At 54.9% G+C, this 56,095-nt stretch carries 55 protein-coding genes and 1 tRNA gene (2 of these 56 running past the window's edge); 30 read left to right on the top strand and 26 right to left on the bottom strand.

Going from position 1 to position 56,095, the window contains the following annotated elements; all coding sequences use genetic code 11:
- On the bottom strand, positions 1–325 hold the 5' portion of the coding sequence (locus ACZ5FM_RS02430) for an energy-coupling factor ABC transporter ATP-binding protein (protein ID WP_464040412.1). It extends 356 nt beyond the left edge of the window; the window shows 325 of its 681 coding nt (coding positions 1–325); its start codon is at positions 323–325; its stop codon lies beyond the left edge, outside the window.
- Between the two features lie 154 nt (positions 326–479).
- Here ACZ5FM_RS02430 and ACZ5FM_RS02435 point away from each other — a divergent pair, with 154 nt between their 5' ends.
- Positions 480–1,673, top strand: a complete 1,194-nt coding sequence (locus ACZ5FM_RS02435) for a winged helix-turn-helix domain-containing protein (protein WP_464040413.1) — start codon at positions 480–482, stop codon at positions 1,671–1,673.
- A 32-nt stretch (positions 1,674–1,705) separates the two neighbouring features.
- Here the strand turns inward: ACZ5FM_RS02435 and ribB are convergent, their stop codons facing one another.
- From ribB to ACZ5FM_RS02450, 3 genes are all read right to left on the bottom strand, one after another.
- Positions 1,706–2,815, bottom strand: coding sequence for a 3,4-dihydroxy-2-butanone-4-phosphate synthase (ribB, locus tag ACZ5FM_RS02440; RefSeq protein ID WP_464039596.1), 1,110 nt, complete (start codon positions 2,813–2,815; stop codon positions 1,706–1,708).
- Positions 2,816–2,825: 10 nt separating this feature from the next.
- Positions 2,826–3,923 carry a chorismate synthase gene (aroC, locus tag ACZ5FM_RS02445; RefSeq protein ID WP_464039597.1) on the bottom strand — a complete coding sequence of 366 codons (1,098 nt, stop codon included), beginning with the start codon at positions 3,921–3,923 and terminating at the stop codon, positions 2,826–2,828.
- A 132-nt stretch (positions 3,924–4,055) separates the two neighbouring features.
- Positions 4,056–7,208 (bottom strand): bifunctional diguanylate cyclase/phosphodiesterase, encoded by a 3,153-nt coding sequence (locus ACZ5FM_RS02450; protein ID WP_464039598.1) that lies wholly within the window; start codon positions 7,206–7,208, stop codon positions 4,056–4,058.
- A gap of 305 nt (positions 7,209–7,513) precedes the next feature.
- Between ACZ5FM_RS02450 and ACZ5FM_RS02455 the strand changes: the two genes are divergently transcribed.
- Complete coding sequence (locus tag ACZ5FM_RS02455) at positions 7,514–7,774, top strand: DUF1344 domain-containing protein (protein WP_192487853.1); 261 nt, start codon at positions 7,514–7,516, stop codon at positions 7,772–7,774.
- 43 nt (positions 7,775–7,817) lie between these two features.
- Here the strand turns inward: ACZ5FM_RS02455 and ACZ5FM_RS02460 are convergent, their stop codons facing one another.
- From ACZ5FM_RS02460 to ACZ5FM_RS02475, 4 genes are all read right to left on the bottom strand, one after another.
- On the bottom strand, positions 7,818–8,408 hold the full coding sequence (locus tag ACZ5FM_RS02460) for a histidine phosphatase family protein (RefSeq protein ID WP_464039599.1): 591 nt from the start codon (positions 8,406–8,408) through the stop codon (positions 7,818–7,820).
- Positions 8,409–8,442: 34 nt separating this feature from the next.
- Positions 8,443–9,261 (bottom strand): enoyl-ACP reductase FabI, encoded by an 819-nt coding sequence (gene fabI, locus ACZ5FM_RS02465; RefSeq protein ID WP_192487166.1) that lies wholly within the window; start codon positions 9,259–9,261, stop codon positions 8,443–8,445.
- Positions 9,262–9,493: 232 nt separating this feature from the next.
- Positions 9,494–10,627: a DnaJ C-terminal domain-containing protein gene (locus tag ACZ5FM_RS02470; protein WP_464039600.1), complete on the bottom strand. Its 1,134-nt coding sequence runs from the start codon at positions 10,625–10,627 to the stop codon at positions 9,494–9,496.
- 204 nt (positions 10,628–10,831) lie between these two features.
- Positions 10,832–11,194 carry an RT0821/Lpp0805 family surface protein gene (locus ACZ5FM_RS02475; RefSeq protein ID WP_371815226.1) on the bottom strand — a complete coding sequence of 121 codons (363 nt, stop codon included), beginning with the start codon at positions 11,192–11,194 and terminating at the stop codon, positions 10,832–10,834.
- Positions 11,195–11,342: 148 nt separating this feature from the next.
- Between ACZ5FM_RS02475 and pdxH the strand changes: the two genes are divergently transcribed.
- Together pdxH and ACZ5FM_RS02485 are read left to right on the top strand one after the other, a co-directional pair.
- Complete coding sequence (pdxH, locus tag ACZ5FM_RS02480; protein WP_250983176.1) at positions 11,343–11,963, top strand: pyridoxamine 5'-phosphate oxidase; 621 nt, start codon at positions 11,343–11,345, stop codon at positions 11,961–11,963.
- 72 nt (positions 11,964–12,035) lie between these two features.
- A complete protein-coding gene (locus tag ACZ5FM_RS02485) occupies positions 12,036–12,659 on the top strand; it encodes a hypothetical protein (RefSeq protein WP_464039601.1) in 624 nt (207 codons plus the stop codon).
- A 23-nt stretch (positions 12,660–12,682) separates the two neighbouring features.
- Here the strand turns inward: ACZ5FM_RS02485 and ACZ5FM_RS02490 are convergent, their stop codons facing one another.
- From ACZ5FM_RS02490 to ACZ5FM_RS02500, 3 genes are all read right to left on the bottom strand, one after another.
- The gene (locus tag ACZ5FM_RS02490; RefSeq protein ID WP_464039602.1) at positions 12,683–13,192 is read right to left on the bottom strand and encodes a GrpB family protein; all 510 of its coding nucleotides are present in this window, start codon (positions 13,190–13,192) and stop codon (positions 12,683–12,685) included.
- 6 nt (positions 13,193–13,198) lie between these two features.
- Positions 13,199–14,614: a metalloprotease TldD gene (tldD, locus tag ACZ5FM_RS02495; protein ID WP_192487171.1), complete on the bottom strand. Its 1,416-nt coding sequence runs from the start codon at positions 14,612–14,614 to the stop codon at positions 13,199–13,201.
- A gap of 173 nt (positions 14,615–14,787) precedes the next feature.
- Positions 14,788–15,336, bottom strand: coding sequence for an invasion associated locus B family protein (locus tag ACZ5FM_RS02500; protein ID WP_312943380.1), 549 nt, complete (start codon positions 15,334–15,336; stop codon positions 14,788–14,790).
- Between the two features lie 322 nt (positions 15,337–15,658).
- Between ACZ5FM_RS02500 and coxB the strand changes: the two genes are divergently transcribed.
- From coxB to ACZ5FM_RS02555, 11 genes are all read left to right on the top strand, one after another.
- Entirely contained in the window at positions 15,659–16,555 is an 897-nt protein-coding gene (gene coxB / locus ACZ5FM_RS02505; RefSeq protein ID WP_275640653.1) for a cytochrome c oxidase subunit II, read from the top strand.
- 16 nt (positions 16,556–16,571) lie between these two features.
- Positions 16,572–18,272 (top strand): cytochrome c oxidase subunit I, encoded by a 1,701-nt coding sequence (gene ctaD, locus ACZ5FM_RS02510; protein WP_250983170.1) that lies wholly within the window; start codon positions 16,572–16,574, stop codon positions 18,270–18,272.
- A 74-nt stretch (positions 18,273–18,346) separates the two neighbouring features.
- On the top strand, positions 18,347–19,312 hold the full coding sequence (gene cyoE / locus ACZ5FM_RS02515; RefSeq protein WP_464039603.1) for a heme o synthase: 966 nt from the start codon (positions 18,347–18,349) through the stop codon (positions 19,310–19,312).
- Between the two features lie 264 nt (positions 19,313–19,576).
- Complete coding sequence (locus ACZ5FM_RS02520; RefSeq protein ID WP_250983168.1) at positions 19,577–20,182, top strand: cytochrome c oxidase assembly protein; 606 nt, start codon at positions 19,577–19,579, stop codon at positions 20,180–20,182.
- Between the two features lie 72 nt (positions 20,183–20,254).
- Positions 20,255–21,130 carry a cytochrome c oxidase subunit 3 gene (locus tag ACZ5FM_RS02525; protein ID WP_250983167.1) on the top strand — a complete coding sequence of 292 codons (876 nt, stop codon included), beginning with the start codon at positions 20,255–20,257 and terminating at the stop codon, positions 21,128–21,130.
- A gap of 120 nt (positions 21,131–21,250) precedes the next feature.
- Entirely contained in the window at positions 21,251–21,634 is a 384-nt protein-coding gene (locus ACZ5FM_RS02530; RefSeq protein WP_192487177.1) for a DUF983 domain-containing protein, read from the top strand.
- Positions 21,635–21,641: 7 nt separating this feature from the next.
- A complete protein-coding gene (locus ACZ5FM_RS02535; protein ID WP_464039604.1) occupies positions 21,642–22,379 on the top strand; it encodes an SURF1 family protein in 738 nt (245 codons plus the stop codon).
- Between the two features lie 29 nt (positions 22,380–22,408).
- Positions 22,409–23,461, top strand: a complete 1,053-nt coding sequence (ispH, locus tag ACZ5FM_RS02540) for a 4-hydroxy-3-methylbut-2-enyl diphosphate reductase (RefSeq protein WP_250983165.1) — start codon at positions 22,409–22,411, stop codon at positions 23,459–23,461.
- Between the two features lie 18 nt (positions 23,462–23,479).
- Positions 23,480–24,448: a homoserine kinase gene (locus ACZ5FM_RS02545; protein ID WP_464039606.1), complete on the top strand. Its 969-nt coding sequence runs from the start codon at positions 23,480–23,482 to the stop codon at positions 24,446–24,448.
- Positions 24,445–24,885 carry a ribonuclease HI gene (rnhA, locus tag ACZ5FM_RS02550; protein ID WP_464039608.1) on the top strand — a complete coding sequence of 147 codons (441 nt, stop codon included), beginning with the start codon at positions 24,445–24,447 and terminating at the stop codon, positions 24,883–24,885. The genes ACZ5FM_RS02545 and rnhA overlap by 4 nt, the downstream gene beginning before the upstream one ends.
- A gap of 79 nt (positions 24,886–24,964) precedes the next feature.
- Entirely contained in the window at positions 24,965–25,273 is a 309-nt protein-coding gene (locus tag ACZ5FM_RS02555) for a Dabb family protein (protein WP_275640657.1), read from the top strand.
- A gap of 94 nt (positions 25,274–25,367) precedes the next feature.
- Here ACZ5FM_RS02555 and ACZ5FM_RS02560 read toward each other — a convergent pair whose 3' ends face one another.
- Both ACZ5FM_RS02560 and ACZ5FM_RS02565 read right to left on the bottom strand, forming a co-directional pair.
- The gene (locus ACZ5FM_RS02560) at positions 25,368–25,853 is read right to left on the bottom strand and encodes a peroxiredoxin (RefSeq protein ID WP_312943390.1); all 486 of its coding nucleotides are present in this window, start codon (positions 25,851–25,853) and stop codon (positions 25,368–25,370) included.
- A 90-nt stretch (positions 25,854–25,943) separates the two neighbouring features.
- The gene (locus tag ACZ5FM_RS02565; protein WP_464039609.1) at positions 25,944–26,774 is read right to left on the bottom strand and encodes a protein-disulfide reductase DsbD domain-containing protein; all 831 of its coding nucleotides are present in this window, start codon (positions 26,772–26,774) and stop codon (positions 25,944–25,946) included.
- A gap of 150 nt (positions 26,775–26,924) precedes the next feature.
- Between ACZ5FM_RS02565 and ACZ5FM_RS02570 the strand changes: the two genes are divergently transcribed.
- From ACZ5FM_RS02570 to ACZ5FM_RS02580, 3 genes are all read left to right on the top strand, one after another.
- Positions 26,925–27,530 carry a YqgE/AlgH family protein gene (locus ACZ5FM_RS02570; protein ID WP_192487185.1) on the top strand — a complete coding sequence of 202 codons (606 nt, stop codon included), beginning with the start codon at positions 26,925–26,927 and terminating at the stop codon, positions 27,528–27,530.
- A 101-nt stretch (positions 27,531–27,631) separates the two neighbouring features.
- Positions 27,632–27,823, top strand: a complete 192-nt coding sequence (locus ACZ5FM_RS02575; protein ID WP_192487186.1) for a CsbD family protein — start codon at positions 27,632–27,634, stop codon at positions 27,821–27,823.
- 106 nt (positions 27,824–27,929) lie between these two features.
- Positions 27,930–29,018: a zinc-binding metallopeptidase family protein gene (locus ACZ5FM_RS02580; RefSeq protein WP_464039610.1), complete on the top strand. Its 1,089-nt coding sequence runs from the start codon at positions 27,930–27,932 to the stop codon at positions 29,016–29,018.
- On the opposite strand, the gene ACZ5FM_RS02585 is transcribed toward ACZ5FM_RS02580, so the two are convergent.
- Genes ACZ5FM_RS02585 through thrC form a run of 4 tightly spaced genes read right to left on the bottom strand, consistent with a single transcriptional unit; the run spans position 28,997 to position 35,288 of the window.
- Positions 28,997–31,909 (bottom strand): sensor domain-containing phosphodiesterase, encoded by a 2,913-nt coding sequence (locus ACZ5FM_RS02585; protein ID WP_192487188.1) that lies wholly within the window; start codon positions 31,907–31,909, stop codon positions 28,997–28,999. The two genes, ACZ5FM_RS02580 and ACZ5FM_RS02585, sit on opposite strands and share 22 nt — an antisense overlap.
- Before the next feature lie 2 nt (positions 31,910–31,911).
- Complete coding sequence (locus tag ACZ5FM_RS02590; RefSeq protein WP_192487189.1) at positions 31,912–32,520, bottom strand: GNAT family N-acetyltransferase; 609 nt, start codon at positions 32,518–32,520, stop codon at positions 31,912–31,914.
- 51 nt (positions 32,521–32,571) lie between these two features.
- Positions 32,572–33,870: a M16 family metallopeptidase gene (locus tag ACZ5FM_RS02595; protein ID WP_275640661.1), complete on the bottom strand. Its 1,299-nt coding sequence runs from the start codon at positions 33,868–33,870 to the stop codon at positions 32,572–32,574.
- A gap of 20 nt (positions 33,871–33,890) precedes the next feature.
- Positions 33,891–35,288: a threonine synthase gene (thrC, locus tag ACZ5FM_RS02600; RefSeq protein WP_464039611.1), complete on the bottom strand. Its 1,398-nt coding sequence runs from the start codon at positions 35,286–35,288 to the stop codon at positions 33,891–33,893.
- A gap of 240 nt (positions 35,289–35,528) precedes the next feature.
- Here thrC and ACZ5FM_RS02605 point away from each other — a divergent pair, with 240 nt between their 5' ends.
- Positions 35,529–36,065 carry a PilZ domain-containing protein gene (locus tag ACZ5FM_RS02605; protein WP_192487856.1) on the top strand — a complete coding sequence of 179 codons (537 nt, stop codon included), beginning with the start codon at positions 35,529–35,531 and terminating at the stop codon, positions 36,063–36,065.
- A 100-nt stretch (positions 36,066–36,165) separates the two neighbouring features.
- On the opposite strand, the gene ACZ5FM_RS02610 is transcribed toward ACZ5FM_RS02605, so the two are convergent.
- Positions 36,166–36,855, bottom strand: coding sequence for an HAD family hydrolase (locus ACZ5FM_RS02610; protein ID WP_464039612.1), 690 nt, complete (start codon positions 36,853–36,855; stop codon positions 36,166–36,168).
- Between the two features lie 113 nt (positions 36,856–36,968).
- On the opposite strand from ACZ5FM_RS02610, the gene ACZ5FM_RS02615 reads away from it, so the two are divergent.
- The 4 genes from ACZ5FM_RS02615 to ACZ5FM_RS02630 all read left to right on the top strand — a co-directional run bounded on the left by ACZ5FM_RS02615 (position 36,969) and on the right by ACZ5FM_RS02630 (position 40,173).
- Positions 36,969–37,649: a GntR family transcriptional regulator gene (locus tag ACZ5FM_RS02615; RefSeq protein WP_192487193.1), complete on the top strand. Its 681-nt coding sequence runs from the start codon at positions 36,969–36,971 to the stop codon at positions 37,647–37,649.
- Between the two features lie 180 nt (positions 37,650–37,829).
- Positions 37,830–38,405 (top strand): biotin transporter BioY, encoded by a 576-nt coding sequence (locus tag ACZ5FM_RS02620; protein ID WP_464039613.1) that lies wholly within the window; start codon positions 37,830–37,832, stop codon positions 38,403–38,405.
- The gene (locus tag ACZ5FM_RS02625) at positions 38,402–38,854 is read left to right on the top strand and encodes a DUF1284 domain-containing protein (protein ID WP_464039614.1); all 453 of its coding nucleotides are present in this window, start codon (positions 38,402–38,404) and stop codon (positions 38,852–38,854) included. The genes ACZ5FM_RS02620 and ACZ5FM_RS02625 overlap by 4 nt, the downstream gene beginning before the upstream one ends.
- 173 nt (positions 38,855–39,027) lie before the next feature.
- Positions 39,028–40,173, top strand: a complete 1,146-nt coding sequence (locus tag ACZ5FM_RS02630) for a site-specific DNA-methyltransferase (protein ID WP_192487196.1) — start codon at positions 39,028–39,030, stop codon at positions 40,171–40,173.
- A gap of 339 nt (positions 40,174–40,512) precedes the next feature.
- Here the strand turns inward: ACZ5FM_RS02630 and ACZ5FM_RS02635 are convergent, their stop codons facing one another.
- A complete protein-coding gene (locus ACZ5FM_RS02635; protein WP_464039615.1) occupies positions 40,513–41,124 on the bottom strand; it encodes an HAD family hydrolase in 612 nt (203 codons plus the stop codon).
- Positions 41,121–42,224: an A/G-specific adenine glycosylase gene (gene mutY / locus ACZ5FM_RS02640; RefSeq protein WP_464039617.1), complete on the bottom strand. Its 1,104-nt coding sequence runs from the start codon at positions 42,222–42,224 to the stop codon at positions 41,121–41,123. Before mutY ends, ACZ5FM_RS02635 begins: the two co-directional genes overlap by 4 nt.
- A gap of 173 nt (positions 42,225–42,397) precedes the next feature.
- Here mutY and ACZ5FM_RS02645 point away from each other — a divergent pair, with 173 nt between their 5' ends.
- The 4 genes from ACZ5FM_RS02645 to smc all read left to right on the top strand — a co-directional run bounded on the left by ACZ5FM_RS02645 (position 42,398) and on the right by smc (position 48,507).
- Positions 42,398–43,603, top strand: a complete 1,206-nt coding sequence (locus tag ACZ5FM_RS02645; RefSeq protein ID WP_464039618.1) for an O-antigen ligase family protein — start codon at positions 42,398–42,400, stop codon at positions 43,601–43,603.
- Positions 43,584–44,105 carry a DUF721 domain-containing protein gene (locus ACZ5FM_RS02650; protein ID WP_192487200.1) on the top strand — a complete coding sequence of 174 codons (522 nt, stop codon included), beginning with the start codon at positions 43,584–43,586 and terminating at the stop codon, positions 44,103–44,105. The genes ACZ5FM_RS02645 and ACZ5FM_RS02650 overlap by 20 nt, the downstream gene beginning before the upstream one ends.
- 172 nt (positions 44,106–44,277) lie before the next feature.
- A complete protein-coding gene (locus ACZ5FM_RS02655; RefSeq protein WP_192487201.1) occupies positions 44,278–44,958 on the top strand; it encodes a DsbA family protein in 681 nt (226 codons plus the stop codon).
- A gap of 84 nt (positions 44,959–45,042) precedes the next feature.
- Positions 45,043–48,507 (top strand): chromosome segregation protein SMC, encoded by a 3,465-nt coding sequence (gene smc / locus ACZ5FM_RS02660; RefSeq protein ID WP_464039619.1) that lies wholly within the window; start codon positions 45,043–45,045, stop codon positions 48,505–48,507.
- Here smc and ACZ5FM_RS02665 read toward each other — a convergent pair whose 3' ends face one another.
- Entirely contained in the window at positions 48,508–49,485 is a 978-nt protein-coding gene (locus ACZ5FM_RS02665) for a VOC family protein (RefSeq protein WP_464039620.1), read from the bottom strand.
- Positions 49,486–49,714: 229 nt separating this feature from the next.
- Here ACZ5FM_RS02665 and ppdK point away from each other — a divergent pair, with 229 nt between their 5' ends.
- The gene (gene ppdK / locus ACZ5FM_RS02670; protein WP_464039621.1) at positions 49,715–52,390 is read left to right on the top strand and encodes a pyruvate, phosphate dikinase; all 2,676 of its coding nucleotides are present in this window, start codon (positions 49,715–49,717) and stop codon (positions 52,388–52,390) included.
- Positions 52,391–52,403: 13 nt separating this feature from the next.
- Here ppdK and ACZ5FM_RS02675 read toward each other — a convergent pair whose 3' ends face one another.
- Complete coding sequence (locus tag ACZ5FM_RS02675) at positions 52,404–52,676, bottom strand: hypothetical protein (RefSeq protein WP_250983149.1); 273 nt, start codon at positions 52,674–52,676, stop codon at positions 52,404–52,406.
- 244 nt (positions 52,677–52,920) lie between these two features.
- Here ACZ5FM_RS02675 and ACZ5FM_RS02680 point away from each other — a divergent pair, with 244 nt between their 5' ends.
- On the top strand, positions 52,921–53,829 hold the full coding sequence (locus tag ACZ5FM_RS02680; RefSeq protein WP_464039622.1) for a DUF1499 domain-containing protein: 909 nt from the start codon (positions 52,921–52,923) through the stop codon (positions 53,827–53,829).
- An 11-nt stretch (positions 53,830–53,840) separates the two neighbouring features.
- Here ACZ5FM_RS02680 and ACZ5FM_RS02685 read toward each other — a convergent pair whose 3' ends face one another.
- Positions 53,841–54,749, bottom strand: coding sequence for an MBL fold metallo-hydrolase (locus ACZ5FM_RS02685; RefSeq protein WP_464039623.1), 909 nt, complete (start codon positions 54,747–54,749; stop codon positions 53,841–53,843).
- Between the two features lie 17 nt (positions 54,750–54,766).
- Entirely contained in the window at positions 54,767–55,063 is a 297-nt protein-coding gene (locus ACZ5FM_RS02690; RefSeq protein WP_250983146.1) for a cupin domain-containing protein, read from the bottom strand.
- A 173-nt stretch (positions 55,064–55,236) separates the two neighbouring features.
- On the opposite strand from ACZ5FM_RS02690, the gene ACZ5FM_RS02695 reads away from it, so the two are divergent.
- Positions 55,237–55,311: transfer RNA gene (locus tag ACZ5FM_RS02695), tRNA-Gln, on the top strand.
- Between the two features lie 116 nt (positions 55,312–55,427).
- Here ACZ5FM_RS02695 and ACZ5FM_RS02700 read toward each other — a convergent pair.
- Both ACZ5FM_RS02700 and ACZ5FM_RS02705 read right to left on the bottom strand, forming a co-directional pair.
- The gene (locus ACZ5FM_RS02700) at positions 55,428–55,748 is read right to left on the bottom strand and encodes a hypothetical protein (protein ID WP_464039625.1); all 321 of its coding nucleotides are present in this window, start codon (positions 55,746–55,748) and stop codon (positions 55,428–55,430) included.
- Positions 55,749–55,854: 106 nt separating this feature from the next.
- Positions 55,855–56,095, bottom strand: partial view of a hypothetical protein gene (locus ACZ5FM_RS02705; protein ID WP_464039626.1) — the 3' portion only. The gene runs 554 nt beyond the window's last position; 241 of the gene's 795 nt are visible here — the last part of the coding sequence; its start codon lies beyond the right edge, outside the window; the stop codon is at positions 55,855–55,857.

Genomic DNA, 56,095 nt, shown 5'->3' on the forward strand with positions numbered 1-56,095 from the left:
CCGCCTTGCTCAGTCCGCGGTTTTTCAATCCGAAAGCAATGTCATCGCGAATAACGGGCAGAATGATCTGGTTTTGCGGGTTCTGGAAGATAAAGCCGACCTGCCGCAAAACGGCGACATCATCCTTGACGGTGTCGAGCCCGTTGACCGTGACGGTGCCGCTTGTTGGTTTGGTCAATCCGTTGATCATGCGAGCAAAGGTGGTTTTGCCGGAACCATTCAACCCGATAATACCGATACGGTGTTCTTTCAGCGTCAGGCTCAGAGGGTGAAGGGCAGTGCGGTTTTCAAACCGTGCGCCCGCCTGGTTAAAGCAGATGTCCAACCGCCACGTCTCCTGAAATACGATCATTCTTGTTCAAGCTTACGCGGAACGTGTGGAGCATCTGAACGGACCTGTAAAGGGTTCAGCAGGGGTGATGATTAAGAACAAAAAAAGAACATTGATTTTCAGATTTTATCGCACTAACGTTTCGACCATGGCGATTGAGATTGAAAATCAGATGGCACGACGGTTGTTTCTGGCAAAGCAGGGGCTTTGTGCCGCGCCTGCACGTGCCATGGACAAACAGGGCCTGTTGCAGCTTGTCGATAATATCGGCTTCGTTCAGGTGGACAGTATCGCCACCGTCGAGCGCGCCCACCATCAGATCATCTTTTCACGCAACCGCACCTACAAACCCAAGCATCTGACCGAACTTCTGGAAAAGGATCGGTTGCTTTTTGAGCATTGGACGCATGATGCCTCCATTCTGCCGTCTCGATTTTTTCCCTATTGGAAACACCGTTTCCGCCGCCGCGAACCGGGTATGATTGAGCGCTGGACCAGATGGCAGGGCGAGGGGTTCCGTCAGGCTGTTGACGAAACCTACGCACGGATTGTGGAGAACGGTCCGGTCATGTCACGTGACGTGAAGGCCGAGGATCATAAGTCGGGCGGTTGGTGGAACTGGCATCCTTCCAAAACTGCCTTGGAATTTCTGTGGCATACCGGCAAGCTGTCGATTTCTGGCCGGGTGAACTTCCAGAAGGTTTATGATCTGACGGAACGGGTATTACACCCTGATCACCACGAATCGGATGTCGATCATGATGCGTTTCTTGACTGGGCCTGCCGCGAGGCACTCAAACGGCTTGGTTTTGCAACCTCGGGCGAAATCGCTGCCTTCTGGGATATCGTGACACCGCAGGAAGCTAAGGCCTGGGTTGACAGCCACCGCAATGAATTGACCGATGTGATCCTTGCGTCAGCTGATGGTAAAAAACTGCGTGCCTGTGTCGCCTTCCGCGACATTGAGGATGATTTGCAGGCAGTGCCTGAGCCGCCAAGTGGCATTCGTGTCCTCAGCCCTTTCGACCCGTTGCTACGCGACCGCGCTCGGGCGGAACGACTGTTTGGCTTTTTCTACCGTATCGAAGTGTTCGTACCCGAAGCCAAACGGCAATACGGTTATTACGTGTTTCCGTTGCTGGAAAAGGACCAGATGATCGGCCGCATCGATATGAAGGCGGATCGCAAGCGCGGAACGTTGGACGTAAAGCGCTTGTGGCTGGAGCCGGGTGTACGCGGTTCTGCCGGGCGTTTTGACAAGCTGGATGCCGAGCTGAAACGGCTGGCACGATTTACCGGTGTCGAGAGCGTCAATTATCTGGAGGGCTGGAAAGGGAACTGATCCCCTTTCACCGGTAATCTAAAACTCTGCAATCAGCAGATTTCGGTCTCTGAGATATTGATACCAAAACCCTCAAGGCCAACATAGTGACGCTCGCGGCTAGCCAAGAGCTTGATCGAACTAATGCCGAGGTCTTTAAGGATTTGTGCGCCTAGACCAATTTCCAGCCACTCATGTTCGCGTGAACGAGCCTGTGCATGATCCTCGTCAATGGCTGTCTTTTTGCGGTTGCGGCTTGGGTCACTTGCTTGACCAACACCGACAGAGCCTTCACGCAGGTAAACGATCACGCCGCGGCCCTGTTCAGCAATTTTTTGCATATAGTGCTGCACCGGCTGCTTGTTGCCGAAAATGTCATCAGCAACATTTTCAGGATGCAGACGCACCGGAATATCGACGCCGTCACGGATATCACCAAAGATAATCGCCATGTGCTGCATCGGATCCCAAGGCAGCGAATAGGTCTGCGCCTTGGCAGGACCATAGGGCGTTTCGATGGTAAATTCAGATTCCATGTCCACCAGCGTTTCCTTGCGCTGGCGATAAGCGATGAGATCGGCAACCGAAACCTGCTTCATGCCATGGGTCTCGGCAAAAGCTGAAACCTGCGGGCCACGCATAACGGTGCCGTCATCATTGACCAGTTCACTGATCACGCCAATCAATGGCAGGCCCGCCAGCTTGCACAGATCAACGGCTGCTTCGGTATGGCCGGAGCGCATCAAAACGCCGCCTTCACGCGACACCAGCGGGAATATGTGGCCGGGGCGGGTAAAGTCGGCCGCGCCGACATTGGGATTGGCAAGGTTGCGAACCGTCAATGTACGGTCATCGGCAGAAATACCGGTCGTGGTGCCGTGCTTGAAGTCGACGGACACGGTGAAGGCCGTGGTGTGGGCGCTATCGTTTTCTGCCACCATCGCATTGAGGTTCAGGCGTTTCGCCTCCTCACGTGGCATGGGCGCACAAACGATACCCGACGTGTGGCGCACGATGAAGGCCATTTTTGCTGCCGTGCAATGCACGGCAGCAACGATCAGATCACCTTCGTTTTCACGATCATCATCATCCATGACAACAACGATCTCACCGGCTTCGAAGGCGCGGATTGCTTCAACGACACGCTTTTGATCATAGGCCATGTTCAGTTCCCTACTTCAGACGGCCGGTCTGGCCACGATCCCGCAGATAATGATCAGCAACAGTGCATGCCACCATCGCCTCACCAATCGGCACAGCGCGAATACCGACGCAGGGGTCGTGACGACCCTTGGTGCGAAGATCGACGTTCTTACCGTCAGCATCAATCGACTGGCGTTCCGTTAGAATGGAGGAAGTTGGCTTGATGGCGAAACGTGCAACGATCGGTTCACCGGTCGAGATGCCGCCGAGAATACCGCCAGCATGATTTGAAAGGAAAATCGGTTTGCCGTCATTGCCCATGCGCATCTGGTCGGCATTTTCTTCACCGGTCAGTTCGGCAGCGGCGAAACCTTCACCGATCTCGACACCCTTTACGGCATTGATCGACATCAGATTGCTGGTGATGTCCTGATCGAGCTTGGCATAGATTGGCGCGCCCAGTCCGGCTGGCACATTTTCAGCGACCACTTCGACAACCGCACCAATCGACGAACCGGCTTTGCGAATGCCGTCGAGATATTCTTCCCAAACCGGAACCATCTTTGCGTCCGGGCAGAAAAACGGGTTCTGGTCGATCTGGTTCCAGTCCCAGTTATCTCTGTTGATCTTGTGTTTGCCGATCTGCACCAGTGCGCCACGCACAGTGACCTGTGGCAGAATTTTTCGCGCCAGGCCGCCGGCCGCCACACGGGCTGCTGTTTCTCGCGCCGAAGAGCGGCCACCACCACGGTAATCACGAATGCCGTATTTCAGATCATAAGTGTAATCGGCGTGCCCCGGCCGATATTGGCGGGCAATTTCGCCGTAATCCTTAGAGCGCTGATCGGTATTTTCGATCAGCATGGAAATTGGAGTGCCGGTGGAAATGAATGTTTCGCCATCCTCATCCAGCATCACGCCGGAGAGTATCTTGACGATATCGTCTTCACGACGCTGCGTCACAAAACGGCTTTGGCCGGGTTTGCGCTTGTCGAGATAATCCTGAATGTCACGCTGGGTAAAACGGACGCCGGGAGGGCAGCCGTCAACGACACATCCCAAGGCTGGACCGTGGCTCTCGCCCCAGGTGGTAACGCGGAAAAGATGACCGAAAGTATTGTGCGACATGTATTCAGACCAAGGCAATCGCGGCCATGTGTGAAGGCCGCCTTGTTGATGAAAGCAAAGCTGTCATAGTGGAAAAAGGAAAGAAGGCAAAAGCCTTTCTTCCCGTGCGGCAAGAGAAACGGCAATCAAGCCTCAGGAGGCCATCGACCAGACGCCAGATTTTGCTTGTGCGGAAAAGTCTTCTGCGCTCAGCGGTTTGGCAAAGGCATAACCCTGCAAGAGGTCACATCCCATCTGCGCCAGCATGGTGGCATGATCCATGCTTTCCACGCCTTCCGCCACGGTTTCGATGCCGAGCGAGCGGGCAATGTCGATAATCGAGCGAACAAGCGCGCGTTCCTGCGAGGCCTCAAGAATCGGCATGACCAACTGACGGTCGATCTTAAGACGCTTCGGCTTCAGTCGCAGCAGACTGACGATCGAGGTGTGACCTGTACCGAAGTCGTCGACCTCGATATCAATGCCCAGTGCTTTGATCCTTTCAATATTCGATGAGACGAGGTGTTCGCTCTCATCGAGAAAGATCGACTCCACCAGCTCAAACGCCACTTCACCGGGCATGATGTTCAAATCAGCCAGGCTTTCCATCAGATTTTCGTTGTTGAGGCGCCGCAGCGACACGTTCACCGAAACGCGGGGCAGGGTAATGCCCTTCAGGTTCCACAGGCGTTTGTCGGTCAGCGCCGTTTCCAGCATCTGCCGATCAAGCGATGCCATGACGTTAAGGTCTTCGGCGATTTTCAGGAACTTGTCTGGCGTGACGATACCACGTGTCGGATGGCGCCAGCGTATCAGGGCTTCAGCGCCGACAATCTGCCTGGTCCTGGCGCAGAACTGTGGCTGGTACCAGGTTTCAAACTCGCCGTTTTCGATGCCGACCAGAATCTCATCGGCTATACGTTTGGTGTTGATAACCTCAGCCTGCAGGTTCTGCGTAAAGAACTCATAGCGGTTACGGCCCATGCTTTTGGCACGGTAAAGGGCAAGGTCGGCATTGATCAGCGTCTTGCGGGCATCTGCATGTATGCCCTCACCAAATGCAATGCCGATGGAAACACCGCAACGGCAGGAGAACCCCTCAAAATCCAGAGGTTGGCGGAAAGCATCGATGATATTGAGCGACAGTTCCTTCAGGGTGTCGCGGTCGCAATTGTTCTGCACGACAATCACAAATTCGTCGCCGCCAATACGCGCCACTAGATCGTCCTGATGCACATATTGTTTGAGGATTTTGGCAGCGTGAATAAGCATGGCGTCGCCGGCCGCGTGGCCAAGCGTGTCATTGATCTGTTTGAAGCGATCAAGATCCAGATGGATGATCGCAAAACGGTTGCGGCTTTTGACCTCCCGTTGCGGCAGCGCATCCAGTTCAAGGTCTAGCTTGCGGCGGTTGAAAAGGCCAGTCAACGGGTCATGCAGCGAGTTATGCTCAATGCGGTTCTTGGCAATTTCCAACTCGGCATTTTTGGCTTCCGCATCTTCCTTGGCGGTCTGTAACTGCTGCGCCAGCAGCATGTCGGCGGTAATATCGAAGGCAATACCGACGATTTTTCCCTCGCCACTACGCCCTCTGTAAATCTGTCCCACGGACCGGACGTAACGCACCTCGCCAGAGGGCAGGCGGACACGCTGGATATCTGACAACTGCGTGTTGTTGGCGGTAGACGTGTCAGCGCGTCCAGCCGCAGTCTCTCGGTCTTCCGGCACAAGGCACTGCAACCAGCGCTCACGGGTCACGTGACCGTCGCCAACATAGTCCAGCTCGTAAAGCTGGTGCATGCGTTTGTCCCAAATTGCCCCGTTCTGGTTGAGACGCGATTCCCATGTGCCGCACTGGTAGGATGCAAGTGCAAGGTCCAGACGACCAGAAAGTTGCTCCAGATCCTGTTCGCGGCTGAACAGCTCCTGCAGGGCAAGTTCAAGTTCCGCGTTTTTGATTTCACTGGTCGACATCGCATCGCGCAGATTTTGCGCCATCATGCTGTCGGCAGACACATCCCAGGCAATTCCGGTCGTGCGTCGTGTGCCATCCGGTCTGGTGTAGTTGGCACCGGCTGAGCGAATATAACGGATGGAGTTGTCCGCCAGTTTCAACCGGTAGATTTGCGAGAAGGTCTTGGTGCCGAGCATACAGTTAAAGACGTAGGCTTCCGTGGCCGCGCGGTCCTCCGGAACAATCATGCTTAACCAGCTCTGCAGCGAAACATCCTGTTCCAGCATCTGGAGGCCGTGCAGGCCGGAGGCACGCTCGTCCCAGAAACAGCGCTCTCCATGTTCATCCAGTTCCCAGATGCCAATGTTGGAGGATTCCATCGCCAGCTTGAAGCGTTGGGAGATTTCCTGCAATCGGCTTTCACGGGCGCGAAGCACAGCAATGTTGCGGTTGCGTTCGGAAATCAGGAAGCTCGCGATAAAAATCGGCAGGATCATCGCAATTGCAGCGGACGACAACATAAGCCGGAAGGTGCCTTTGCCTTCAGGCAAGGCATCCCAACCCTTTTTGGGGCTGGCCATGATGTCCCAGGAACCACCGGGGATATTCAGCTGTCTGATAGCAGGCTGCGAATTGACGATATGATCTGCGCCGATGAAGGCCGTGGATGTGTTGCTGTTTTTCAGCGCGACCTGCAACCCGTCCATTTCGCGGGCAATATCATTGTCGGGATGGGCGTTCGCCGCATCCAGAAACTTGTCCTGGTCGATAACAAGAACGACCGCGCCATGGCCGTTAGCCTGGTCTGTTTCGCTGTCCATGATCGGAACGACGAGAATAAGGGCACCATCCTCTGCATTGCTCATGATCGGTGCAGTCAGCTTGGTATCGGCAGATGTTCCCTCACGAATTTCCTCAAGCCGCTTTTCCATCATCTGCCTGATTTTCTCTTTCGGAAAATCTGAGACCCATTGGGCGGGGTAGATGTTCTGCAGCTGGTAGCCGGGCGCAAGCCCGATACTGATGAAATGGCCGCTGGAATTCAGGTTATGTTCGGCGAGACTGCCAAACCGCTCAACCGGATCGTTGGAAACATTGATCGTGGAATGGGCCAGCGAGCGGATCAGGCTGACGTCATGATCAATGCGTGCAGATAATCTGTTGTGCAAAAGCTGTGACAAGTTATGCGCCGTGGTCCGCAATTCGGTGCGGAAATTCTCATCATGGCGCATGTCCACGACAAGAACGGCGATAATCACAATGCAGGAAAGCAACACCGATGCGACAATTGAACCGCGATAAGTACGTGAAATGCCCGTATATTTTTGCTGGAAAAAAGATGCCGCACTCAAATCGGGAAAACTCTCCTCGCCAAAAAGTGTGCCGTGTTACGGAAATACTGCGCAATACAGCACAGATTTCACAGGCATTCTCATTTTACCCAGGCTCGCACTATAGTGGACGCGAGTTAATTTAGACTTGAAATTTTACTTGGCACGGGATGGTGGGGAAATCTCTTTGCGGCCGCTTGATTGCACTAAAAATTCAGGTCATCAATTGCGCCAAAATGTCATTGTTACGGGCGAATTCCGCCACAATCAGGAGGCAAATCTTGTCACAGGTTTTGATGGCGAATGCGCTTGGGAAGGTTAAGTCGATGCGTTTGATGATTGCAGCACTGTTGGCGACGGCAAGCTTCTTGTCTCCGATCAACGGCTTCGCTCAAAGTGCGGATGTCGAATCCACCATCAGCAAGGTCGACGAAAATGGCCTGACCATTACCCTAAGCGATGGCAAGAACTACAAGGTACCGGAGGAGTTTAACTTCGAAGGGCTGAAGGCCGGCGTAAAGGTCGTCGTGTTCTACACCGAAGTTGATGGCAAGCGCGTCGTTGACGATCTGGAAGTCGTCCAGTAACGCCGCAGTCATCGACCTGTTTTGAAGAATAAGGACTGGCTGATTACAGCCAGTCAGCCGTCTTATCGGCAAGCGAAATTTTCAGGATTCGGTCCTGCGGAATTTCCGTGTTAGCCGCAACTGCAGTATCCATTCCCGTGACCAGCCTGAAAATTGAGCGGATAACGCCGCCGTGGCAGACACAGACCGTTGGCTTGTCGACAGACGACAGCCATGCCCCTATGCGCCATGAGAGAATCTCATAACTTTCGGCATGTTTACCTGGCGGGATAAAGTCCCATTTAGCCCGGTTTCGGGCCTTAACGCGGTCAGGCACTTCCAGTTTCAGCTCGGGCAGCGTGCGGCCTTCCCAGTCTCCAAAGGAAATCTCGACCAGTCTATCGTCGGTTCTATAGTCGAGTGCAGGTAGCTGCATCGCGCCGCGGATAAGCTGCATTGTCTCGCGTGTACGGCCAAGCGGGCTGGCCACGAAATCAAACTGCGAGACAGTATCACCAAGCAGGTCGCCCAGCGCCTTGCCGTTTGCAACCGCCTGGCTGCGCCCGAAGTCATTCAGCGGTATGTCTTTTTGCCCTTGAAGGCGGCGTTCGGCATTCCAGTCGGTCTGTCCATGTCTGATTACATAGATAAGCACGCGTATCCTTTCGCCGCCTTCCGGCGTATTTCAATCAGTCTTTCACTACGGAAATGTCTGGCGCATCCACGGCCTTCATGCCGATGGTGTGGTAACCCGAATCGACGTGATGAATTTCGCCGGTAACGCCGGTCGAAAGATCAGACAGCAGATAAAGCGCAGACTTGCCGACTTCTTCGATGGACACGGTACGCTTCAGCGGCGCGTTATATTCGTTCCATTTCAGGATGTAACGGAAGTCACCGATGCCGGATGCAGCAAGCGTCTTGATCGGGCCGGCCGAAACCGCGTTGACGCGAATGCCGCGGTTACCAAGATCAACCGCCAGGTAACGAACGCTGGCTTCGAGAGCAGCCTTTGCAACGCCCATGACGTTGTAATTCGGCATGACCTTTTCCGCACCGTAATAGGTGAGGGTGATGATCGAGCCGCCATCATTCATGATAGGCTCTGCGCGCTTGGCAACAGCCGCCAACGAGAACACCGAAATGTCCATCGTGCGGTTGAAGTTGTCACGGCTTGTATCGAGGTAACGGCCCGTCAGCTCGTCCTTATCGGAAAACGCGATGGCGTGAACAACGAAGTCGATCTTGCCCCAATGCTTTTCCAGCGCAGCAAAAACCTCATCGATTGTTCCGAGGTCCGTCACGTCGCAGTGGCCGGCCATGAACGCGCCCAGCTCTTGTGCCAGCGGTTCAACGCGCTTTTTCAAAGCGTCGCCCTGCCAAGTCAATGCAAGCTCGGCACCTGCATCGGCGCAAGCCTTGGCAATGCCCCAAGCGATTGAGCGGTTGTTTGCAACGCCCATGATGAGGCCGCGTTTGCCAGCCATAAGGCCGGATGTCTGAGCCATGTTATGCTCCCTGATACCTACAGCGTCCTTGTGCGTTTGAGAAAACGCACAAGGACGCTGTAATATTTTAAGTTGCTGCAAGATTTTCACCGCAAATCGATTCCGATTTAGGGTGATGCAGTGGATTGACCTGCCTATGGCATAGCCTGCTTGCCGGTTCAAGCAGGCAGAGGATCATCTCCTGTTAGGGAGTGTCACAAAGGGTGCTTGACCAACAGGTTTCGTGAAAATGTCACAAATAAAGGCCCTGACGCATATGGCGCATCAGGTCTGTTACCTTTTCGTCGGGCTTTTCCAGAAGCACGATGCGGATTTCCATTACCAGATCACCACGTTCGCCCTTGTCGTCGTAGAGACCTTTACCAGGAATACGGATCGTCTGGTCGGAACCGGACCATGCCGGCACGGTGACGGAAATTTCGCCTTCGGGAGCCTGCAATGTAGTCTCACAACCGAGCACGGCATCCTGCAGCGACACCGAAAGAGGAGTGTGGATATCGTAGCCATTGATCCTGAAATTGTCGCTGCGTGCGGCAAGCAGGGTAATGGTTAGATCGCCGCGCTGCATGCCGGGAATCTTCAGGCCCTGACCCCTAAGCCGTACGATATGACCGTCGGTCATGCCAGGCTCAATCTGGAACCGGACCTCGCGTTCGTCGCTCAGCGTCAAGCTGACAGATTTCTTTTCCAGGAAATCGCTGACAGTGACAGTTGCTTCTGCGGTGATATCAGGCGCTTTTTCAATCACCTGGCTTGTGCCCGTCAGGCGCTTGAAAAGGGATGTGATGAATGATCCGGCAGCAGCAATAGCCGCCGGTGTCTTGTCACCGGATCCATCGGTTTCGGAATAGGCCTGAGTCTCGTCTGATGTTCCGTTGCCAGAAGTGCCAGTCGTACCGGAAGTGCTGCTGTCGCTTGCAGAGGTTTTTGCCTGCTGCTGGCGCGCCTGCGCACCAAAAATCCGCTCCAGCATATCTTCCGGGGCTTCGGGTGCTGTCGCATCGACAGGCTTGCCGGAGGCAGTGCCCTGCGGTTTGCGGGCCTCGGCCTTTGCCAATTCTTCCATCAGCTTTTCGGCAGCCTTTGCGCGTTCGGCGGCCTCACGGGCGGCTTCGCGCTGCTGCATGATGGTTTGCTCGCGGTGTTTTTGTGCCGCTGCCTTGCGCGCCTGATCATAGCGGTCGCGCTTTTTGGGATCTTTCAGAACGTCATAGGCCTGCCCAACCTCGGCAAAACGCTGCGATGCATTGGGGTCATCCCGGTTCTGGTCGGGATGGATTGACTTGGCTTTCGAGCGCCACGCCGCCTTGATCTCGTCGGCGGGAGCGTCACGTTTGACGCCAAGCACGGAATAAGGATCACGCATATGAACCACCGGTAACGCTTTTCCCTGTTCTTCTCATCATGAGAACGAGGGTGAAAATACACTTGCGGTAAGCTGGTCGCGATCATTCGCGCCCTCTTCCTGCTTAAACTGCACAAGACTTTGGCGATAAGTTGCTAATCAGACCTTTACGCGGGCGGTTCAGCCGGGTTCCCGGCGGGTTTTCGCGTGGATAAGGTAAATAGATTATTTCTGGTTGAAGCGGGTCATCAACCATTCGCCCGCTTCTGAAAGGCACGTTTGGCCCGAATAGCTGGCGATACCCTCATAGGAATGACGGGTGGTGTCGAAGTTGCGGCAAAGGAAGCCGGTGGAGTTGTCTTCGCGAATGGCGGTAATCACGCCAGCACTGCCGGTTGTGGTATTGGCCCAGGGAAGGGGAGAATTGGATAGTTTTGAAAGATCGGCTGACGTTACGGCATTGCGCACGGTAACATCGTCTGTCTGAACAGTGGGGCGGTTGCCACCGGACACGGAGGCCGTGGAAAGGCTGGTATCAGCCTTGTCGCCACCAAACAGGTTGAGGCTGCTGACACACGATGTAAGCATCAAAACAGCCGCCATGCTCAGGAAAACACCTGCGCCTGTTTGCAAGCTGCTCTTTGTTCGCCTGTTCGACTTTGCTATGACGTTCACCATCTTCATGCCGGAGATCATCTCCGGGTTTGCCAATCAGTTCAGGAGCTTTTTATTCAATATGTCTGAAAGTGGGTTAACAACCGGTGACTTCACCGAGGAAAACGAACCCTTTGCTCTTTTCGGGCAATGGCTGAACGACGCAACCGCGTCCGAGATCAACGATCCGAATGCGGTCGCACTGGCAACTGTCGATGAATACGGCATGCCGAGCGTCCGCATGGTTCTCCTCAAGGATTTTGATGAGCGAGGGTTCGTATTCTATACGAACTTCGAGAGCCGCAAGGGACTGGAAATTCTTGGCCAGAAAAAGGCAGCCATGTGTTTTCACTGGAAATCCTTGCGCCGACAGGTCCGTATCCGTGGCGACGTGGAAACTGTCAGCGACGAAGAAGCGGATGCGTACTACGCGTCCCGCCCGCGTGGCAGCCGCATCGGAGCATGGGCGTCCAAGCAGTCGCGCCCGCTGGAAAGCCGGTTTGCGCTGGAAAAGGCCGTTGCCGAATATACCGTACGTTATGCGGTTGGAGACATTCCGCGCCCGCCGCATTGGTCCGGTTTCCGTATCCGCCCCGTTACCATCGAGTTTTGGCACGATCGTAATTTCCGCCTGCATGACCGGGTGGAATTCAGACGCGACACGGCAGAAGGTGACTGGAGCAAGGTACGCATGTACCCGTGAGCATCTGTCCGGTGCGTGGCGGATTGGCACCGCGCACCGGACACACAGTGTATCTTGATGATGAGTATTCGCGTGTTGTCCAAGACAAAGTCGTTTCAGGCCGGGCTGTTTGCCCGTGTAATAAAAGCCACCTGTGTTCCGGCCCTAGCATTGTGTTCCGTGGTGGCTTTGACACTCAGTGGTTCTGCGCATGCCATGGACGAGGTGGTCATGAAAGCGGCGATGGCGTCGTTCGGCGAAGCGGTGCAAGCGCAGCGGCTGGAGAATGAGATTGCCGTTTACGTAAAATCAGGTGATCTCGAAAAGCTCACGCAGTTGGCTGAAGATATTCAGGCCAAGGATGGAGAGTTCCTCAATATTCTGACGCTGATCGTCGAACAGCAGGAACAGGATGTCAGTGAAGAGCTGGCGCTGATGGCGGTTGATCCACACCAGATTGCTTTGCAAATGGGGCCATGTCACCACGCCAATATTGCCATCCGCTCCTTGGCGCTGATGATCGCTGATGGCGCCGAACCCACCATCAGAAATGATGTCGTCATGGTTGATGGCACGCAGCTCGACAATGTCTTTGCTGAAACCATCAATCGCTGTGAGCGTATCAATGGTTTGCCGCAGCGTGTGCCGCAGATCGGCTCATTATGTATGATGACCGGTAACTGTTCCGATGATCCGGACCTCGCACCGCAGCCCTGATACATTTGCCTTGGCATTATCTTTTACAAATCGCGCACAGCTGCGTCGATGATTGTGTTGATGAAGTCGGTCTTGGCGCGCGTATAGGCGTCGCCATCATATTCATACTTTTGTGCCAGTTGCAGTTTTAACCGCTGGTACTGCCGAGCAAGTTGGCTGTTCTCGCGCAGCCTGTCCCTGAACAAAACACGGCGGGTATGGGTCAAACTATCAGGCGGACATCCATAAAGACGCTGATGGAGTAGGGCGCCGCGACGCAAGAACGCCCAGACGCCGTCGCCATAACGACTGCCGCGTGGTTCATAACCAGCGTCTTCCAGAGCGGCTCTGCAAGAATCCATCTCAGTGAGATCATTAAGGATGATGTCTACATCGATACAGGGCTTGGCAGACAGGCCAATAACGGCGGTGCTGCCAATATGCTCGATATCTAGGAGTTTGCCCGGCAGAAGGATGTGTATGTCCTGCCGGATTTTTTCGAATTCAAGTGGCCATGAGGCATCATAGGAAACGATTTCAACCTTCGTTCCCATGAGGGTTTAAGCCTGTGTGCCGCCGACGGTGACCTGATCCATGCGCAGGTGCGGCTGGCCAACCCCAACTGGAACCCACTGGCCTGCCTTGCCACAGTTGCCAATGCCGGTGTCGAGTTTCATGTCGTTACCAACCATAGAGATGCGCTTCATGGCATCCGGGCCGTTGCCAATCAGCATTGCGCCCTTTACCGGCGCACCGATCTTGCCGTTTTCGATCAGGTAGGCTTCGGTGCAGCCGAACACGAACTTGCCGGAGGTGATGTCCACCTGACCACCACCGAAGGATACTGCATAAATGCCCTTCTTGACCGAAGCGATAATTTCTTCCGGCGTCTTGTTGCCGCCCAGCATGTAGGTGTTGGTCATGCGGGGCATTGGTACATGGGAATAACCCTGCCGCCTGCCGTTGCCCGTCGGCGTCATACCCATCAGGCGGGCATTCTGACGGTCCTGCATGTAACCGACCAGTTTGCCATTTTCGATCAGGACATTGTAGGCAGACGGTGTGCCTTCATCATCGATGGTGATGGAGCCGCGACGGTTATCTATGGTGCCATCGTCAACCACGGTCACATCAGGTGCTGCAACCATCTCGCCCAGCAAACCTGCAAAGGCTGAGGTTTTCTTGCGATTGAAGTCACCCTCAAGGCCGTGGCCAACCGCCTCATGCAACATCACACCCGGCCAGCCGGAACCTAGCACGACATCCATGGTGCCGGCGGGCGCATCGATGGCGCTCAGATTAACCAGTGCCTGACGCAACGCCTCGTCGGCGCCGCGTTGCCAGTTGTCTGTCGCGATAAAATCACCAAAGCCGACACGTCCGCCCGACCCGAAGGAGCCGCTTTCCTGGCGGTCGCCTTCTCCGGCAATAACGGAGATGTTGATACGGGTCATCGGGCGAATGTCGCTGACACGGTGACCGTCGGCACGCAAAATATCAACGATCTGCCAGCTTGCCGAAACCGATGCCGTCACCTGACGGACCTTCGGATCCTTGTCGCGAAGATAGGTGTCGATATCCTGCAGCAGCTTCACTTTTTCTTCGAAGCTTGGTGAACCGATCGGGTTCTCGTCACCGTAAAGCTTGCGGTTTGTTCCCTGTGGAGCGGCAGCGTAAGAACCGGAATAACCCTTCGTTACGGCAGAAACAGCATCCGCCGCGCGTTTGAATGCGCCTTCAGACAACTCACCGGCATGGGCGTAACCGACAGTCTCGCCGGCCACGGCGCGCAGGCCAAATCCCTGGTCGGTGTTGAAGCTGCCGCCCTTCAGGCGACCATTGTCGAAGGTCAGTGATTCCGCCTGCGCATGTTCGATAAACAGTTCACCGTCATCCGCTCCCGAAAGAGCATCTGCCACAAGCGCGCGCATCTTTGCTTCGTCGCAATCAAATAGGGACAGAAGATCTTTCGTCATCACATGCTCCATCGGTTTGCCGTGGTTGCCGTCACTATCGGACCTAATCCCTGATAGCGCAGACCATAGCGTAAAATTATGAAGGGCGTCCGCCGGGTCTGCGAACGCCCTCAAGGTATGATGTAGGCTCTGGTGGTCGCTGGCGCAAGCAGGCCAGCGGTCAGGCAATCTGGTTAGGGGAGTGCGTCGTACCCTTCGGAAAAGCCGGAAAGTTCGATCGGAATACCAACACGATCCTGATCAACCGATTCCCGCAGCGCAAAAACGGCTGCCTTACCGGCACGCAACACCTTCATCAGCTCGTCGTCAATGTCCACTTCCACGTAGCAACCTTCAGAGAAACAACGTGTGAAATAGGCGCGGCCGATATTGTTGTTGTCGACGTAAAGTTCCATCCCGTCTTTCAGCAGCACGCCAAGCGGCGCCAGAATGCGCAGGATGCGGGATTTACGGTCAGCGGTCTTTAGCACGACAACGGAGAGACCAACTTCGGGCCTGTCATCCGCAATCACGTTCTGCATCAGCGCACACTGCTCTTCAGACGCACCAGCCGGCTTGTCGCAAATCACCGACCACGATCCATGGTTGGAACGCGCCATGCCCGGAGCGGGTGGCTGGCCGGGTGCAGGCTGCGGTTGCTGTGCCATGACCGATACTGTCGGCATGATGATCGCTAGTCCCGCGGCTGCAAGCACAGTGCGGGCAAACGGGGTGAAACCCATGAGTACCTCTGGAATTCGAATCAATGCGGCTATTTTGCCCTTCGCTCAAGGAAATGAAAGCCTTAATCCTTCAATTCCAGTTGAGTGCGGCGGAAATTGGACTTCCCCGTGAAATCTTCAAACAAGCCTGATATGCCAGCTACTTCATGTTTTTTAGATATAAACGATGAAAAACATTCTGAAATTGATGAATGCCAAAAAGCCGCACCCGCTTTCGATTGCGGATATTGCGGCGACGTGCAAACTATGGTTTGAGTTTATTCTATAGCATGGATTCTGCGTTTGAGTTTGAGATGGATCAAACGCGTGAGGGAGAGATACCGTGATTAACAGAATTTACGTGGCGCTGGGGGCATTTTTCTGTCTGCTCACGGCTGGCGGCGCCCATGCCGACCAGCCGGTACATTGGCAAATGGGGATGCAGGAAGCTGCCACAATTATTATGCACGACATTCGTGCGTTTGAGCAGTACACCCTGTGGTTCATTGTGCCGGTTACGCTTTTTGTGCTTGCGCTGCTGATCCTGGTGGCAATCAAGTTTCGTGCAGCCGCCAATCCGGTTGCATCCAAGACCAGCCATAACACGGCAATCGAGGTCGTCTGGACACTGGCGCCAGTTCTGATCCTGCTGTTCTTGGCTTTCCCGTCTTTCAAGCTGTTGAATGCACAGCTTATTCAGCCGGAAAATCCGGACCTGACATTGAAGGCGACTGCGACGCAGTGGCTGTGGAGCTATGAATATGCGGCGGCTGAGGGGGCCGAACCCGTATCTTTCGATAGCTACATGCTCAAGGAAGAAGATAGAGACGCCGCCGGCAAGACCGACAAGGCTGTTTATCCGCGCCTTCTGGCTGTCGATAATGAACTGGTCGTTCCGGTTGGCAAGACCGTTCGCCTTCTGGTGACGGCTGCTCCGACAGATGTTATCCATTCTTTTGCAATGCCAGCCTTCGGTATCAAGATCGATGCCGTACCGGGCCGTCTGAACGAAACATGGTTCAAGGCTGACCGTGAAGGTCTTTATTATGGTCAATGTTCCGAGCTTTGCGGCAAGGATCATGCTTTCATGCCAATCGCCATACGAGTGGTTTCCGAAGATCAGTACAATAGCTGGCATGCCGCCGCAGGCTCTGACCTGGGCGCAGCCAACAAGGCACTGACTGCTTCTGTCGAGGGTGGGGTAAGCACCGTCGAAGTGGCTGGAAACGAAACCAAGTAAAGGTAGGGTGAGGCAAATGGCTGGACATTCCGCACACGACGACCATCACTCTCATGGTCATTCCGCTCACAACGAGCACGTGCATGACGAACATCATGCACATACACCGGGCTTTTTCGCCCGCTGGTTCTTGTCGACGAACCACAAAGACATCGGCACTCTCTACCTGATTTTCGCGATCATCGCGGGTATCGTCGGTGGCGGCCTTTCGGTTGTCATGCGTATGGAGTTGCAGGAGCCTGGCATTCAGATTTTCCACGGTCTTGCGGCCATGGTTTATGGTTTTGAAGGCGATGCCGCTATCGATGGCGGCAAGCACATGTTCAACGTGTTCACCACTGCACACGCCCTCATCATGATCTTCTTCATGGTGATGCCGGCGTTGATCGGTGGTTTTGCCAACTGGATGGTGCCGATCATGATCGGTGCGCCTGACATGGCTTTCCCGCGTCTGAACAATATTTCGTTCTGGCTCATCGTTCCGGCATTCATTCTGCTTATCCTGTCGCTTTTCGTGGAAGGACCAGCAGGTGCTTATGGTGTCGGTGGCGGCTGGACGCTTTATCCGCCACTGTCGACAACCGGCATGCCGGGACCGGCGGTTGACCTTGCGATCTTTGCGCTTCACGTTTCAGGCGCATCTTCGATCCTGGGTGCGATCAACTTCATCACCACCATTCTCAACATGCGTGCGCCGGGCATGACCCTGCACAAAATGCCGCTGTTTGCATGGTCGGTTCTGGTAACTGCGTTCCTGCTCTTGCTCTCCATGCCTGTTCTGGCTGGTGGCATCACCATGCTGCTGACTGACCGTAACTTCGGCACTGCATTCTTCTCGCCGGAAGGCGGCGGTGACCCGATTCTCTACCAGCACCTGTTCTGGTTCTTCGGTCATCCGGAAGTGTACATTCTGATCCTGCCTGCTTTCGGCATCGTCAGCCACATCGTTTCGACGTTCTCGAAAAAGCCGGTATTCGGTTACCTTGGCATGGCTTACGCTATGGTCGCCATCGGCGCCGTCGGCTTCATCGTTTGGGCCCACCACATGTATACGGTTGGCCTGTCGCTGGAAGCACAGCGTTACTTCGTGTTCGCCACGATGGTTATCGCCGTTCCGACCGGCATCAAGATCTTCTCGTGGATTGCCACGATGTGGGGTGGCTCACTCAGCTTCCGCACACCGATGATCTGGGCTATCGGCTTCATCTTCCTGTTCACGGTTGGTGGCGTCACGGGCGTACAGCTCGCCAATGCCGGTCTCGACCGTTCGCTGCATGACACCTATTACGTGGTTGCACACTTCCACTACGTGCTGTCATTGGGTGCGGTGTTTGCGATCTTTGCAGGCTGGTACTACTGGTTCCCGAAGATCACCGGTTATATGTACAGCGAAACCATTGGTAACATTCACTTCTGGGTAATGTTCGTGGGCGTGAATCTGGTGTTCTTCCCGCAGCACTTCCTCGGTCTTGCAGGCATGCCACGTCGTTACATCGACTATCCGGATGCCTATGCCGGCTGGAACATGGTGTCGTCCTACGGTTCTTATATTTCCGCAGTGGCTGTTCTCATCTTCCTTTACGGTGTATGGGAAGCCTTGGCGAGGAAGCGTGTTGCGGGTGATAATCCGTGGGGCGAGGGTGCAACCACCCTTGAATGGCAGCTTTCCTCTCCGCCTCCATACCACCAGTGGGAACAGCTTCCGCGCATTCGCTAAGGCGAAATGACGTTGGTACAAGGATATCGCGCCGATGCGCGCGGTATCCTGATTGAATCAGGATTAAGTTTGAAATGACTGTTATCGACAATCACGACGTATTGGATGCGAAAGGCTCTGGTCTGTCAGAAGCCGGTGCTCGTGATTATTTCGAATTGCTCAAGCCACGCGTTATGTCGCTTGTCGTATTCACAGCATTTGCCGGTCTTATCGTGGCGCCAGGCAGCCTTAACCCGGTACTCGGCTTCATTGCCATTCTGTGTATTGCGGTTGGCGCAGGTGCCTCCGGCGCGCTCAACATGTGGTACGATGCTGATATTGATGCGGTGATGACCCGTACGGCAAATCGTCCGGTGCCTTCCGGTCGCGTTGCGCCCGGCGAAGCGCTGGCATTCGGCCTTACGCTGTCGGCCTTCTCGGTGATGATCCTTGGACTGGCGCTGAACTGGCTTGCCGCAGGCATCCTTGCCTTCACCATCTTCTTCTACGCCGTGGTCTACACCATGTGGCTGAAGCGCTCGACACCACAGAACATTGTGATCGGTGGGGCGGCCGGTGCTTTCCCGCCGATGATCGGTTGGGCCTGTGTGACCGGCGATGTGACGCTGAACAGCGTTCTCCTGTTCCTTATCATTTTCCTCTGGACGCCTGCGCATTTCTGGGCGCTGGCCTTGTTCAAGATGAAAGATTACGGTTCCGTCGGTATCCCGATGATGCCGAATGTAGCGGGCGAATCTTCTACCAAGAACCAGATGCTGGCCTATACGTTGCTGACCTCTGCGGTCGCTGTCGCGCCATCATTTACCGGTCTTGCGGGGGTTGGCTACGGCATTTTCGCGGCCGTACTTAGTGTGATCTTCATCTATTTCTCTCTGACCGTGCTGCGCATGCCGGAAGGAGATGAAAAGATGGTTCCTGCGAAAAAGATGTTCGCCTACTCGATCTTTTACCTGTTCGCGATCTTCTCTGGACTTCTGGCCGATCACTTCGTGCCATCATTCCAGACGTTAATGGCGGGGTGGGCCTCATGGAAACAGTAAAACCAAGCGAAGCAGAAAAGAAATCCAGACGTGGAAGAAACATCGCGCTCGGCCTTGTATTGGCGGCGTTGGTGGTCCTTTTCTACGTCATTACGATCATCAAGATTGGATCGCACTAGAGCATGTCGCGCAATACTGCGCTGCGGTCACCTCTGACGCAACAATGCGGGGAGAAATGGCGGGCAGTGCAGGAATTGCATCTTAAAGGTCGTTATACGCCCGGAGTTTTTCGAAGCGCGTAACGAAAAAGGGAGGAGGAGCGAAATGACAACGGCAAATGTAGGACCTGCAAAACGCACAGGGAACGGCACAATTCTGGTGCTGTGCCTGGTATTCGTTTGTGGCATGGTCGGCATGGCCTATGCCGCCGTCCCTCTCTATCGCCTTTTTTGTCAGGTCACCGGTTATAACGGCACCACGCAACGCGTAGAGCAGTACTCCGAGACCATTCTTGATCGCACCGTAAAGGTGACGTTCGATTCCAACACATCCAATGGCCTGAACTGGGACTTCCGTCCGGTACAACGCTCAATCGATCCTAAGATCGGTGAGACGGTCGAGGTTCGCTTCAAGGCGACCAACCGGTCTACGGTCCCGACCACGGGCACAGCTGTCTTTAACGTGACGCCGATGGAAGCGGGCGCCTATTTCAACAAGGTTGAATGTTTCTGCTTTACGGAAACCACCTTGCAGCCGGGCGAAACGCTGGAAATGCCTGTGGTGTTTTTTGTCGATCCGGATATCGTCAAGACGCGCGAAACAAAAGACATACACACAATGACTTTGTCCTATACTTTCTATCCGTCAAAGACGGACAAGCCGGTGGCAGCGCTGCCGGTGAAAACAGAAGGTCAGGAACAGAAACTTTGAGAGAGGGAATCGCACGCTCTGATCGGGAGGGTGTGATTTTGGGAAAGCAGTCAATTCGGGGAATTGTCGGATATGGCAGACACGCACGAAAAGAAACATGACTACCACATTATAGATCCAAGCCCCTGGCCACTTCTGGCTGCTGTTGGTGCATTTGTGCTGACCTTTGGTGGCGTCTGTTATATGCGCTACCTCTCGGGTAGCTCGATGAAGCTGTTTGGTCTGGAAATGGCCAATCCTTGGCTGTTCTACATCGGCCTCGCGCTGGTGCTGTACGTCATGTACGCCTGGTGGGCAGACACCGTGAAAGAAGCGCATGAAGGGCACCACACCCGTGTTGTGTCGTTGCATCTTCGTTACGGCATGATCATGTTCATTGCCTCGGAAGTCATGTTCTTCGTGGCATGGTTCTGGGCTTACTTCGACGCCAGCCTTTACCCGCATGAGGCAATTCAGGCTTCGCGCCTTGAATATACCGGCGGTCAATGGCCACCCAAGGGCATCGAGGTGATCGATCCATGGCACCTGCCGCTGTACAACACCGTTATCCTGCTGTTGTCGGGTACCTGCGTAACCTGGGCACACCATGCGATCCTGCACAATGATCGCAAGGGGCTGATCAACGGTCTGGCGCTCACGGTTGCTCTTGGCGTATTGTTCTCGTCCGTGCAGATCTATGAGTACATGCACGCGCCGTTCGACTTCAAGAATTCTATCTACGGCGCCACCTTCTTTATGGCGACCGGCTTCCACGGTTTCCACGTTTTCGTCGGTACCGTGTTCCTGCTGGTCTGCATGTTCCGTGCTATAGCCGGGGACTTTACGGCGAAACAACACTTTGGTCTCGAAGCGGCCGCCTGGTACTGGCACTTCGTTGACGTGGTTTGGCTGTTCCTGTTCTTCGCAATCTATATTTGGGGCGGTTGGGGCGCGCCGGTTCACGGTTGATCGCCAAACAACAGACAATGTCGGGCGGCAGCAATGCCGCCCTTTCTCTTTGCCTGCCTTGAAGCATGTTGCCGTTAAACATGCTTTAGTGCGGGAATACGTGGAGACAGAGGAAAAGCCATGCAGGATGACAGCGCCCTTTATCCACCGGTTGATCCGGTTAAGTGTGGCTTGAAGGGGCATTGCCCGCGCTGCGGGCAGGGGAAACTGTTTGATGGTCTTCTCAAGGTAAAACCAGAGTGTTCAGCCTGCGGGCTTGATTATTCTTTTGCAGATGCGGGTGATGGGCCGGCCGTGTTTGTCATGCTGATCGTCGGTTTCCTGATTGTCGGTCTAGCGCTCTGGCTTGAGACTACATTTGAACCGCCCGTCTGGGTTCACGCCCTGATATGGTTGCCACTGACGGTCATTGTGTCCCTTACCCTGTTGCGCGTTCTGAAAGGCATCATGATTGCCCTGCAATATAGAAACAACGCCAGCGAAGGCCGCATAGATCGTGGCTGACATCAACATGACAACAGTTGGAAGAACACGGAAATTGGTCGCTGGCTTGAGCGCCTTGGTCGCTCTGGCAATCCTGTTAGGACTTGGTACATGGCAGGTACAACGCCTGCACTGGAAAGAGGCGCTGCTGCAGGACATCGAAACCCGCCGCACCGCCGCACCGCTGACGCTTGCACAAGCCGAGCAGATGCTCGGCAAACAACCGCTGGAATATCGCCGGGTGAAGGTTCAGGGTTTGTTTGACCATACCCGTGAACGTCACTTCTTTGCCACCCATCGTGGGCAGACCGGGTATTACATCTACACGCCGTTGCGATTGGAGGATGATCGCTTCATTTTCATCAACCGCGGTTTCGTGCCCTATGAGTTGAAGGAACCGGCAACACGGCTCGCCGGAGAAATAATGAGCGGCCCTGTCGTTATTGAAGGACTGCTGCGAGAGAAGTTGACGGAAAAGCCTTCCTCGATGGTTCCGGAAAACGATCTCGCCAAGAATATCTTTTACTGGAAAGATTTTGACGCAATGGTGAACAGTGCCGGTCTTGATCCGGCCACGGTCGTGGGCTTTTTTGTCGACGCCAACGATGCGCCGAACCCAGGTGGCTGGCCGCAAGGTGGCGTAACGCTCATCGATTTGCCAAACAATCATCTCCAATATGCGATAACATGGTACGGACTGGCCGCTGCCCTTGTCATCGTCGCCGGATTTGCCTATTTCCGGGGAACTAAAGGTAAACCCGGGTAGCAACTTTACCGGCTCGCCAAGGAGAAGGAATGAACACCATCGTTTCCAAGTCGCCCCTGACGATTCGGCTCTGTGGGCCGCGCGGTTTTTGTGCAGGCGTGGACCGGGCCATTCAGATCGTCGTTCTGGCGCTGAAAGCCTATGGTGCTCCCGTTTATGTCCGCCACGAAATCGTTCACAACCGCTACGTGGTTGAGGGGCTTGAGGCCAAGGGCGCGATCTTCGTTGAGGAACTGAACGAGATTCCACCTGAACACCGTGAGCAGCCGGTGGTGTTTTCGGCCCATGGTGTGCCGAAGTCGGTGCCTGAAGATGCGCAGGCCCGTAACCTGTTCTATCTCGATGCGACATGCCCGCTGGTTTCCAAGGTTCACAAGCAGGCCATGCGCCACCAGCGTTTGGGTCGCCACGTCGTGTTGATTGGCCATGCCGGTCACCCGGAGGTCATCGGTACCATGGGTCAATTGCCTGATGGTACCGTGTCGCTTGTCGAAACCATTGAGGATGCAGCGGTCTATGAACCGGCCGATTCCGAAAATCTCGGTTTCGTCACGCAGACCACGCTTTCGGTGGATGATACGGCTGGCGTTATTGCCAAGCTGCAGGAACGTTTCCCGTCCATCCAATCGCCTGCGGCTGACAGTATTTGTTACGCAACGACCAATCGCCAGGAAGCGGTCAAGCAGGCTGCTCCCGGTTGTGATCTGTTCATCGTGGTCGGTGCACCCAACTCTTCCAATTCCAAGCGCCTCGTCGAAGTGGCCTTGAGGGCAGGGGCAACACGCTCCGTTCTGGTGCAGCGCGCCTCGGAAATCGATTGGGACGTGATTGGCGATATCCGCACGGTTGGCCTGTCGGCGGGTGCCTCCGCCCCGGAAGTGATCGTTGACGAGATTATCAGCGCATTCCGCGAGCGTTACGACACGACACTGGATCTGGCTGTGACTGTTGAAGAAACCGAGCATTTCCTTGTCAACAGAGAGCTGCGCAGCATTGAACTGACCACGGCCGATATGGCATTCGTAAATGGCGATTCACGCGACATCATGCCTGCAAAATCCATCTTTGCTGCAAACCTCTGATATTTAAGAGACTTCAAATTGGCAGTTTACACCGATATCACCGAAGACGACCTCAAGAGCTTTCTGGAAGCCTATGATGCAGGGGAATTGACCTCCTACAAAGGCATTGCCGAAGGTGTAGAGAACACCAATTTTCTGCTTCACACCACCAAGTTGCCGCTGATCCTGACGTTGTATGAAAAGCGGGTGGAAAAGTCGGACCTGCCGTTTTTCCTTGGCCTCATGCACCATCTGGCAGACAAGGGACTTTCCTGCCCGCTGCCGCTACCCCGCAAGGATGGCGAGTTGCTTGGTGAGCTTTCAGGCCGTCCGGCCGCCCTGATCTCCTTCCTTGAAGGCATGTGGCTGCGCAAACCGGAAGCCAAGCATTGCCGCGAAGTCGGCAAGGCTCTGGCGGCCATGCACCTTGCGGGCGAAGGTTTTGAGATCAAGCGACCGAACGCGCTTTCCGTTGAAGGCTGGAAAGTTCTCTGGGAAAAATCCCGTGAACGCGCTGACGAAGTTGAAAAAGGCCTGCAGCAGGAAATCCAGCCGGAAATCGATTTTCTGGCAGCCAACTGGCCGAAAGATCTGCCGGCTGGCGTCATTCACGCCGATCTCTTTCAGGACAATGTGTTCTTCCTGGGCGACGAACTGTCTGGCCTGATCGACTTCTATTTCGCCTGCAATGACTTCCTCGCTTATGACGTTTCCATCTGCCTCAACGCTTGGTGCTTTGAAAAGGATGGCGCCTATAACGTCACCAAGGGAAAGGCGTTGCTGGAGGGGTACCAGTCCGTACGTCCACTGAACGCTGAAGAGTTGAACGCACTGCCGTTGCTGGCGCGTGGTTCTGCACTTCGCTTCTTCCTGACACGCCTCTACGACTGGCTGACAACGCCGGAAGGGGCATTGGTGGTCAAGAAAGACCCGATTGAATATCTGCGCAAGCTGCGCTTTCACCGGTCCATCAACGACGTGGCCGAGTACGGATTGGCCAGCGAATGAAACACGTCGATATTTTTACCGATGGCGCCTGTTCGGGAAATCCAGGACCGGGTGGCTGGGGCGCTGTTTTGCGTTACGGAGAAATCGAAAAGGACATGTGCGGCGGCGAGGCGGAAACGACCAACAACCGTATGGAGCTGATGGCGGCAATTCAGGCGCTTAACGCCCTGAAATCGCCCTGCGAGGTCGATCTCTATACCGACAGCTCGTATGTTAAGGACGGTATTACCAAATGGATTTTCGGCTGGAAGAAAAAAGGCTGGAAAACCGCCGACAATAAGCCGGTGAAAAATGTCGAGCTATGGCAGGCACTGGAAGAAGCGCGTGACCGGCACAAGGTGACGCTGCACTGGGTCAAAGGTCATGCCGGACACCCGGAAAACGAACGTGCCGACGAACTGGCGCGCAAAGGCATGGAGCCGTTCAAGAACCGGTGACGCCAATCGGCGTCTGATTTAACCTTGCCAAAGCCTCATCTCTACCTATCTTGTCGTCAAATAACAGGAGAGGTCATTTATGATTCAACATTGCGTATTTCTGCGTTTGAAAGCCTCGACCACGGCTGATCAAAAGCAGGCAATTTATGATGCCATTGCGGCCTTGAAAGATGTTGTCCCCGGAATTCTCGATATCAAATTCGGACAAAATGTATCGCCGGAAGGCTTGAATGGCGGTTTTCTGGACGGGTTTATCGTGACACTGGAAAGCATCGAAGCCCGTGATGCCTACCTCACCCACCCGCAGCATGTTGAGGTTGGCGATGAGATCATCACATTGACCGATGGCGGACTGGCGGGAATTCTCGTCTTTGACATGCTGATCTGAGCGGCACGCGCGCCTGATGCGCGATATCCATCGTACAACAAAAAGGGCACATTCCAGCCGGAATGTGCCCTGATTTTTTTGACTGTCTTTCAGATCAAAGCTGTTCGATCATCGTTGCCGCGGAGGAAACCGTGGCCTGGCCTGGGTTTTCCTCGACGTTCAGAGACTTCACGACGCCATCATCGACCAGCATGGAGTAGCGCTTGGAGCGAACGCCAAGGCCGCCACCAGACAGATCTGCATCCAGACCAAGTGCCTTTGTGAAAGAAGCATCCCAGTCAGCCAGGAAGTGGATCTTGCCGAGGCCCCCGGAAGACTGCGCCCACGCACCCATGACATGCCAGTCATTGACCGCAACGACAGCAATATCGTCAACGCCGCGTGCGAGAATGGCATCGCGATTTTCAAGATAGCCAGGAAGGTGGTTGAGAGAGCAGGTCGGCGTAAACGCGCCCGGAACGGCGAAAACAACAACCTTCTTACCCTTGAAAAGGTCTTCTGTGGTGGTTTCTACCGCGCCATCCGCTGTTTTTTCCTTGAAGGTGGCCGAAGGCAGCTTGTCACCAATTGTAATGGTCATTGAATGCTCCTGTTGAATAAATGGAAATGACTGAAAGGTTTTCCGCGGGGCACCGTAGAGGCTAAATCGGTCCGTGAAAAATGAATTTTGTTAAAACTGAAGCGGGCTTTCGATTGCCTTGCCACCGGCCTTTATCAGAACACGCCAATTGCTACCCGGCATGCGGAAGCGTTTGGGCAGTCCGCTCACATCCATATCAAAAACGGCGTGTCGTCCCGTCTTCTTGACATTGGAGGGGCTGGAGAATGCGTAGCCATTCGGCCCTGTCAAATAGACCTCGAATGTCTCGCCAGCTCCCTCGGGTAGCCGGACGTCGAAAGTGACCGTATTGTCGCGTTTGTGGGCGTAGGATGCGACCTTGAAGTTGTCGTCGGGTTGCTGAGGCAGTTTTTTGTATGCGGTTTCAATGATCTGGCGTTCATCCAAGGTTGCTTTGGAAGACCTGCCTACGTTGATTTCGAACTCGGCCTGAAACGGTATGCAGATATTCTGGCAGACGCCGATAAAAGCAGATAGCTTGGCAGAGATTTCTTTCGAGGGGTCGAACGCGCCAAGTTTGAAGGGCAACAACACGGACTGATCATAGCCGATATCGCGCAACTCGCCGTTCATGATGAGTTTCGGAACTGGAAAAACAAGCGATTGAACAGTGACGCCACCGCCCGGTAAACTGGCTTCAATATGCGGCGGAATACCTGCTTCGCCCGGTTCACGCCAATAGGTGATCCACCCTGGCTTGAGTTCGATTTCCAGTCCGGCTTGAAGCATGCCATGTTGGTCGACATCCAGTGTTACCACACGCATGCGGCCGCCTTCGCTTTCCGCCCATTCGGTGACAGTTGCGTTGCCGGAAGTTGCTGTTCCAAGGACGCTCAGGCTGGCAAATATGGACAGGGCTTGAAGTGATCTGGAAATACGCATGGGTTCTGATTTACTCCAGCCGCCAGCCCTCTGCCACTTCATATCAAAAAAATTCAATCATTTTCAGTTGATTGATTGGTCACAATACCGCATCCTGAATGAATTGGGCAAAGTGCAGGGCCGACAGTTTCCAACGATCCGGAGGTGAATATGAAGTTTTCAACTCTCATGGACAAGCGAGAACGGGGCTTTCTGGATGGGCAATTTCTCATTGCCATGCCAGCGATGAACGACGGCAATTTTGCCCGTTCAGTGATTTACATTTGTGCGCATTCCTCAGCTGGTGCCATGGGTTTCATCATTAACCGGCCACAGCAGATAACCTTTACCGACGTGTTGCTGCATTTGAACCTTATGGACAGCAACGACGCTATCATGCTGCCAAACCACACGCGGGAATTCCCGATCCAATGCGGTGGTCCGGTAGAAAGCGGCCGCGGCTTTGTTTTGCATTCCGATGACTATTCCAGTGAGTCCAGCATTCCGGTGAGCGACGAAATTTCGCTGACGGCAACGCTGGATATCGTGCGTGCCATTTCCAATGGCCGTGGACCGGATCGTGCGACGATGCTGCTTGGGTATGCTGGTTGGGGGCCGGGCCAACTGGAGGAAGAAATCGTCCAGAATGGTTGGCTGAACTGCGAGGCGAATGAAGGTATGATTTTTGACCGCTCGCTCGATAACAAGTACCAGCGTGCGCTTTCATTGATGGGCATTGAGCTTTCTGCATTGTCGACTACGGCCGGGCACGCCTGATGACTCAAAATAATTCAACAGCGTTTGGAACCAGCCTGCGTCGCTGACGTTTTCTCCACGCTGCCGCTACAGACGGCAGAAAAGTTTAAAGGAGAAGTCCAATGGGTAGCATGTCTGATAAGGTTGCTGGCAAGGCAAACGAAGTCGCTGGCAAGGTGAAGCAGGGCGTGGGCAAGGCAACTGGCAATGACCAGATGCGCGCTGAAGGTGCTGTTCAGGAAACCAAAGGTAAGGTCCAGACAGCAACCGGCAAAGCCAAAGATACCGTGAAGAATGTAGTCGACCGCATGTAAACACCCCATGCTTGACTTGCCGTCTGACCGGCAAAGCAACGTTAAGTGCAGGTAACCTTTTACCTGCACTTTTATTTTGTTTCATTGATGCGACTGCGGGGTTGAAATGAGACTTTTTACATGCGCGACGTGCGGCCAATCCATTCATTTCGATAATAGATATTGCGTGAAATGCGGAAGCCGTCTGGCTTTCATTCCAGACATGGTTGCGCTGGAAGCGTTGCAGCCAGCTGGTGAACCGCTTTGGAGCTTGGTGTCATCTCCTGAGCGACAAGTTCGTTTCTGCGCCAACGAGGTTCACGACATCTGTAACTGGGCGATCCCTGCCGAGCAGGACGGTGAGTTTTGTGAAGTCTGTAAACACAACAGACTGGTGCCCGATGCTTCGACCGCGGTTGGTCTTGAGCGCTGGAGACGTATTAGCCAAGCGCAGCGCCACCTGTTCTATTCGCTTTTACGGTTGAGATTGCCTGTGCCTGACCGCCTACAAGACCCGCAGAGCGGGCTGGTGTTTGATTTCCTGGTGGACGAGGTAACGCCGGATGGCAATATCATTCCCGCCATGACCGGCCATGAGGAAGGGTTGATCGCCATCCGTGCCGCTGAAGCGGATGACGCGACACGCGAGCAGGTTCGCAGCAACATGAATGAGCCCTATCGCACCATGCTCGGGCACTTCAGGCACGAGACAGGGCACTTCATTTGGAACAAGCTGGTACGTGATGCAAATCGGTTCGACGCATTCCGTGCCGTGTTTGGCGATGAGACGCAAGACTATGCAGAGGCTCTTGAGCGCAATTACCAGAGCGGACCGCCCGAAGGTTGGCAGGAAAATTACATCAGTACCTATGCCGCCAGTCATCCTTGGGAAGACTTTGCCGAATGTTTTGCCCATTACCTGCATATCATCGACACACTGGAGACGGCTGGGTCTTTCGGCATGGCGATCGAACCTGAAGGTCACAAGGAGATGGCCGCAGAAGTTGAGTTTGATCCGTATAATGCCCGCAGTGCAGAACAGCTCGTATCCGTCTGGGTGCCGCTCAGCGTGGCGATGAATTCCATCCACCGCAGCATGGGGCAGGGAGATCTCTATCCATTTGTCGTTACACCGGTTGTTACCGCCAAGCTCCAGTTCATTCACGAGCTGGTGCATGGCGATATTTCAACGGATCAGGCGCGTTTGGCTGGCTGAAAACGCTCGCGCAACAGCTTGAGTGAAGCGTCTGCATTTTCCGGTGTGCCGAAAATGAAGCTTTGGCCGTAATGGCAGTTCATGCGTGCCAGTTCGGCTGCGTCTTCTGGCGTTTCGATGCCTTCGGCCACCACATGCATTTCCAGGGCACGGGCCATCGCGATCACCGACATAAGCAGGATATTGCGCTTCTCTGTAGAATTGGCGACCAGCGCCTTGTCCAGCTTGATCGTATCGAATGGAAAGCGGGTCAGATAGGCAAGCGATGAATAACCGGTCCCGAAGTCATCAAGGGCAAGGCTCAAACCTGTGTCCTTGAGCTTGTTGAGGACAAGCCGTGCCTGCTCGGGGTTTTCCATCACGATGGATTCGGTCAGTTCCAGCTTCAACTGCTTGGGATTGCAGTGTGTGCGTGCCAGCATGCTGCGAACATCGTTGTAAAGTTCGTTGTTTAGCAACTGGGCGCTGGAGATGTTGACGGAAACAAAGATCGGCAATTTGTCGATCGCCTGTTGCCATTCCACGAGGTTGGTCGCAGCGCGCTCAAGTGCAAACATCCCGAGCTGTTCGATCAGGCCTGAGGCCTCTGCAATAGGAATGAACTCACTGGGTGGAATATTGCCGCGCTTGGGATGCTCCCAGCGCATGAGAGCCTCGAAGCCTGCAATATCGCCATTGTCAAGCCGGATGATGGGCTGATAGGCGAGGTAAAGCTCTTTTCGCTCCAATGCTCGGCGCAGGTCGCTTTCCAGCTGCAAACGGTCTGTACCGGAACTGCGGAACGCCGGACGGAACGGTTCGACACGGTTGCCGCCAGACCGTTTTGCACGGTACATGGCAAGTTCGGCGTCGCTGAGCAGTCCGGCTGCACTGTCCTGCTGATCTATCCAGGAAACCAGACCAACCGATGCCGTCAGGATGATTTCACGTCCGGCAAAGTTGATCGGCACCATGATCGCCTTGTTCACCGCATCGGCAAAATCAGCAATACGGGCCGGATCTCGTTCGGAAACGAGGATGAGGCCAAATTCATCACCACCAAGGCGGGCGAGCGTATCCTGCGGTTTAAGCAGGCGGCGCAGGCGGCGGGTCAGTGCAATTAGGATATTGTCGCCGGCGGCAATGCCCAGCGTATCATTGACCAGCTTGTAGCGGTCGATATCAATGGCAAGAACCGTCGGGCGGACACTGTCGCCGTCAGCGGTGAGGTTGAGGATCGATTGCAAGCGATCAAGGAAAACCTGACGGTTCGGTAGGCCGGTTAGATTGTCGGTGAGCGCATCCTGCAAGAGGCGCTCCACCGAGTTTTTCTGCTCGGTAATGTCAGTAATCGTTCCCACGCAGCGAATGATTTCACCGTTGGAACCGAGCACCGGCCGTGCCCGAATCTGCAGCCAATGGAAATGACCATCTTCGGCGCGAATGCGAAATTCATGATTGAAACGACCCTTACGGTGGTCGAGTAGCACGTCTAGTGTTGCCTTGAACCGGTCGCGGTCGTCGGGATGAAGGCGTGGCAACCAGTTGCGCGCTGCGCCATGCATGCTGCCGGGGTGAAGACCCAGCTTGAGGGAAATGTCTGGCGTGGTCACGATACGGTCACGGGTTACATCCCAGTCCCAAACGGTGTCGCCGCTGCCGGTCAGGGCAAGTGACTGGCGCTCGAGGTCTGAAAACAGGCCTTGCTGGTAGGCGCTGCCAGCAAAGGCATGCTGGATGACGGTAAAGCCGATCAACAGCACGATCAGGACAAGACCACCACCCAGCGCCGGCTGGATAATGTCATTGTCCAGTTGACCGGTAACGGTCAGCCAGCTGCCGAAAAGCCATGCCAGGATCAACGCCCATGACGGCACCAGCAAAATGGCGCGGTCATAGCGGTTGAAGCCGAGATAAATGATCAGGGCAATACCGACGACACCGGTCAGGGCAAAGGAAATACGGGCGATACCCGACGCCACCGACGGGTCATAGATCGCAACGCCGAACAGAAGTGCCAGACCGACAACCCAAGCGAATGTCGCATAACCAAGATGGGCGTGCCACCGGTTGAGGTTGAGGTAAGTAAACAGGAAGATCACAAGGCTGGATGCGAGAGCGACCTCCGCCCCCGCGCGCCATATTCGCTGATCGCTTGAGGTCACGCTGATCAGCTTCTCAAGGAAACCGAAATCCACGCAGATATAGGCAAGAACAGCCCAGGCAAGGGCAGCCGAAGCTGGCAAAACCGATGTGCCCTTGACCACGAACAGAATGGTCAGCAGCACCGCCAACAGGCCGGCAATGCCAAGCACGATACCGCGGTAGAGTGTAAAGGCGTTGACGGTGTCCTTGTAGGCTTCCGGTTCCCACAGATAAATCTGTGGCAGTTGCGGCGTGGAAAGCTCGGCAACGAAGGTAATGACAGAACCGGGGTTCAGGGTGATGCGGAAAACGTCGGCATCCGGGCTTGGCTGACGGTCCAGCGCAAAACCTTCGCTGGGGGTGATAGCGATGATGCGCTGAGAACCAAGATCCGGCCAGAACACCTTGGAATTCACCAGACGGAAATGCGGGGCAACGATAACGCGCTCAAGCTGCTCTTCGGACACGTTGGCGAGCGCAAAAACTGCCCAGTCACCCTGGTGGGCAGGAGAGCTGGCACGCACCTCGATACGGCGGCGAATACCATCGGGTCCCGGTGCGGTGGATACCTGAAAGGCTTCACCCTGATTGACATGAATATCGGTCGTGGCGGTCAGGTCCAGCGCGGTGGCATCGCGCGAAATCTTCACCGGCTCAAAGGCAGCAGCAGTCGTTGCGAAACCGGCCAGCGCCAGTAGGGCCGAAAAAAAGATGGCGATTGCTGCGATCAGCCGTGAAACTCGAAATTTTGAATACATGCCAGCCATAATCAGTCCGGTTTCCTACTGTCATGGCGACCATCAGCGATTAAGGAGAACATGGCATGATCGCGCCACTCACCATTGATCTTGAGATATTCTCGCAAGAGACCTTCCCGCTGAAAGCCGGCATTTTCAAGCAACCGGATGCTTTTGAAGTTATCTGGAATACAGGCTGCCTCAATTCGGTGCAACTGTAGCCCATTGAAGATGTAGGGTATTACCAGTCTTAATGCGGCAGACATATGACCTTGTGCCGCATATCGTTCGCCCATCCAGTATCCGATCATGCAGCTTTGCGCTGCACCTCTGCGTATGTAGCCGATTGTAAGACCGCCGAGAAGTAACATTTCGGGCTGTTTGAAAACTAGGAGCGCTACAGCGGTGCCGGAGGAGAATTCCTGACCGTTGCGGATAACCCGCGTTCTAAAAGAACCTTCTGTTAACTCATCTGGCCGCCAAGTCGGTTCCCATGGTTGCAGGAACCGACGACTTTCAGAGCGTAGCCCGTGCCATTGCCGAAAATCCGAATATTGCGGCAGGCGCAGCAGATAGGACGAATCGCGAATTTCCGGTTTGTCGCCGTTTCGTGAGAAAAAACGCAACATGGCTCGGCTCATTCAATTCCCCGTTACGACCATCGCCTCCTGATCGTTGTCAGGGGCGTCAACCTAGGCATTCGCTTTTTTCTGTAAGTGCTGCGGTGCTGAGAGGGCAGCGGAGATATCGTCCATGGACGCGAGATTTTCCAACGGGCCGATGGCAGACAGTGTCGGAGCCTTGTCGAAGAACAGGCGTCCGGCAAGATCCGTCAATCGCTCGGTGGTGATGTCACGCAGGCGCTGCATCATCTCGTCATTAGGGATGGGCCGACCATAAAGCATCATCTGCCGTGCAATCTGTCCGGCACGGGCGGCAGGGCTTTCCTGACCCATCAGCAACTGCGCACGGATCTGGGCCCGGGCACGCTCGATTTCCTGATTGTGAATTTTATCAGAAGACTTGCGCAGCTCCTCCAGAATAACTGGAACCAATTCTGGCAGATCGTTTGCGCCTGTTGCTGCGTGGATGCCGAAAATGCCGGTATCGGAAAAGCCCCAGTGGAACGCATAAACCGAATAACACAGACCGCGATATTCGCGCACTTCCTGAAACAGTCGCGACGACATTCCGCCGCCCAGAATATTGGCGAGAATTTGCGAGCAGTAGAAATCACGGGCGTGGTAGGCTTTGCCTTCAAAACCGAGCAACACCTGCGCATCCATCAGGTCGCGCGTTTCGCGGATTTCACCGCCCGTGTAGATTGCCTTCTGCATGACAGGCAGCGCATTCGGTGTCTGCGGCAAGGTGGAGAAGCGCTGCTCGACCTGCTTGACGAATGTTTCGTGATCAACGCCACCGGCAGCAACGACGAAAATACGGTCAGTCGTGTAGTTGCGGGAAAGATATCCGCGAATTTGTGAGGTGGTAAACGATTGGACCGTCTCAGGTGTGCCAAGAATTGGCCGGCCGATGGTCTGGTCTTTATAGGCAACGCCGGAAAAATTATCGAAGATCACGTCATCGGGAGTGTCGGTGGCAGCACCGATTTCCTGCAGAATGACGTTTTTCTCGCGCTCCAGCTCGTCTTCCTCAAACGAGGATTCTGTCAGGATATCAGCCAGAATGTCCACTGCGAGCGGGACATCGTCCTTCAGGACGCGGGCGTAATAGGAGGTGGTCTCTGTGGATGTTGCGGCGTTGACTTCGCCGCCTACGTTTTCAATCTCTTCGGCAATCTGGCGGGCTGTGCGTCTCGCTGTGCCCTTGAATGCCATGTGCTCAAGAAGGTGAGCAATGCCATGCTCATTATCGGTTTCATTGCGTGAACCCGATTTGATCCAAACCCCGAGGGCCACACTTTCAATGTGTGGCATGCGCTCGGTTACGACCGTCAACCCGGACGCAAGCCGGGTTACTTGAACATTCATTTTAACGTCTTTCCGCGTCTCTATTCCTTGGCGCGCGCATGTTTGCCGATAAAGGTTTCAACGGCTTTAAGGTCGGCCTCAAGAATTTCGAAACGCTCCTCCCGGTTCATAAGATCAGCGAGCCATGATGGAAGGGCCGGATCGATTGCGCAAGCGGATTTTACAGCCGCCGGAAATTTTGCTGGATGAGCAGTGGCCAGCGTAATCATCGGGCTGCGTGGCTTTTCATGCTTTTTCGCCACAAAAACGCCGGTTGCTGTGTGCGGATCCAGCAAATAGCCAGTTTCCTGCAGAGTATCGCGAATGGTTGCTGCAACCTGCTTTTCGGTTGCACGGCCTGCGCGGAAGTCGCGACGAATAAACTTCATGGCTTCTTCTGGAATTTCAAAAGAGCCGGACTGCTTGAGGCCATCCATGGAATTGCGCACGGCACGCGCATCGCGGTCATAGGCTTCAAACAGCAGGCGCTCGAAGTTGGAGGAAATCTGGATATCCATCGAAGGCGAGGTGGTGGCTTTCACGCCACGCATTTCATAACGGCCAGTCTTCAGCGTACGCGCCAAAATGTCGTTGTCGTTTGTCGCAATGACCAGACGATCGATTGGCAGGCCCATTTTCTTGGCGACGTAGCCTGCGAAAATGTCACCGAAGTTGCCTGTTGGTACGGTGAAGGACACTTTGCGATCTGGAGAACCGAGTGTCAGTGCCGATGTGAAATAATACACCACCTGCGCCATGATGCGCGCCCAGTTAATGGAATTGACGCCGGACAGTTTGACGGTGTCGCGGAACTTGGCATCATTGAACATTTCTTTGACGAGGTTCTGGCAATCGTCGAAATTGCCGTGAACGGCAATGGCATGCACGTTTGATGCGGTAGAACTGGTCATTTGGCGCTGCTGCACTGGCGAAACCTTGCCGTGCGGGAACAGGATGAAGATGTCTGTACGTTCGCGACCGGCAAACGCATCGATTGCGGCGCCACCAGTGTCGCCGGATGTGGCGCCAACAATAGTCGCTCTCTGATCGCGCTGCGTCAGGGCGTAATCCATCAGGCGCCCGATCAGCTGCATGGCGACGTCCTTGAACGCCAGCGTCGTGCCGTGGAAAAGTTCAAGCACGTAAGAGTTGGGACCGGTCTGCACCAGCGGAGCAACGGCTGGATGTTTGAACGTGGCGTAGGCCTCGTCGATCATCGCACGAAAATCATCAGCCGGAATTTCGCCGCCGGTAAAACGGTAAAGCACTTCAAAGGCGATTTCCTGATAGGACTTTCCGCGCAGCGCACGAATTTCCTTTTTGCTCATCGACGGCCATTTACGCGGCACATACAGCCCGCCGTCGCGTGCCAGACCGGCAAGCAGTACATCGCAAAAACCCAGCGAAGGGGCTTCGCCCCTGGTCGAAACATATTCCACGAGATGGTCCCTTGTCGTAAGCAGTCAGGTCGCCGAAGCAAAACAGATATGGTGGTATTCAGTGATGCTGAGGAAAATTCAAGCAAATCCGAACAGGCCAATCGATTTTTTCCGACGTCGCTGCTATAGACCATCGCCAACTGGCGTGAAAGGCCGTTAAACAGGTTCTCCGGTACACCTCGGAGGCAGTGTAGAGGATTGAACAGAGTGTCAGGTCATATTTTGCGTTTATCCGCCGCCATGTCGCTGCTGGCTATCGTTGCCGGATGCAACTCTTCCAGCCCATCGGAAGCGCTCGGCATCGGCGAAACCGGCGGCAGTGCAACCCCGGCAGCCGCAGCTGTTACGCCGGTTGTGCAGGCAAACTGCCCCAAGGTGACGGTTCTCGATAGCAATGCCGTACATCGCGTTTATGCGCGCGGCGCAAAGGATAATCCGGAACAACTGGTTTATCAGGCGTCATTGGCTGACAGCACCCGCGCCTGCACGATGAACATGGACACATTGACTGTGAATGTTTTGGTGCAGGGCCGAATCGTTCCCGGCCCACAGGCAAAGCCCGGTGCGGTGACATTGCCAATTCGCGTCTCTGTAAAAGATGGCGACGGTGAAATTTTCTCCGAGGTAACGCAGTTCCCGGTCAATATTGCGGCTGATGGTGGCGCACAGTTCATCTTCAACAATGACCATGTAGCCATTCCAAACGGCCCTGGCGGTGCACCAAAGACTGTAAACGTCTTCGTCGGCTTCGATGATGGTGTGAAAAAGAAGAAGTAACGACCTGCTAGCCCGTCAGCTTAAATGTGCTTTAGATGGGTCGCCAAAGGTTTTGAAAAATGGGCGGAAGAACAACGTGTTCCTCTGCCCGTTTTCTTTATCAGGAAATGCCGCCCCAATCGGACAGCGCTGCAACGACAGCCGGCAGGTCCATCATGCGGGCGATGACGGTTTCTGCACCCGCATCGGTCAGCTTGTCAGCGTGGCCGGGGTAGGTGTGCGAGGCGCCGGTAAAGCCGATAACGCGCATGCCAGCCGCTTTTGCTGCATGAACGCCGTGAACGGAATCCTCGACAACAACGGTCTTGGCAGGCGAGACATTGAACTGGCTGGCGCCGTGCAGGAAAATATCCGGTTTCGGTTTTACCCTGTCCGGACCAAGGTCTTTGGCCGAATAGATATGCGGATCGAAATAAGGCTTCAGGCCGACCTTGGTCAGCATCATGTCCAGACGCTTGCTGCTGGAATTGGAGCAGATGCAGCGCTGCAGCGTCAGGCGCGCCAGCGCAAACTTGACGCCTTCGATGACTTTGACGTCGCGCTGTAGGCGGGCATCCAGCAACTTCTCCGATTTGTCGAGCAGCGATGCCGACAGCGGTATGCTTGCTTCACGCTCAACAGCCAACAGAATATTGTGCCATGTCATGCCGGCAAAACGTTCGCCCATCTCTTCCACGGTAATCGGATAGCCTGCTTCTGTCAGAAGTGCGGATTCGACCTGCGCGGCAATGATTTCGGAATCGACCAGCACGCCGTCACAGTCAAAAATGATAAGGTCGAAGGCGCTCATCTGCGCTCCTTTCAGAATAACAAATCGCGGCGCTTTTAGACCATGCAGCTGTTAAGCTCAACCTGCTTGCGTTTGTTGCTCGACAAGCTCTGCACCGCATTCTATGGGAAGGCATGGCTCCTAAAGAACCCCGCAAGCCGGATGATACAATCGCGGCGCGTATCGCACGCAGTCTTGGCGACCGGATCGTTCGTGGTGAATTGTCGCCGGGTGAGCGGCTGCGGCAGGATCATATTGCTGAAGAGTTCGGTGCCAGTCACGTCCCTGTGCGTGAGGCTTTTCGTCGGCTGGAAGCGCAAGGGCTGGCCATCAGCCTGCCGCGACGCGGCGTAAGGGTTGCAGATTTCGGTCTGAACGAAGTCCGCGAAGTTGCTGAAATGCGCGCGGCTCTTGAGGTTCTGGCATTGCGCCATGCCATTCCGCACATGACTGCCGCCATTCTTGATGAGGCTGAGGCCGCAACAGCCGAAGGCGACAGCGCGGCAGACGTGCGGAGCTGGGAGGCGGCCAACCGGCGCTTTCACCGGTTGATCATAACGCCCTGCGGCATGCCGCGATTGCTTGAAACGATCGACGGGCTGCATGCGGCGAGCGCGCGTTTCCTGTTTTCGGCATGGCGTGCCGGATGGGAGCGCCGTACAGACCATGACCATCGCGCTATCCTGAATGCCTTGCGTTCTGGCAGGGGGGAGGAAGCTGTGCGTATTTTGGATGGTCACGTGCAATGGATTGGCAGAACCGCCATACGCACACCAGCTGGCTCCACGAAGGATGCCTTTGCTATCGTCGGATAAAATTATAGATAATTTTATTTCCGCGTAATTCACTGCAAATAATGACATTTATTGAAATATCTCCACAGTCTCCTGGTGGAGGCGTGTGCTATTTTTCAAGTTTTGAAGATTCCATTTGGTTTTTGGATGGTTTGATCCTTATATATTCAGAATTATCTATAATTTTGAAAAGGAAAGATAATGTCTGAAAAAGTATCTGCTTTGAACGGTCGTCTTATCGATAATCTCGAAAAGACTTTGTTCGGGAAAGTCGTCCTCGTGGTTGTCGGCACGCTGGCGTTGGCAATCGCATCACAGATTTCGGTGCCGATGGTCCCTGTGCCAATCACCATGCAGACATTTGCTGTGACGATGATTGGAGCGCTTTATGGATGGCGATTGGGCGGGCTGACAGTTTTGGCATGGCTCGCCGAGGCGATGGTCGGTTTCCCCGTTCTTGCCGAATTCAAGTCGGGCATTGCACCTTTCATGGGGCCAACCGCAGGATACCTCGTGGCATTTCCGCTAATGGCGATATTTGTCGGTTTCCTCACTGAAAAGGGCATATCGGCCAATCGGTTGTTTGCCGGCTTTTCATTGCATCTTGCCGCGAACCTGCTTTGCCTGCTCTTGGGATGGATGTGGCTGGCACAGGTGATCGGCGCTGAAAAAGCCTGGATCGCCGGTGTTGTGCCATTCCTGATTGGCGCGGTCCTTAAATCTGCTCTAGCAGCAACGGTGCTCAAGGCAACCAAAGGCCGGGTAAAGACCTCTTGAGTATACGTCTGCGCGGGCATCATCTGCTCTGCATGTTGACCTTTGTCGGTGAGGGCTACACAGCGGCCTTCACCGATAATTATCGCAAAATCGCCAAACGGCTGTCTGCCGGTGAGACAATCGAGATTGTCGATGGACCGGACGATATATGCCAACCCTTGCTCTGCAGTCAGGGCGCGCATTGTTACAAGGAAACTGTCGTGCAGCGCGATATTGCTGCATTGGATGCGGTTGGGCGGTTGCTCGGGAAAACACTGTTGATTGGTGATACGCTGAAACCCGACCACGTGTTTCTTTCACGTTTGCGGTTGGCATTTTCACACAATTCGATTCGCAAAGCCTGTCATGATTGCGAATGGAGTTCGCTTTGCGACAAGGTTGCCGCCTCCGGTTTCAAGGGCGTGAAAATCATCTCTGAAACCGTCGAACCCGCTGCGTGCCATGGTTAATGGCACGCTTGCTTCTTCTATTTGTCACACTGCGATGACCAACTGAATACAAATGAAATAATGCTTTTTCGTCAGATATTTGCGTTTTTCTGTTCCGCATTCAGTCTTTGATAACCATCTTCGGTAACCATAGGCATCAGTTCAGTTCGAGTAAGCGTATGGAGCGAGTACCGATGGCATCAGTTTATCCGCTGGCCGATTTTCGGCGTGCCGGTTTTGATCGTGCAGGGCAGGAGGATGCCTGGAAAGACAGCATCATCAAGGGCGATTGCGTAGCAGCTCTTGAAGCATTGCCGAGCCAGTCGGTCGATGCGATTTTTGCCGATCCACCCTATAATCTTCAGCTTGGCGGCACATTGCATCGTCCGGATCAGTCTGTTGTCGACGCCGTTGACAATGACTGGGACCAGTTCGCTTCGTTTGAGGCTTATGATGCTTTTACACGTGCATGGCTTCTCGCCTGCCGCCGTGTGTTGAAGCCCAATGGCACGATCTGGGTTATTGGCTCCTACCACAATATTTTCCGCGTCGGTGCGATGTTGCAGGATCTCAACTTCTGGCTCCTCAACGATATCGTCTGGCGCAAAACCAACCCGATGCCGAACTTCAAGGGTCGCCGGTTCCAGAACGCACATGAAACCATGATCTGGGCCAGCCGCGATTCCAAGGCCAAAGGCTATACCTTCAACTACGAAGCGCTGAAGGCATCTAACGATGACGTGCAGATGCGTTCCGATTGGCTGTTCCCGATCTGCAGCGGGCATGAGCGCCTGAAAGGCGAAGACGGCAAGAAGGTTCATCCGACGCAGAAGCCGGAAGCATTGCTGGCGCGTGTCATCATGTCCTCGACCAAGCCGGGCGATATCATTCTCGATCCATTCTTCGGTTCTGGTACCACCGGTGCCGTTGCCAAGCGTTTGGGACGCCATTTCGTCGGCATTGAGCGTGAACAGGATTACATTGATGCAGCTTCCGCTCGCATCGCTTCGGTAGAGCCGCTGGGTAAAGCCGAATTGACGGTTATGACTGGCAAGCGTGCTGAACCACGTGTCGCGTTCAATACGCTGCTTGAAAGTGGACTTGTTCGTCCAGGCCAGGTTCTGACCGATGTGAAGCGCCGTTATAGCGCCATTATTCGTGCGGATGGTACGATTGCTTCAGGCGGTGATGCGGGCTCAATTCACCGGCTTGGAGCCAAGGTGCAAGGGCTGGATGCCTGCAATGGCTGGATGTTCTGGCACTTTGAAGACGGTGCTGACCTCAAGCCTATCGATGAATTGAGAAGTGTCATTCGTTCTGAACTGGCAAAGGTAGAATAAACGATCCACCGCCGCGCCTGTCTGCCAGTTTCTCTTTCCGGTGTAAGTACCTCTAGTCCCGGAAGGAGATGAACGGCCCCCGAAGCGAAAGCCTCGGGGGCCGCTCTGTTTATAAGCTATTTCTGTATAGTGCTGAAATGTTGGTCATATAAGTATTGCTTTAGATAACAAAACCATGACAGTTTCACACAAGCCTGTGTCTTTATCTCTGTTTTCAGAGGAGACATGGCGAGTTGCGAAAGCATAAACGTCTCACGCATGAATTCTGAAATCCTGCCGTTTACGGCTGGACTGACGCAGGTGGGAGACCGCCATTTCCTGCCTGCGTCAGATACTCGCTCACAGCACGCCGTGCGCTTTCAAATCTTCTCTCAGCTTTTCAATGCCGGTAAAATGCACTGCCTGCCATCCGGCCTTGCGTGCGCCTTCGACGTTTGGATAGGAATCGTCGATAAACAATGTGGCCGAAGGCTCCAGATTAAAAGCCTTGTGATGTGTTTCGTAAATCGCGACATCGGGCTTTATCAATCCAACATCGCCGGAAACGGTGACCCCACGTGGCCGTTTCAAAAATGGGTACATTTCCTGCGCCTGCCGGAATGTGTCCGACGCAAAGTTGGTCAGCATCGTCACGTCACGACCGTCCTCGATCAGTCCAAGCAGGATCGCAACGGAATCGTCATAGGCGTGCGAGACCATTTCATGCCAGTTTTCGCGAAACGCACGGATATGTGCTTCTTTTTCCGGATGCTCTGCAATCAGCAACGCTTCAGCATCCTGCCAGGTACGACCTCTGTCCTGCTCCAGATTCCAGTCATGCGTACATACATTCTCGAAAAACCACTGGCGCTCTTCCTTGTTGGGAATGATGCGGCTGTAGGGAATGTCAGGATCGTAGTGGATGAGTACTTTGCCAATATCGAAAACAATATGCCGAATAGTCTGGGTCATGCAGAGGTCCTGTTATGATCGAAAGCAAACGGAATAGCCTGTTTGATCGCTTTTTTCATGACTGTTGGCAGCGCTTGCGCATCAAGATTTATGACTGGCTCCCACCATCCGTCATTGACATGATTTTGGCTGTCCGCAGGAATTTTTGCCCGGTAGATCGAAAGTCTCAATTCAAAATGGGTAAAGACATGCACGATTGCGCCTGCGGCCTCCCAGTCCGCTGGCAACGGCGCTTCTTCGGTCCCCGTCGTGCCGTCGATCCTCGCTGTCCAACCCGTTGTTGGCACTTCTGTCATGCCACCCAGCAAGCCGCTTTCAATCCGCCTCCGCAACAGGATTTCGCCGCTGTCATTGACAGCAATAAAGGCTGCACCGAGCCGCACCGGCTTGTCTTTTTTGGGTGCCTTGACCGGAAAGCGCTCCGGATTGTCAGTGGCAAGCGCCAGACAGTGCTCGTTGAACGGACAGAGTGCGCAGGCCGGACGCTTCGGCGTACAGATAGTAGCACCCAGATCCATCATCGCTTGCGCAAAATCGCCGGGACGGCCGGCCGGCGTCAGCGCAACGACCTTGGCTTTCATGGCCGGTTTTGAAGATGGCAAGGGCGCGTCGATGACAAAGAGCCGCGAGATAACACGCTCGACGTTACCGTCCATCACGGCAGCCTGCCGATTAAAGGCGATCGCTGCGACGGCGGCAGCGGTATAATCACCAATACCGGGCAGGGCTCTCAAGCCATCTTCAGTGTCCGGAAATATACCGGCATGGTCACGGGCAACGGTTTCGGCGCATTTCCGCAAATTACGCGCACGTGCGTAGTAACCGAGCCCAGCCCAGGCGGCCATCACATCTTCAACCGGTGCATCAGCCAGATCGGTAACGGTTGGCCAGGCGGCCAGGAATTTTGCGAAATAGGGTTTTACCGCCTGCACGGTTGTCTGTTGCAACATCACCTCAGACAGCCAAACGTGATAAGGGTTAGCTGTGACACCTTTTGCTGCCATGGCAGGGGATGTGCGCCATGGGAGTTCCCTGTGATGCCTGTCATACCATCGCAATAGCAGGTCGGATAATGCTGGACGGTCGTTCGTGAGGAGCATTGCACCTTTTCCGCGATATTTATGTCACGCGACACCCCTGGTGGAAACTATTTTCAACGGAAAAGCAGGGGTATGTCACTGGTAATGGCGCATTCTTTAAACTATGCCAGCCTTCTCATATAGGGCCATGCAAACCTTAGTCAATGAAAGTGGAGTTGATGAAGCCTCTGTCAATGAATGCAAACAACCATGTGTTCATTTTTGCCGTGGCGGCCTTGGCAGGTGTCGGCGGCTCGGTCACGACGATCCTGTTGATCGCCTCCATTGTCTGGGCGATTGTTTCTCTTTCTCTGAAACGTTTTCCGCCAGCCTTTTCCAGACAGGATCTTTTCCTGATTATACCAGCCATCGTCTACGTTTTGGTGCAGCTCCTCGCCATGCTCATCAATTCGGATACCGGTTTGATGCCTGCACTGCGCAAGCTGGCACCATTGCTGCCGTTCTTGCTGTTCTGGCTGATGCTGCCGCGTCTGCGCATTACGTCAGGAAGGACCCTTTTTGAGAGTTTTGTCCTGGGTGCTGCGATCTGTGGCATCCTCGCTTTGCCCATTGCCATGTGGCAGGGCGTTATTCTGCGGACTCGTGCAGAGGGCGGAGCGGGTAACGCGCTGCCATTTGCCCTGATTTGCGCTCTGTTTTCAGTGCTTGCATTGTTGAACCTGCTGTCTGAGGTCAAATGGCGCAAGATTGTTGGTTTCATTGGCTTTGTGGCTGGCTTCGTCTGTCTGCTGCTGTCTCAGTCACGCGGCATGTTGCCGGCAACCGTCCTTGCTATCGCTTTGTTCGCAATGTTTTTCCCGGCCACTATCAAGCCGTGGCTGAATATCAAGGGTGCGCTTATTCTGGCTGTTGTTGCCGTGATCATCGTGTGGTTCGGCATCAGCAGTGCCGACAGAATTCGCGATACCATTACCTACATGACCAGTGAAAATGCCACTGCAACCGACACATCATACAGTGTCCGGATGGACCTATGGAAATATGGCCTTGAGCTGGTTCAGCAGAACCCGGTTTTTGGTTATGGTGTTCAAAACAGACGTGTGCTGATTGAACAGACCGGACTGCAGTTCACCCACTTCCACAATGGTTTTCTGACGGCGATGGTTGATTCAGGTATCGTCGGTTTCCTGTCTTTGGTCGCATTGCTCTGCGCACCGCTCCTGGCCGCGATCAATGCCGCTCGTGATGATTTTTATCGCCAGCGCCTGTTTGTCGCTATCGTTTTGACTGCTACATATGTGGTTGGCGGCATGACGAACTTCATCTTCGGCCACGATATCTACGACAGTATTTTCCTGTGGTCGGCGCTGGTTATTTTTGTCACTCTGCCAGTCACAACTGAAGAGAACACGAAGGGAAATGTGCGTGGCACCGTTTAAGGGACGCAGACCATCTGTTGTCCAGATATCGGAAGTAGCCAACGGTATCATCGACCCGGTGCTGGCGCGCCGGGCAGGAATCAGCACCGCCCTGCTTGGTTCCTGGGATGAAATTGCCGGTGAAGATTTTGCCGACTGCACCCGTCCTGAAAAAATTGCCTGGCCGCGACGCGACGATGCATCCGACGGCAGCGGTTATCAACCCGGTGTTCTGACGATTGCCTGCGAAGGCGCACGTGCGCTTTTCCTGACCCATGCGCAAGGTGAACTGATTGCCCGTATCAATGGATTTTTCGGTTATCCCGCCGTGCGCCAGATCCGTATTGTGCAAAAGCCCGTTTCGCAGGCGATACTGCGCAAGAAAAAACCGCAGCCATTAAAGGGAGACGCCGCGAAGCGTCTTCACGACATGATGGAAGGTATTGAAAGCGAACAGCTTCGCAAGGCGGTGGAGCGATTGGGCACCGCAGTGTTGCAGAAACCTGCGCGCGGACGTTCTTGATCAACGGCAATAGTGTCGGAAAATACTTCCGAATGTGCACTGATATTTTAGCGAAACGAGCTTTGGTCACAATTCTTTGACAATAAGAATGAGAATGGCTGCTTGTTATGAACAGGCCGCCGCGATATCGGAAATACAGACATATCGAGTCTTCACACGAACAGGTGCTTCAATGCCTTCTTCCGAACTTACCATGACCCGCCGTAATCTTCTTGGCAGCGTTGCTTTGGCAGCGGTTTGCGTAACCTTGCCGATTTCGCTGGTTGCGGATTACGCAAGCGCGCAGGAACTGCCGCAATCCATTGGCGATGTGGACATGACGGAAGTGCTCAAGCCTGGCCCTCTGCCAGACAAGGCGCTTGGTGATGCCAACGCACCAGTCAAGATCGTGGAATACATGTCCATGACTTGCCCGCATTGCGCAAACTTCCACAACAACACCTTCGACAAGATCAAGGAAAAGTACATCGACTCCGGTAAGGTGTACTTCGTTATCCGCGAATTCCCGTTCGATCCGCGTGCTGCTGCGGCCTTTATGCTGGCCCGTTGCGCTCCTGAAAACCAGTATTACCCATTTGTCTCCATGCTGTTTAAGCAGCAGCAGACATGGGCGACAGCACAGGATGCACGCGCCGCATTGCTGCAAATGTCGAAACTTGCCGGTTTTTCACAGGAGAGCTTCGAAGCCTGCTTGACGAACCAGAAGCTTCTGGATGATGTGAACGCAACGATGCAGCGTGGTGCTGGCGAGTTTGGTGTAAACTCTACGCCAACCTTCATCATCAACGGCAAGAAGTATGCTGGAGACATGTCGCTTGAATCCATGTCGGCCCTTATCGACAGCCTTAGCTAAACGACGTTCTATTCAAATGACGGGCGGCGGATCATTCCGTTCGCCCGTTTTTTATTGCTTATGCGCTGCCGGGGATAACGATCAATGAAGTTCAACAAGCTACGCCTTGTCGGCTTCAAGTCGTTTGTCGAACCATCCGAGTTCATCATTGAGCCGGGACTGACTGGTGTTGTCGGTCCGAACGGCTGCGGAAAATCCAACCTTGTTGAAGCGCTACGCTGGGTGATGGGGGAAAACTCCTACAAGAACATGCGCGCCTCCGGAATGGATGACGTCATCTTTTCAGGCTCTGGAAATCGTCCGGCCCGCAACACCGCCGAAGTGGGCCTTTATCTCGACAACGCAGACCGCACGGCACCTGCGGCGTTTAATGATGCAGACGAAATTCAGGTGACGCGGCGCATTGAGCGCGAAAATGGCTCGGTTTATCGCATCAATGGCAAGGAAGCCCGCGCCAAGGACGTGCAACTGCTGTTTGCTGATGCATCAACCGGTGCCCGCTCTCCATCGATGGTCGGGCAGGGCCGTATTGGCGAGTTGATCAACGCCAAACCGCAGGCCCGCCGTCAGTTGCTGGAAGAGGCAGCCGGCATTTCGGGTCTGCATTCCAGACGCCATGAGGCGGAACTGCGTCTGCGCGCTGCGGAAACCAATCTTGAACGTTTGGAAGATGTAACGGCGCAGCTGGAAAGCCAGATTGAGAGCCTGAAACGTCAGGCCCGTCAGGCAAACCGGTTCAAGAGCCTGTCTGCCGATATTCGTGCCCGCGAGGCGATGTTGCTGCACATCCGTTGGGTGGAAGCCAAGCAGGCGGAAGGCGAGGCCGAAAGCGCACTCAATCAGGCCACTGTTCTGGTTGCTGAAAAAGCCCAGAAGCAAATGGAGGCGGCCAAGGAACAAGGCATTGCCAGCCTGAAGCTGCCGGAATTACGCGAGAATGAAGCGCGTGCCGCAGCCGCCTTGCAGCGCCTGCAGATTGCCCGAACCCAGCTTGATGAGGAAGCAGGCCGCCTGCTCAGACGTCGCGATGAACTGACGAGACGCTTGGCCCAATTGGGAGAAGACATCGCCCGCGAAGAGCGGCTGGTTGCCGACAATGCCCAGATACTGACACGGCTGGATGCCGAAGAGGCCGAGCTGGTCGAGACACTGGCCGATAGCGGGCGTTATGCCGAGGAAACGCGTGAAGCCTTTGAGGCGGCCGCAGCAAAGCTCAGCGAAAGCGAAAATGCCGCAACGGCACTGACGGCCCAGCGCGCGGAAGCGGCTGCTGCCCGTACCCAGCTTGAACGCGCCATTCGTGATCTCGCCGACCGCAAGATGCGCCTTGAAAAACAGGCGCAGGACGCGTCCTCCGAACTGGATGCCATCTCCGAAAAACTGTCTTTGCTGCCAGATCCTGCTGAAAAGCGCTCGGTGGTCGAGGCGGCGGAAGATGCGGTCAGTGACGCGCAGATTGCGGTTGAAGATGCCGAAACGGCACTGACGGAAGCGCGCAGTGGTGAGGCCATGGCGCGTGCACCGGTGGATGCCGCGCGGGCGCGGGTAAACGGCCTTGAAACCGAAGCCCGTACCATTTCACGCATGCTGGCGGCCGGCGCAAGTTCTGGTACATTCACGCCGATCGCTGAAGAATTGACGGTTGGCAAGGGTTTTGAGGTGGCTCTTGGCGCGGCCCTTGGCGATGATCTTGAGAGCTCACTTGATCCGGCGGCTCCGACCTATTGGAGCGTCAGCGGCGACGCAAGCGCTGATCCTGCGCTGCCAACCGGACTTGCCTCTCTGGCCGAACATGTAAAGGGTCCGGCGGCCCTGTCGCGAGCGCTGAAGCAGATCGGCATTGTCGCAAACATTGAAGACGCACTTCGCCTGATGCCGAAGCTGCAAACCGGCCAACGGCTTGTGACGCGTGAAGGTGCGGTGTTCCGTTGGGACGGCCATGTCACCGGCGCAGATGCCCCGGGAACGGCCGCCCTGCGGCTTGCGCAGAAAAACCGTCTGGCTGAGCTGGAAGGCGAGGTGGAAGAAGCGCGTTTTGCGCTCTCGGAAGCCGAAGAACTGCTTGCGGCGACGGCGGATGAAATTCGTCTAGCCGATATTCGCCTGAATGAAGCGCGCGAAATGAGCCGTCTTGCCGTGCGGCATCTGGCGGAATCGCGTGACGCGCTGTCCAGTGCAGAGCGCGCCTCCGGTGACCTGATGCGCCGTCGCGATATCGTCAGCGAAGCCGTCAACCAGATCCGGTCGCAGATCGAAGAGGTTGTCATTCAGGAAGAAAATGCGCGTATCGAAATGGATGATGCGCCTGATCTGACTCTGATCGATACCCGTTTGCGCGAAGTCCAGATGGAGGTAGCAACCGATCGTGGCCTGCTGGCCGAAGCCCGCGCCCGTCACGAAGGTCTGAACAGGGAAGCCGAAGCCCGTCAGCGCCGTATCAACACCATCGCGCAGGAGCGCAGTACCTGGCAGGCACGTGTTGCCAGCGCTTCCGATCATATTTCGACCTTGCGTGAACGTGAGGAAGAAGCCCGCGAAGAAATGCTCGATCTCGAGGTCGCGCCAGAAGAGTTCGATGAAAAACGCCGAGCGCTTTTAACGGAACTGCAAAAAACCGAAGAGGCCCGCCGTCTGGCCGCTGACCAGCTGGTGCATGCGGAAAATCTGCAACGTGAAGCAGACCGCGCGGCTGCGACGGCACTGTCAGAACTGGCGGAGGCCCGCGAGCGTCGCGGTAGAACCGAAGAACGTCTGGTATCTGCGCGCGAAAGACGCCAGGAAACCGAACATCGCATCCAAGAGACGCTCAATGTCGGTCCACATCAGGCCTACCGCCTGACGGGCCTTGCCGTTGATGCAGCGCTGCCTGATCTGCGCGAAGTGGAGCGTGAACTTGATCGCCTCAAGATCGAACGTGAGAGACTGGGTGCGGTTAACCTGCGTGCGGATGAAGAGCAGGCAGAGCTTTCGGAAAAATTGACCGCTCTGGTCAAGGAACGTGATGACATCATTGATGCCATCAAGAAACTGCGCGCCGGTATCCAGAGCCTTAACCGCGAAGGACGCGAGCGTTTGATCGCTGCCTTTGACGTGGTCAATGGCCAATTCCAGCGGCTGTTCACGCACCTGTTCGGCGGTGGCACTGCGGAACTGCAATTGATTGAATCGGAAGACCCGCTGGAAGCCGGTTTGGAAATTCTTGCCCGCCCACCCGGCAAAAAGCCGCAGACGATGACGCTTTTGTCCGGTGGCGAGCAGGCATTGACGGCAATGGCGCTGATCTTTGCTGTGTTCCTGACCAACCCGGCGCCGATTTGTGTGCTGGACGAGGTGGACGCACCGCTGGACGACCACAACGTCGAGCGTTACTGCAACCTTATGGATGAAATGGTGGCGTCAACCGCAACGCGGTTCGTCATCATCACCCATAACCCGATCACTATGGCCCGCATGAACAGGTTGTTCGGTGTGACCATGGCAGAGCAGGGTGTGTCGCAGCTCGTGTCTGTCGATCTTCAGGCCGCAGAGCGGCTTGTCGAGGTTGCGTGATCAGGCTTTTTGCAGTCTAAGGCCGGTTCCCCAGGGATCGACAGCTTCAACATCGCCATTCTCAAGCTGGGAAACCTTGTAACCTGCCGCCTCAAGACGATCCCGCTGCTGCTTGATGTCTGCCGCGTCGGTGATCTTCAGCGAGAACCAGGCAAGCCCGGTCTGCTTGTCATCGCGCAATTCGGCGCCCCGGCTGTTCCAGGTGTTGATAGCGACATGGTGATGATACCGCCCGGAAGACAGGAAGGCAGCGTCCTCACGGTTGCCGCGTGTCGAGGCGAGGCCCACTGCATTTTCATAAAACGCACGTCCCTTAGCGATATCGCCGACCCGCAAATGCATGTGCCCGATACGCAGATTATCCGGCGCAATCGTATAGTCGTCCTTTGTTGTATCGGTCAGCGCGACGATGTCGTCGATATCAAGTTCCTTGGTGCCCATCGTCACCACATCGCCATCCCACTGCCAGCTGTCCTTCTGACGGTCACTGTAGACTTCGATGCCGTTGCCTTCGGGGTCGTTCAGATAAACGGCTTCACTGACATTGTGGTCGGCAAAACCGGTAACCGGTGCCTGCATTCTTGCGACATGCACAAGCCAGCGGGCAAGATCCTTGCGGGTGGGCATCAGGTAGGCGATGTGGAATAGGCCCGCAGCACTCTGGCTCTCAAATTCCGCCTGCGGCAGGTGAATGAGATGCAGCAGTGGTATGCCACCGGCACCAACAATGACGGTGTTGCCGTTGCGCGCAATCTCGGTGAAGCCCATCACCTGCCGGTAATAGGCAAGCATGTTATCAAGGTTTTTTACCCGGATTGCGGCCTCGCGGACATGCATTGGCGTGGTCAGAGCAAACGGCAGGGCATCGGTGGAAAGGGTCAGGTTGGTCATGCCTTCGGCTTTGACAGCACCGGCCAGGGCAGCGCTGGCAGATGTCACGCCAGCAAGTTTCAGAATATGTCTGCGAGAAAGGTTCATGGAAAAAATCCGGGAGTGAGATTGATTTCCCTTACGCCGCGTTTTGTGCTCTTGCATCTCACGAATGCGTCAACCGTTTACGGAAAATTCGTGATCCTGAGAGGCAAAGCATGCAATCGCCTCATTTCTGTTGCACTGCGCCGAAGCAGTTATACGGTATCGATTTTAAATAGCCGGATGATGCTATAAAGATTTGAAAAACAAGACCGCTTCTGGGTGGAGAGCGTTGATGAAAAAATGGGTCTACACCTTTGGCAACGGGGCAGCCGAAGGCAGGGCGAGTGACGTCGAGATCCTTGGCGGCAAAGGGGCGAATCTTGCCGAAATGGCAAGTCTTGGTCTGCCTGTGCCACCTGGCCTGACCATCATCAGCGAAGCATGTGGCTGGTACCACGTCAACGGCCGCGATCTGCCTGACGATCTGAAACAACAAGTCATGACAGGTATTGCCGACATGGAGGCCATGTCGGGTCGTAAATTCGGCTGCGGTTCGCAACCCTTGCTGCTTTCAGTTCGGTCCGGCGCAAAAGTCTCGATGCCCGGCATGATGGACACTGTCCTCAATCTCGGCCTCAATGATCAAACCGTGGAAGCGCTGGGCCATGATGCTGGTGACGCACGTTTTGCCTGGGACAGCTATCGCCGCTTTATCCAGATGTATGCCGATGTGGTCATGGGCCTCGACCACGAGGTTTTCGAGGAAGTGCTGGAAGATGAAAAGGCACGCCTCGGTTATGAATATGACACCGAGCTTTCTGCCGTCGAATGGCAGCACATCGTCACGCTCTACAAACAGATCATTGAAGATGAACTGGACGAGGTATTCCCGCAGAACACCGAAGTGCAGTTATGGGGCGCCATCAAGGCTGTTTTTGCCAGCTGGATGAACCCGCGTGCCGTCACCTACCGGCAGCTTCACAATATTCCGGCAGCTTGGGGAACCGCGGTCAACGTCCAGGCGATGGTGTTCGGCAACCTTGGCTCTACCTCGGCAACCGGTGTTGCTTTCACGCGCAATCCATCAACCGGAGAAAAAGCCCTTTACGGCGAGTTTCTGGTCAATGCGCAGGGCGAAGATGTCGTATCCGGTATTCGCACACCGCAATCAATTACCGAAGAAGGCCGTATTGCATCCGGCTCGGACAAGCCGTCCATGGAAAAACTGATGCCGGAGGCGTTCGAAGAATTCGCCGGCATCTGCGGCGACCTCGAGCGGCATTACTGCGATTTGCAGGACATGGAGTTTACCATTGAGCGTGGCAAGCTTTGGATGTTGCAGACCCGCGCTGGCAAACGGACAACACGTGCAGCACTCAAAATCGCTGTCGATATGGTGGATGAAGGGCTGATCTCCCGTCATGAAGCAGTATCGCGCATTGAGCCCTCGTCGCTGGACCAGCTTTTGCACCCGACGATTGATCCGCGCTCGCAGCGTCCTGTCATCGGCTCCGGTCTGCCTGCCTCCCCTGGAGCTGCCACCGGTGAAATCGTCTTTACCGCAGAGGCAGCCGTTGCTGCGGATGCGGAAGGTCGCAGCGTCATTCTCGTGCGGATGGAAACCAGTCCTGAAGATATTCACGGCATGCATGCCGCAGGCGGTATCCTGACGACACGCGGCGGCATGACCAGCCACGCGGCCGTTGTTGCACGCGGCATGGGTATTCCCTGTGTCTCCGGTGCCGGTTCCATGCGTGTTGATTTGCGCAACAACACGCTGGTCGGGCTGGGCTGTGTGCTCAAAAAGGGTGACATCATCACCATTGACGGCTCCTCCGGGCAGGTATTGCGTGGTGAAGTGCCGATGGTACAGCCGGAGTTGTCGGGTGATTTTGCCCGCCTGATGTCGTGGGCTGATGAAGCGCGCCGTATGACCGTTCGTACCAATGCCGATACGCCGCAGGATGCGCGTGCTGCCCGCGCCTTCGGTGCCGAGGGCATTGGCCTTTGTCGTACCGAGCACATGTTCTTTGAGGAAGACCGCATTCATTCCATGCGGGAAATGATCCTCGCCGACAGTGAAGAGGGCAGGCGGGTCGCACTTGACCGGCTGTTGCCCATGCAGCGGTCCGACTTCACCGAAATCTTTAAGATCATGCATGGCCTACCGGTGACCATCCGCCTGCTGGACCCGCCCTTGCATGAGTTCCTGCCGAAGACCGATGGCGAAATCGTTGAGGTTGCGGCGGCCATGGGCATGCCGCAAACCGTATTCCGTCAGCGGCTGGATGCTTTGCACGAATTTAACCCGATGCTCGGCCATCGCGGTTGCCGCCTTGCCATTTCCTATCCTGAGATCGCCGAGATGCAGGCCCGGGCGATTTTTGAGGCAGCGGTTGCCGCCGCCAAGGAAACTGGCGCGCCTGTGGTGCCGGAAATCATGGTGCCACTGGTTGGCTTGCGCTCAGAACTTGATTACGTGCGTGCCTGCATCGACCGCGTTGCTGCCTGCGTGGCCGAAGAAACCGGTGTGAAGATCGATTATCTCACCGGCACGATGATCGAATTGCCGCGGGCCGCATTGCGCGCCCATATCATTGCCGAAGCGGCCGAATTCTTCTCGTTCGGCACCAATGACTTGACGCAGACGACCTTCGGTATTTCGCGTGACGATGCGGCGCGGTTCATCACGACCTATCAGCGCAAGGGTATCATTGAGCGTGATCCGTTCATTTCGCTCGATTTTGACGGGGTTGGTGAGTTGATCCGTATTGCTGCCGAGCGCGGCAGGCAGACCAAAAGCGATCTAAAGCTCGGCATCTGCGGCGAGCATGGTGGCGACCCGGCATCGATCCATTTCTGTGAAGATGCGGGGCTGGATTATGTGTCCTGCTCGCCGTTCCGTGTGCCGATTGCACGGCTGGCCGCCGCGCAGGCTACTATAGCGGCAAGGGCATTGTCCGCCTGACTGACGGTTCGCGCTAAGACGACTTCTGAACGATCACCCGACGTTCAATAACCACCGGTTGGCGGAAGAACATGTCGTTCTGCCGTTGCTGCCAGCTGCGTGCTTCTGCACGACGGTCCAGATCGATATCGAGCAGGCATCTGGCCATGGCATCTGTTCCGACTTTGAAACCATAACCGCGGCAGGTTGCCTCGTCGGCAGCACGCCGCTCTTCCGGTGTCATGGTTTGGCAGGACGCCAACGTCACTGCCGCGCAAAACAAGCCGATGAGAGAGAAAATACGCATCTGAACACCTCCAATGCCGAATGGCCGTGATGCACATTTTCTACAACGAATAGAATGGCATCTGGTTCGACTGATACGCTCGTTTGATCGCTTTCGGAAGAATTTCTTTTGTCGTCACGTTTGCCGCAAGGCGAATCCGGTCTATTTACTGGCAGATGGTGATTCTTGGGCCATTGGTCTAACCGTCCGTTGCCGGATGGCAGGCTTCATATAACGACTGAAAAATATCCGGGTGGCTGTTTCCATGGCTGTGCGCTTCGTTCGACCTGTTTCCCGTGCTGCCGCTGCCTCGCGTTATTTCGGCCTTGTCGCACTGTGCCTATTTGTGTTTGCTGTGCCGCTGTTCCGGTTCGGGCCACTCACCATGCCGGACTTTGTCAGCCTCGTGCTGATTTCTGCAGGCCTGGCGCTTGTCGCATTGCTTCTGGCATTTTTTGGTCTTTATCGGCTGTGGATGACAGGGGCAAAGGGCGGTCGATCTGCCTTCAAAGCCATCCTGTTATCAGCTCTGCCTTTGGGCATAGCGATTTGGGCAGGTTTTCTCTATTGGCAAAACCCTGTTCTTTACGATGTCTCGACCGATACCACTGATATCCCTGAATGGATCGAGGTGCCCACGGCCAACCAGCAATGGTTTTCTCGTCCGCCAATCACAGCCGAAACGAGGGCGGAACAGGCTGAAGCCTATCCCGGTTTGACCGGGCGGCGTTATGAAGGCGCGGTGGACCGTATCTATCAGGCGGCACGTAAAGTCGCGACGGCGCAAGGCATCCGTATCACCGAGACACGCGGGCTTGCAGGCGCCATTCCTGACCAGCCGGAAGCGTTACCCGCGCCGGAAGAAAACCCATCGGGTGAGACCTTGAATGACGAGCCACCGGCAAATGTGCCGGTACCGCTGTCGAGACCGGCGGATGCACCGCGACCAATGTTTGGGACGGGCGGCGATGTGCTGGTGCAGGGCGCGACACGCTCCTTCATCCTCGGTGCGCGTTTTGATGTCCTGTTGCGGCTGCGGGAAGAAACGGAAACGACGCTGGTTGATATCCGCGTTGCCTCACGTTTTGGCCCGCATGATCTCGGTACAAGCGCCAGTCTGGCGGAAGCTTATCTGTTGGCGCTGGATGCTGAGATGCTCGGCATAGGGGACTGATCCCTTAAGTCTTACGTCGGGAAATAATGTCCTGACAGCGATGGCGGGCCATCGGTTTGAACGCGCCCCTTTTCAAGCAGGTCTTCCAGATGCGCCAGAACCGAAAGTGCTGCAGCGCCGTGCAGACGCGGATCGGTGCTTTGGTAGATAACCTTGACCATGTCGGGTATTCTGCGGTCGCCAGCTTTTATCCGCTCCAGAACGGCCCGTTCGCGCATACGGCGATGGGTCCTCAATCCCCGCATAAAAGAGGAGGGGTCTTTCACCGGGCCTCCATGGCCGGGCAGGAACAGCCTGTCGTCTCGCTCCAGCAGCTTTTCCAGTGAAGCCATATAGTCGCTCATCGCGCCATCCGGTGGTGCCACAATGGTGGTTGCCCATGCCATGACATGGTCGGCGGAAAATACGATGCCGGTACCTTCAAGCGCGAAGGACGCATGGTTTGCGGTATGGCCGGGTGTGTGCAGCGCCGTCAACGTCCAGCCATCACCTGCTATGCTCACATTGTCGCCAATGGCGATATCCGGCGCGAAGGCGTAGTCGGAGCTTTCTGAGAACGGGTTGCGTTCATCGGCATGCAGCGGACGTGCGGACCGGTGCGGACCTTCAGCCACGACGATGGCACCGGTGGCATCTTTCAACCGGGCAGCAAGCGGCGAGTGATCGCGATGTGTATGGCTGACAAAGATATGGCTGACTTCCCGACCTTTCAGGGCGTCCATCAGAGCTTGGAAATGCGCGTCATCTTCCGGCCCGGGATCGACAACCGCAACCGATCGGTTACCAACGATGTAGCTGTTGGTGCCGTGAAAGGTAAAAGGCGACGGGTTGTTGACGGTAATCCGCTGGACATGATCGCTGACCGGAACGGCTGTACCATAGGCGGGCAGAAATTCGCGGCTGAATTCCGGGTCTGACATCTGTCTGGCTAACGCCCTTATTTGTATTCGATTTCGATAAATGACATCGGCTCGTCACCAGCATTGACGACATTGTGCGAAACACCTGCCTCCCGCCGATACGGCATGCCGCGCGGTGTGTCGACACGACGACTGCCATTTTCATCCTCGATCAGGAAGTGGCAATCAGTCATCGGCACCACGACGTAACCAAGCCCGTGGGTATGGTGGCCAGTATCGGCACCTGGCTCAAAGTCCCAGCGGATAATCCGCACGACATCGTCATCGAGCAGTGTGGTTGGCGTGGCTGGGGGACGTGCGCTGTATTTGCTCATGTGCACTTTCAAGCAAAATGGTCGGCAATATCGGTCGCTTTATGAACTACCATGAAGATGGTCCGGTCCTAACAAGAAATATTGCAGTTCTGCAAACTTAATGATTGCCGCTGCCCTTATGCTTTGCTAATCAGGCGCCACTCGAATAGCAGCGCTTCGCCCTGCTGTTTTGTTGGGGCGTCGCCAAGCGGTAAGGCACCGGTTTTTGGTACCGGCATTCCCAGGTTCGAATCCTGGCGCCCCAGCCATTGCTTAATTATTCAATGAAATCAATGGCTTGGATAACATTAGAGAAAACTAAGTGTTACAGTCTTGTGGCTGATACACATGGGCCTGTCTAACACAAACGCCCCATATGATTCTCTTACAACGCCGGAAGATGTTCATCTAATACGGCTTCAATTGATCGCCGTCTCTCTTGAGCAACCTGTGGGCAGTCAAAAAACCAATCAGTTTTAGCAATCGCCCATGGTTGAGTATCGCTATTCAGACTAGTCAGGATTTCTAACTGCCTATTAGGTGCCAATTCAGTTTCGTCAAATTTGGTTGCAGGCAAAACTAATAGCGACCCTTGTTTAGATGCTATTTGATAGAGTTCTTCGACAGAAATTGCGGCGTCGGTCCTTGTGACGATGACGTGCTGCATTTGAATATTGTTTCGTGTAAGCACATATACATTCAGCATAGCAGGGCTCCTTTAGTGAATCGCATGCATGATCTAATATAACATAACGTCAATGATTGTGCGTTTTGTTCTTTTAAGGTGCCAAGTCAATTAGTGCGCGCTTAAGTCAGATGTCCCACTGTCGTTCAAGTAAGTTGTTTTTAATACGGTCCTTAAGAATGTTATCCACCAATGGATATTGTGGGAGATATACGCCACCCACATCAAAGGCATGGCGCACAAACTCTGGATTCAGCGATGCGGGAATAGCAGACGTCGTTCCCCGTGCATAAGCAAAAGCGTCTACTATCAAGCCATACACCACGGCCCAACCGATAGCATCGGATATTACCCGGTGGTTGTCGAAC

The sequence above is a fragment of the Agrobacterium sp. 5Ca50 genome (genome assembly GCF_055381905.1).

What these genes read in the sequence shown, in the direction of transcription:
- ACZ5FM_RS02675 (WP_250983149.1), bottom strand. Translation starts at nt 52,676, where the DNA reads ATGCGTATTTTCTCTCTCATCGGCTTGTTTTGCGCGGCAGTGACGTTG.
- cyoE (WP_464039603.1), top strand. Translation starts at nt 18,347, where the DNA reads ATGACTGTTATCGACAATCACGACGTATTGGATGCGAAAGGCTCTGGT.
- ACZ5FM_RS02565 (WP_464039609.1), bottom strand. Translation starts at nt 26,774, where the DNA reads ATGCGTATTTCCAGATCACTTCAAGCCCTGTCCATATTTGCCAGCCTG.
- ACZ5FM_RS02655 (WP_192487201.1), top strand. Translation starts at nt 44,278, where the DNA reads ATGCCTTCTTCCGAACTTACCATGACCCGCCGTAATCTTCTTGGCAGC.
- ACZ5FM_RS02435 (WP_464040413.1), top strand. Translation starts at nt 480, where the DNA reads ATGGCGATTGAGATTGAAAATCAGATGGCACGACGGTTGTTTCTGGCA.
- ACZ5FM_RS02650 (WP_192487200.1), top strand. Translation starts at nt 43,584, where the DNA reads ATGTGCGTGGCACCGTTTAAGGGACGCAGACCATCTGTTGTCCAGATA.
- ACZ5FM_RS02610 (WP_464039612.1), bottom strand. Translation starts at nt 36,855, where the DNA reads ATGAGCGCCTTCGACCTTATCATTTTTGACTGTGACGGCGTGCTGGTC.
- ACZ5FM_RS02560 (WP_312943390.1), bottom strand. Translation starts at nt 25,853, where the DNA reads ATGACCATTACAATTGGTGACAAGCTGCCTTCGGCCACCTTCAAGGAA.
- ACZ5FM_RS02580 (WP_464039610.1), top strand. Translation starts at nt 27,930, where the DNA reads ATGAGACTTTTTACATGCGCGACGTGCGGCCAATCCATTCATTTCGAT.
- ppdK (WP_464039621.1), top strand. Translation starts at nt 49,715, where the DNA reads ATGAAAAAATGGGTCTACACCTTTGGCAACGGGGCAGCCGAAGGCAGG.
- ribB (WP_464039596.1), bottom strand. Translation starts at nt 2,815, where the DNA reads ATGGCCTATGATCAAAAGCGTGTCGTTGAAGCAATCCGCGCCTTCGAA.
- rnhA (WP_464039608.1), top strand. Translation starts at nt 24,445, where the DNA reads ATGAAACACGTCGATATTTTTACCGATGGCGCCTGTTCGGGAAATCCA.
- mutY (WP_464039617.1), bottom strand. Translation starts at nt 42,224, where the DNA reads ATGCTCCTCACGAACGACCGTCCAGCATTATCCGACCTGCTATTGCGA.
- smc (WP_464039619.1), top strand. Translation starts at nt 45,043, where the DNA reads ATGAAGTTCAACAAGCTACGCCTTGTCGGCTTCAAGTCGTTTGTCGAA.
- ctaD (WP_250983170.1), top strand. Translation starts at nt 16,572, where the DNA reads ATGGCTGGACATTCCGCACACGACGACCATCACTCTCATGGTCATTCC.
- ACZ5FM_RS02665 (WP_464039620.1), bottom strand. Translation starts at nt 49,485, where the DNA reads ATGAACCTTTCTCGCAGACATATTCTGAAACTTGCTGGCGTGACATCT.
- ACZ5FM_RS02455 (WP_192487853.1), top strand. Translation starts at nt 7,514, where the DNA reads ATGCGTTTGATGATTGCAGCACTGTTGGCGACGGCAAGCTTCTTGTCT.
- ACZ5FM_RS02595 (WP_275640661.1), bottom strand. Translation starts at nt 33,870, where the DNA reads ATGAATGTTCAAGTAACCCGGCTTGCGTCCGGGTTGACGGTCGTAACC.
- ACZ5FM_RS02680 (WP_464039622.1), top strand. Translation starts at nt 52,921, where the DNA reads ATGGCTGTGCGCTTCGTTCGACCTGTTTCCCGTGCTGCCGCTGCCTCG.
- ACZ5FM_RS02530 (WP_192487177.1), top strand. Translation starts at nt 21,251, where the DNA reads ATGCAGGATGACAGCGCCCTTTATCCACCGGTTGATCCGGTTAAGTGT.
- fabI (WP_192487166.1), bottom strand. Translation starts at nt 9,261, where the DNA reads ATGGCTCAGACATCCGGCCTTATGGCTGGCAAACGCGGCCTCATCATG.
- ACZ5FM_RS02500 (WP_312943380.1), bottom strand. Translation starts at nt 15,336, where the DNA reads ATGGGTTTCACCCCGTTTGCCCGCACTGTGCTTGCAGCCGCGGGACTA.
- tldD (WP_192487171.1), bottom strand. Translation starts at nt 14,614, where the DNA reads ATGACGAAAGATCTTCTGTCCCTATTTGATTGCGACGAAGCAAAGATG.
- ACZ5FM_RS02535 (WP_464039604.1), top strand. Translation starts at nt 21,642, where the DNA reads ATGACAACAGTTGGAAGAACACGGAAATTGGTCGCTGGCTTGAGCGCC.
- ACZ5FM_RS02620 (WP_464039613.1), top strand. Translation starts at nt 37,830, where the DNA reads ATGTCTGAAAAAGTATCTGCTTTGAACGGTCGTCTTATCGATAATCTC.
- ACZ5FM_RS02475 (WP_371815226.1), bottom strand. Translation starts at nt 11,194, where the DNA reads ATGCTTACATCGTGTGTCAGCAGCCTCAACCTGTTTGGTGGCGACAAG.
- ACZ5FM_RS02520 (WP_250983168.1), top strand. Translation starts at nt 19,577, where the DNA reads ATGACAACGGCAAATGTAGGACCTGCAAAACGCACAGGGAACGGCACA.
- ACZ5FM_RS02630 (WP_192487196.1), top strand. Translation starts at nt 39,028, where the DNA reads ATGGCATCAGTTTATCCGCTGGCCGATTTTCGGCGTGCCGGTTTTGAT.
- ispH (WP_250983165.1), top strand. Translation starts at nt 22,409, where the DNA reads ATGAACACCATCGTTTCCAAGTCGCCCCTGACGATTCGGCTCTGTGGG.
- ACZ5FM_RS02635 (WP_464039615.1), bottom strand. Translation starts at nt 41,124, where the DNA reads ATGACCCAGACTATTCGGCATATTGTTTTCGATATTGGCAAAGTACTC.
- ACZ5FM_RS02525 (WP_250983167.1), top strand. Translation starts at nt 20,255, where the DNA reads ATGGCAGACACGCACGAAAAGAAACATGACTACCACATTATAGATCCA.
- ACZ5FM_RS02615 (WP_192487193.1), top strand. Translation starts at nt 36,969, where the DNA reads ATGGCTCCTAAAGAACCCCGCAAGCCGGATGATACAATCGCGGCGCGT.
- ACZ5FM_RS02645 (WP_464039618.1), top strand. Translation starts at nt 42,398, where the DNA reads ATGAATGCAAACAACCATGTGTTCATTTTTGCCGTGGCGGCCTTGGCA.
- ACZ5FM_RS02690 (WP_250983146.1), bottom strand. Translation starts at nt 55,063, where the DNA reads ATGAGCAAATACAGCGCACGTCCCCCAGCCACGCCAACCACACTGCTC.
- ACZ5FM_RS02700 (WP_464039625.1), bottom strand. Translation starts at nt 55,748, where the DNA reads ATGCTGAATGTATATGTGCTTACACGAAACAATATTCAAATGCAGCAC.
- pdxH (WP_250983176.1), top strand. Translation starts at nt 11,343, where the DNA reads ATGTCTGAAAGTGGGTTAACAACCGGTGACTTCACCGAGGAAAACGAA.
- ACZ5FM_RS02575 (WP_192487186.1), top strand. Translation starts at nt 27,632, where the DNA reads ATGGGTAGCATGTCTGATAAGGTTGCTGGCAAGGCAAACGAAGTCGCT.
- ACZ5FM_RS02570 (WP_192487185.1), top strand. Translation starts at nt 26,925, where the DNA reads ATGAAGTTTTCAACTCTCATGGACAAGCGAGAACGGGGCTTTCTGGAT.
- ACZ5FM_RS02555 (WP_275640657.1), top strand. Translation starts at nt 24,965, where the DNA reads ATGATTCAACATTGCGTATTTCTGCGTTTGAAAGCCTCGACCACGGCT.
- ACZ5FM_RS02470 (WP_464039600.1), bottom strand. Translation starts at nt 10,627, where the DNA reads ATGCGTGATCCTTATTCCGTGCTTGGCGTCAAACGTGACGCTCCCGCC.
- ACZ5FM_RS02685 (WP_464039623.1), bottom strand. Translation starts at nt 54,749, where the DNA reads ATGTCAGACCCGGAATTCAGCCGCGAATTTCTGCCCGCCTATGGTACA.
- ACZ5FM_RS02585 (WP_192487188.1), bottom strand. Translation starts at nt 31,909, where the DNA reads ATGGCTGGCATGTATTCAAAATTTCGAGTTTCACGGCTGATCGCAGCA.
- ACZ5FM_RS02590 (WP_192487189.1), bottom strand. Translation starts at nt 32,520, where the DNA reads ATGAGCCGAGCCATGTTGCGTTTTTTCTCACGAAACGGCGACAAACCG.
- ACZ5FM_RS02605 (WP_192487856.1), top strand. Translation starts at nt 35,529, where the DNA reads ATGTCGCTGCTGGCTATCGTTGCCGGATGCAACTCTTCCAGCCCATCG.
- aroC (WP_464039597.1), bottom strand. Translation starts at nt 3,923, where the DNA reads ATGTCGCACAATACTTTCGGTCATCTTTTCCGCGTTACCACCTGGGGC.
- ACZ5FM_RS02490 (WP_464039602.1), bottom strand. Translation starts at nt 13,192, where the DNA reads ATGGGAACGAAGGTTGAAATCGTTTCCTATGATGCCTCATGGCCACTT.